The organism is Pseudooctadecabacter sp., assembly GCF_965657175.1.
Taxonomy (GTDB): domain Bacteria; phylum Pseudomonadota; class Alphaproteobacteria; order Rhodobacterales; family Rhodobacteraceae; genus Octadecabacter.
Genome location: NZ_CBFHNH010000018.1, coordinates 1 through 54,440 on the forward strand (window position 1 = coordinate 1; position 54,440 = coordinate 54,440).

Below are 54,440 nucleotides of genomic sequence, written 5' to 3' on the forward strand. Positions count from 1 at the left end.
CGAACTCTAGTTCACCTTCGTCAGGTACTGGCTGACGTGTCGGTGCAGCAGGTGCAGGAACGACTATCGGGTCGTTTTCCCATACTGACCTATCTTTCACAAAAGCAGCGTATGCATCCGTTACGACTGGCATATCCTGCCACGTTCTCTTGGGCGTAGCATCGGCAACATAAACGCCTGTCGGTCTACCATCTTCACCTAATACTAGATCGCCGTCTTGTTCGGGTAGGAAAGGTGGGCTGACTTTATCCAGTTCGACTGGGACACCGTAGTTGGAGAAGTCTAAGGCTTTGTTTTCAGCTTTGGGCAATTCTACGACCTCACCAAAGGCTGAGAAGTCTGGCTTTCCGTTTCCTCCTTTAGGAATTTGAGTGTCTTGAACGAACTTGCTTGGTCTGCGGTTCATGCTGCTGCCTCCTTAGTACCGTTCACACGTGCCAAAGTGTTTTGAACAAGCTGATGCAGACGCAGTGCCGGGCTGTAAGTGCTGCCCTCGAGCAAGAGCAGATCGGCCTTAACGGCAGCTGCCAAATCCCTAGGTAAGCACGTGGGAACCGAGTATTTGTGGGCGTTCGTTTGAATGGTTGGGGGAACGGTGAGCTTTTGCCCTGTTCTGGTCATTTGTGTGAACAACACGGCTACGATTGATTCATAAGCCATTGATGTGGGTCGAATCTGTTTTGAGCTAAACAAGCCACGTAGGCGGAGTTCGGTTCTAATAGCTTCGATCTCGTGTTGTTCATGAACATTGGCTGACTGGAACAGGTCACGAGCTTGGTCGAGCTTTTCAAGGAGTTCGAGATTAGTCATAGAACCGATCTCCCAAGGCTTCTCTGTCCTGTATCAACTTCTGCTGCGACTTCGTTGAATAATAGCCACTCATCCCAGAGGGATTAAACCTGCGTAGCAGCTGCCACTGCTGAAACGTCTTGGGTTCGTTGTTCTGCGTGGAATCGAAGACGGATTCCGAGTCTTCAGAAAATACACTCATCGTGTTCACCTGTATTTTTGATTGTTGGGGGGATTGCTTGGGGGAGGACGCACAAAGACGCCTCTACATTATGTGGCAATTATAACACAGTTTAATCAGTATGTCAAGGTTTGTTGAGTAAATAGAACTAAAGAGAAAGAGATTAGAAGGGTTACCAACTGATATGGTTCACTGCCTAAGGTCTCCCTAGCAGGGGTAATACTGGTCCCTTTTGAGCCATTCCTAGAGATGTAAGAAGGGCCAGCACTTACACCAGCCCTCTCGTTGATCTACCCTTTACTATTACTAGGGGGTTTTAACCTTGGTCAGATGATCGCCACCTGGTCCATGTACCGCCGTAGGTGATCAACCGTATAGCCCTTGCCGTAGCTTGAACCGATGCTTGAGACCGAAGACCAACCACCGATTTGATCTATGGCTTCTAAGGGAACCTCTGCAGCCCTGAGACGATCTCTAAAGGTGTGTCTGAGGCTGTGGGCTGTGAGGTTCCATCTTCTCTTGGTCCACTTGGCTAGGGCATTGCTTGCGTGTGTGGCATAGCAACCATCTTCCTTGATGTACCTTGGGAACATCCACTCACCGTCTGAGTATTCAAGGGCCATAGACAAGGCTAAACAAGCCGTATGTGTCAGAGGCAAAGATCGTTCTGACCCAGCAGTCTTTAGTCTTCGTTTATCATTGGGACGGATGTGCAAAACACGATCATCAAGATCAAAATCTTCAATCCGTAGACCCACAATCTCAGCTAGACGACAGCCAGTCTCACCAAGGATAGGAAACAGCAACGGTATCCCTGTCAGGCTGTTCATCGATTGCTCATATCCTTCACGAAGCTCTTGATCCGTGAACGTGCCTCTCTTGGCTGCGTCCAGCCCTTCACCTACGATGGTCATTTTTGCAAATGGGTTGCGTCTGTCGATTTCCAGTTCTTGATAGGCAAAGTTCATGATTGCATTAATTGTATTCAAGTATCTGCGAACTGTGCTTGTCTTGTTGCCTTTGGATTGCAGGTAAGCCAGCAAAGCCCTCGCATCATCTCGCTTGTAAGATGCAACTGCACGATCACCGGCTACCTTCAGCAAAGCAGCAATCGGAACTTGACATGATTTTCTGCCTAATTGCCGTGTTTCGATGTATTCTTCAGCTATCGCTGCAAAGGTTACCTTGGCTGGGCGAACTGAACGTAGAGCCTGATCAATGCACACCTTAACTTTGGTGTTTGATTGCCATGACTGTTTAAGCAGATGGGAAAGATGCGTAGCTAAAGTACGTGCCTCTTCTTCGCACTCAGATAACCTAGCCCGAATAGATTGCCCGTATAACTGCTGATGCTGCTTCGGCACTCTCATCTGAAAGTAATATGTCCTGCCACGAATAACCGTGTGAGGAATCGATGATGGTGATTGTGATGTATCCAGAATGTAACCCATGAAGGTACTCCCTAATGTTAAATTAGGCAGTAAAATCAGCTAGTTATTAGGAAAGTTTTGGCTCCGGCGGTAGGGATCGAACCTACGACAAATTGATTAACAGTCAACTGCTCTACCGCTGAGCTACGCCGGAAAACCTCGCACCGTATAGCCACGGGATTTCGGGGCGTCCAGTGGGTTTTGTAAATTTTTTCGTCTAAATGAGGGTGAATTTTGCAGTGGCCGACAGGGCCCCAACAGGCGCTGCGATTTGGCGGCTGCACAGGTCGATCAGATGGGCCAGAACATTGCGTTCGGCCATGGGCAAAAGGGCGGGTGCGACGTCTGTGTAAACGACGCCGGTGATCTCCGCTGCGGCTTGGGGGCCGCTTTGCAGGGTGGCGGTGATCTGGGCCTCACGGGTGCGGCGATGGGCCAGTAGGTTAGAAATGCGATCCTGTAGATCATCGATGGGCGCGCCGTGGCCTGCAAAGCCGCGCGGCGCACCGGTGTCGGCCAGACGGGCGCAGGAGGCCATGAAATGCGTCAGATCGCCGTCAGGGGGCGAGACAAGCGATGTGGCCCAGCCCATCACCAGATCGCCGGTAAAGGCCGCGTCGCCCCAGATGAAACACAGATGGTTTCCGAAGTGGCCGGGGGTGTGAAGGGCGCGCAGGGTCCAGCCGTCCCCTTGTATTTCGGTGCCGTCGGCGATGGCCTCATCAGGAACAAATCCCGCATCCACACCTTCGCCGCCGCCCAAGGCGCCATGCTGGGACAGATCCTCCATAATCGCCGAACGGCCCGCACGACTGTCGCCATAGGCCAGCACCGGCGCGCCGGTGATACGGGACAGGGGGCGCGCAAGGGGGCTGTGATCCAAATGGCTGTGCGTCACAAGGATATGGCTGACCGTGCGGCCGCCAATGGCCGACAGGAGCGCGTCCAGATGGTCCGGTTGGTCGGGTCCGGGGTCGATGACGGCCAAGGTGTCTTCGCCCAAAAGATAGGTGTTCGTGCCCCAAAAGGTCATGGGCGAGGGATTGGGGGCCAACACGCAGCTTAAACCGTCTGCCAGCTGTCTGGGCGCGCCCGCCATCGGTGATTTTGCCATGATCGCGCGTTCCCTTGGGCTGCAATTGAGGTTAGCTTTCGCAAAAGGGGTATCGCATGTCTTTCGGCTGGCTCAAACGATATATGCCGCGGTCGCTGTATGGCCGCGCCGCGTTGATCCTGATTTTGCCGGTGATCACATTGCAACTGGCGATTTCGGTGGTCTTCATTCAGCGCCACTTCGAAGGTGTGACGGAACAGATGACCCGCACCATGGTGCTGAATTTGCAGCTTGTGTTGGATATAGTGAATGATGCGGACACGGCTGAGGCTGCGCAGACCGCGGCCAATGCCATTGCGGTGCCGATGCAGTTGGATACGACCGTGCCCGCAGGCCCGGTGCCCGAGGCCGGAACGCGCAGGTGGTATGATTTTTCCGGCATCGTCGTAGAACGGACCTTGCGCGATCAGGTGCCTGATGTCGGCCCTGTTGTGTTGCCCAGCGACCGGCGGGCTGTGGTTTGGTTTGACACGCGGCATGGGCCGATGTCGGTTGAATTCAGGCGGTCCCGCGTGTCTGCATCCAATCCGCACCAACTGCTGGTCTGGATGGTGGTCCTTGGGGTGTTCATGACCTTGATCGCCTACAGTTTCCTGCGCAATCAGTTGCGCCCGATCAAACGGCTGGCGGCGGCAGCGGCGGAATACGGACGCGGACGGCTGGTGCCGTACAATCCGTCCGGCGCAAACGAAGTCCGCTCGGCGGGGCATGCGTTTTTGGACATGCGCAACCGCATCGAACGCCAGACCCAAACGCGGACGATGATGCTGTCAGGTGTCAGCCATGATTTGCGCACGCCTCTTACACGGTTGCGGCTGGGCTTGGGGATGATCGATGGGGAAGACGTGTCGCCCTTGATCCGTGATGTGGACGATATGCAGCATCTGCTGGATGGTTTCCTCGATTTCGCACGCGGGGATGCCGAAGGCGATCCTGAACCCGTCGACCCCGTGGAATTGGCCCAGACCATACTGGCGGACGCCAAACGAATAGGGCAGGCCGTCGAGATGGGCGAACTGGTGGCCGATGACGGCAGCCCCCTTGTGCAGCTGCGCCCCATGGCCATCCGGCGCGCTATTGAAAACCTGATCGGCAACGCCTTGCGCTATGGCGCGGAGGCACGGCTCAGCGTCACACTTAGCCCCAAGGCGCTGGTCTTTTGTGTCGAAGACGACGGGCCGGGCATTCCGGCGGACCAACGCGATGAAGCCCTGCGCCCGTTCAGCAGGCTTGATCCTGCGCGCAATCAGGATCTGGGGTCTGGTGTGGGTCTTGGCCTTGCGATTGTGTCGGACATCGCGCGGGTTCACGGGGGCAGCCTGCGACTGGGCGGCAGCGATGATCTGGGTGGGCTGAAGGCCGAGATCGTTCTGGCGCGATAGACGCTGCGCGGCACGGCACGGGACGGGGCGGGAACGGAGGGCGGTGTTTGGTAGGCCCGGCAGGACTTGAACCCGCAACCAAAGCGTTATGAGCGCTCTGCTCTAACCAATTGAGCTACAGGCCCGCCGCGTTTGTCGTACCAGAGAGGTGCGGGCGGTCAAGCAGGTCATGGAAATTATTGTGAAACACGGGGACGATGTTAGGCTGGGCCTGCACATTGGAGAAGGAGAGTATTATGAAGTTTATTGTAGCATGTGGGGCATCGCTTTTTGCGGGGGCCGCCATGGCGGGATCCCCCGTGATTGAACCGATCACGCCTGAAGCATCGTCAGGTGGCGGCAACGAAGGCGCGCTTTTGATCCTGTTGGTCATTGGCGGCATCTGGGCGATCAATCAGGCGCGTGGCAACACGACGACCCGCTCCGCTGCCCCGGCACCCCAAGACGCCAATGATGACGACATCATCATGAAGTTCTAAAGAGACGGCCTACTGCGCCGGGCGAAGCATCCGGCGCAGTGGGTCAATCAAGATGGGTCCCAAACGCTGGGTCATCAACGCTGCATCTGCGTCACCGTCCAGACCAAAGGTCACGACTTCATCCTTGCGGGTGATGTAGAGCGTTCCGAACATCCAATCCCAGATCGCCAGCGTCTGCCCGAAATTTCGGTTGAAATGGGCGGGGTTGGTCGAATGGTGCACCTGATGTTGCGCGGGGGAGATCAGGATGCGTTCCAGAACCGGACCATAGCTGACCCAGATGTGAGAATGATGAAAGTTCGTCACCACAAGGTTCAGGACCACGATAAACGCATTGGCGCCCGCGATGGTGGCAAAGGTCACGTCATTGGTCAGACTGCCAATCACCAGCCCGTACATCGTTCCGATCAGAATGGAATTGAACGTAAGTGACACCAGATTGCCCACGGGATGTTGGCGGTAGGCCGTCAGCGGCGTCAAAACGGCGGCCGAATGGTGGACAGCATGCAGCGGCCAGATGGTTTTGACCGTATGATAGGCGCGGTGCACCCAATAGAGCGACAGATCGGTGATCATCAGCAAGATCAGCGCCATCAGCACCGGCGAGACGGTCACGCCGTCCAACACCGGTCCCGGCCCGTTGACCACGACCCACGCTGCCACCATTGGTGTCGCCGCAAACCGCGCGCCGACTTTGAACAGGATCATCATCTGCCCGATCGCAAAGAGCCACAGATCCGTGCGCACAGAGGCGCTGAGCCAGATGCGGCGCGGGAACAAAAAAGACCAAAACCCGCCTGCCTGTCCGCCTTCCCGTCCGCGCCATTTGAAGATCACATAGCCCACCACAACAAACGACAGCAGATAGACCGGTGACAATACCTGATTGAGGCTGACGAAGTCGCGCAAATAGCTGATCAGTGCATCCATGAAAAAACACTGCCCCGCGGGCCCAGATCGGTCAACCGGAACGGTTGCCGCGGCGGGGTAAACCGGCTATCGGCATGGGCAATTCCACCATGAGGGGGCGTGACATGACGCAGGCGGGCAAAAACGGACTGACATATGCAGATGCGGGCGTCGATATCGACGCGGGCAACACTTTGGTTGAACGGATCAAACCTGCGGCCAAGCGCACTGCGCGGCCTGGTGTGATGTCGGGTCTGGGTGGCTTTGGTGCGATGTTTGACCTTAAGGGGGCAGGGTACACAGACCCGATCCTTGTGGGGGCCACGGACGGGGTCGGCACGAAGCTGCGGATCGCCATTGATACCGGTAACGTCGACGGCGTGGGCATCGATCTGGTGGCCATGTGCGTGAACGATCTGGTCTGTCAGGGTGCGGAGCCTTTGTTTTTCCTCGACTATTTTGCGACCGGCAAGTTAGAGCTGGACGCCGCGACGCGGATCATCAATGGCATCGCAAAGGGGTGTGAGTTGTCGGGCTGCGCCCTGATTGGCGGTGAGACTGCGGAAATGCCCGGCATGTACCCGAAGGGCGATTTCGATCTGGCGGGCTTTAGCGTCGGCGCGATGGAGCGCGGCACTGATATTCCGCGCGGTGTTGTCGAAGGCGATGTCCTGATTGGCCTTGGGTCCAACGGGGTACACTCCAACGGGTATTCCTTGGTGCGCAAGGTGGTCGAAAACTCCGGCCTTGGTTGGGATGATGCGTCGCCCTTCAGCGACGGCACGCTGGGGGAGGCGCTGCTGGCGCCGACGACGCTTTATGTCAAAGGCTGCGTAAGTGCGCTGAAAGAAACTGATGGCGTGCACGCCTTGGCGCATATCACGGGCGGCGGCTTGACCGAAAACCTGCCCCGCGTTCTGCCCGAAGGCCTTGGCGCGGACATCGAATTGAACGCATGGCCCTTGCCGCCCGTGTTCAAGTGGCTGATGGAGGAGGCCGGTCTGGCGCAATCCGAAATGCTCAAGACGTTCAACTGCGGCATCGGCATGGTCGCTGTGGTCGCGCGCGATCAGGCGCAGGCCATCGGGTCGATGTTCGATGCGGCTGGCCACACCGTGTGTGTGATGGGTGAGGTCACCGCCGGCGCGGGTGTCCGCTACACACGGGACTTTGCATGAAACGGGTCGCCATTCTGATTTCGGGTGGCGGATCGAATATGGTGAAGCTGGCCGAGAGCATGACAGGCGACCATCCGGCGCGGCCTGTGGTGGTGATCGCTAACGATCCAGATGCAGGTGGTTTGGCCAAGGCCGCGGACCTTGGCATTCCGACGGCGGTCGTGGATCATCGTGAATTTAACAAGGATCGCAATGCGTTCGAGGTCGTTCTTCACGCGACGCTTGAAGAATACCAGCCCGATATCATCTGCCTTGCAGGCTTCATGCGCATCCTGACAGGCGGGTTTACGGCACAATATGCGGGCCGGATGCTCAACATTCACCCGTCGCTTTTGCCCAAATACAAAGGCCTGCATACCCACGCCCGCGCGCTTGAGGCGGGGGACGCAGACCACGGCTGCACCGTGCATGAGGTCACGGCCGATCTGGATGATGGCCCGATCCTTGGCCAAGCCAAAATTGCCATTCGCGCCGGTGATACGCCGGATGATCTGGCAGCGCGGTTGTTGCCAATGGAACATCAGCTTTATCCGGCTGTGCTGCGCCGCTTTGCTATGGGGGACCGCAGCCCCATCTTCCTTCCCAACGCGCAAGCGATGCCTTAAGGTTGAAGGACCGAGCGGGACAGCCCCACAAAAACCAGAAGAAATAGGCACCGAATGAAGACGATTACGACGACGCAGGATCTTGCCGCTTTTTGTGCGGAGGCCGCCAAACACCCATACGTAACCGTCGACACCGAATTTCTGCGCGAACGCACCTATTATTCGAAACTCTGCCTGATCCAGCTGGCTTATGCGGGCGACGGCAATGATGATGCCGTGCTGGTTGATCCGTTGGTGGATGGCCTTGATCTGACGCCGCTTTACGATCTGTTCGAAGACGCAGGCGTCGTCAAAGTCTTCCATGCAGCCCGTCAGGACCTCGAGATTTTCTTTGTGGATCGCGGCATTATCCCCGCGCCTTTGTTCGACACCCAAGTCGCCGCCATGGTCTGCGGGTTCGGCGAACAGGCGGGATATGAAGCGCTGGTGCGCAAGATTGCAAAAGGCAGCGTCGACAAATCTTCACGCTTCACGGACTGGTCGCGCCGTCCGCTGACCGATGCGCAAAAGTCCTATGCGCTGGCCGATGTGACCCATTTGCGGGTGATCTATGAATATCTGTCGGCGGAGTTGGACAAATCGGGCCGTAAAAAGTGGGTGGCTGAGGAAATGGCCGTTCTCAACGATCCGGCGACCTATCAGGTGGACCCTGACAACGCGTGGAAACGGGTGAAAACCCGCACGTCATCGGGCAGGTTTTTAGCCATCGTGCGTGAATTGGCGCGGTTCCGTGAGGATCTGGCCCAGACCCGTAACATCCCGCGCAACCGTGTGTTCAAGGACGATGCCTTGGTTGAGATCGCATCGACGAAGCCTCAGTCTGAAAAAGACCTTGGCCGGTCACGGCTGTTGCTGCGTGAGGCCCGCAAGGGCGACATCGCGGAGGGTATTTTGGCGGCTGTGAAGGCCGGGCTTGAGGTCAAGCCGGAGGACATGCCGCGGGTTGAGAACAGCCGCGAAAAGCTGCAGGTGAACCCTGCGTTGGCGGATATGCTGCGCGTGTTGGCCAAATCCAAAGCAGACACCGAAGGTGTGGCGCAAAAGCTGATCGCCACCAGTGCTGATCTGGATGCGATTGCGGGCGGCATACGGGACGTTCAGGCCCTGCGTGGCTGGCGCAAAGAGGTTTTTGGCGCGGATGCTCTGCGTTTGTGCAACGGTGAGATCGGTCTGGCCGTAAAGGGTGAGAAGGTGATTACCTTCGCGCTTTAACGCCGTGTGACCCGCGCGTTTGTGGCCGCCTGTACGCGGACCGACCGAACGGCGGATACCTCGGACATTTCCATGATATAAGCCGCAGTGATCGTGCGTGACCGCGCGGAGCCGGTGGCGGCAAAGCCTGTTGGCGCCATGGCGCGAAAATCCAGCGTCAGCACGCCGTTTTCGATGCCGACGGGCACCAGTTCCGCGTTGAAAAAGCCCTGTGTGGGGGCTACGCCTGCAGCACGGACAATGGCGCCGGTTGTCGTGCGGTCCACCACAAGGGTTGAGACGCTTGTCACCAGCTGGCGGTTGTCGATCACCACGGTCGTGCGGCCTTCGGGCACAAGCGGGCGAACCTCGCTTGTTTGAGGGGCGGCTGGGGCCGAAGTGCTGGCACCAAACCAGTTCAGCGGGTTGAGGCGGCTGTCTGCGATCCGGGCGCATCCTGTCAGGGTCATCAAAAGGGCGGTGCCAAGCAGGGTCGCGCGGATCATATCGGGCCTCATCATCGTGTGTTGCACCAGACCTAGCGGATGTTTTGGGCCATGAAAAGCGGGCACTGGACCTTTGGCGGGGGCGGGCCTAGATGCAAGGGCATCAAGAGGGGACATGAGATGGCCACGGACGCATTTGAAGAGATCGCCGAGACGTTTGAATTTCTGGATGATTGGGAAGACCGCTACGCCCATGTGATCGATATGGGCCGCGAGATGGAACCGCTGGACGATGCGTTCAAAGTGGCGGCCACCAAGGTCGACGGCTGTGCGTCCCAGGTCTGGCTGGTGCCATCGGTTGAGGACGGCGTGTTCACTTTCAAAGGGGCCAGCGACGCCATGATCGTCAGCGGCCTGATCGCCATATTGCGCGCGCTTTATAACGGGCTGACGGTGGCCGAGGTTCAGGCGGTGGATGCCCGTGCGGAACTGGAACGGCTGGGGTTGAATGACCATTTGTCAGCCCAACGATCCAACGGTTTGCGCGCCATGATCGAGCGTATTCGGTCCGTGACGGCGTAGCGGGACTGTTTGGCTGCGCCAAAAGCGCCCGCCCGCCGACCCGTTTGGTTTGAGTTTTTTGGGCCAGATGAAGGGGGGCGTTACGCCTGCGCGGCCAAGGTGGTGGCCAGATCACCGTAGCCCGTAAAGCGGTGTTCAAACCCGAGGCCCAAGGTTTTTGCGTGTTGGCGGGCAAGGGCTGTGAGCGCTTCGTCTTGCGTTTGGGCCTGATAGATCAGGGTCGTATAATTTCCGAAATACATGTCGCGAAGCTCTGGGTGTCTATCCAGCCCCAAGGGTTTGATGATGAAAGCATCGAACTGGCGGACGAGGAAATCTGTGAGGTAAAAGCAGGTCACTTCGTCTTTGGCAGCGAAGGCCGCGTTGCCTTCGAAGAAGGAATAGCAATGCGGCCCGTCCACCATCTGCACGCCAAGGCGGTCGCAGGTCTGTTGTAGCAGGCCACCGGTGCCGCAATCAGCATAGACCACAAAGATGTCGTCATATGTGGCGCGGTGTTTCAGGACCGCCTGTTCCACCGCATCGGGGATTTTTTCGGGATGCACATGAAGGATCGCAGGCAGGCACTGCAAATCCATATGGGACCAGCCGTTCAATTCGATCAGGTCGAGGATTTCGCGCGCCAGAGCCCCGCAGGCCAACAGCAGGATGCGCCCTGCGCCCTGAGGGGCGAGGCCCTTGGTCGTCAGGGTCGCGTCATCCATGGGCGTCGCTGACGCGGGCCACAGCGGCGCGCGCCTGCATCTGGGTGAAATGGAGGTTCAGTTTTGGATACTCCGCGATGTCCACGCCATCGCCCTTCAGCCACCGGCAAATGGTATAGAGGTGGATATCCGCGACGGAATAGGTCTCGGTCACCCAGCCGCCGGTCAACTGATCTTCGATGTAGGCGCAGCTGTCGGCCATGGTCTGGGTGGACTTGGCTGTCATATCCGCGTGGGATGCTTCAAGATCGGCCCAGCGGCTGCCGCGCAGTTTGTGGGCGTGGTTCACATGGAAGGTGGATGCGCAATAGCTGAGCATTTCGCGGGTTTTCGCGCGTGCGAAGGGATCTTTAGGCATCAACTGGCCTGCAGCCTCGGCGATGAATTCAAGGATCGCGGGTGTTTCTGTGATCACGCCCTCATCGGTCACGAGGGCAGGGACGCGACCCTTGGGGTTGATCGCCAGATACTCAGGCTTGCGCTGGTCGCCATCGGCAAAGCTGATCCAGTTCAGGGTGTAGGGCAGGCCGGTTTCCTCAAGTGCGATGTGTGAGGCCACGGCGACGGTGCCTTTGGCGGCAAAAAGTGTGAACATGATCTGGTCCTTTCAAACGAAACGCGCCCCGCAGTGTGAAACCACGGGGCGCGTCAGGTAAAGCTGTTCTCGGGCTTTAGGCTGTCGCACCCTGATTGTGTTTGCGGGCCATAAAGGTCTTGGCGGTTTCAACGGCCACGGCCGCATCGCGGCAATAGGCGTCGGCGCCGATGGCCTTGCCAAATTCTTCGTTCAGCGGCGCGCCACCCACCAGCACCGTGTAATCGTCGCGCACGCCTTCTTCGATCATCGTATCGATGACCACTTTCATATAGGGCATTGTGGTGGTCAGCAGGGCGGACATGCCCAGAATATCGGGCTGTTCGTCTTTCAACGCGGCCATGTAGTTTTCGACCGGGTTGTTGATGCCCAGATCCACCACTTCGAAGCCTGCGCCTTCCATCATCATCGACACAAGGTTCTTGCCGATGTCGTGGATGTCGCCCTTGACGGTGCCGATGACCATCTTGCCCACGCGCGGTGCGCCGGTTTCGGCCAGAAGCGGCTTGAGGATGAACATCCCGCCCTTCATGGCGTTGGCGGCCAGCAGAACCTCCGGTACAAACAAAATCCCGTCGCGGAAATCGTGGCCCACGATGGTCATACCGCCCACAAGTGCCTTGGTCAGGATGTCGTAGGGTTGCCAGCCACGTTCGAGGAGGATGTTCACGCCTTCCTCGATCTCTTCTTTCAGACCGTCGTAAAGGTCGTCGAACATCTGGGCGACAAGATCGTCGTCGTTCAGTTCGGACAGGATGATGTCGTCTTCGTCATCGGACATGGGCGGAACTCCTATGTAATACAGTCATTTGCAACCGAATGGCGGCTGCGGTCTGGACCGATTGCGACAAGTGGTGCCGCACAGGCGACCCGTATGCAAATGAATACTTTGCGGGATTGTTGTGAAGAGACTTCATATGTTCTGCATTTGTTCTATATTGTTCCCATGACAGAGATGGCGAATCTAGCACGGGGTGAGGCGCGGGGGCGTGGGGCGGTCAGCAACGCGGTGGGCCGGTTTGAACCCTACGTGCGGGTGCAGGTCGATGACGGCTGGGAGGCGCCTGAGGAGGCACCTTTGCGGACGCAGGTCGCGGTGGAGGTTCCGCGCACGGTGATTTCGCGCAATACGTCACCCGATGTGCCGTTTGATCGCAGTGTGAATCCCTACAGGGGCTGTGAACATGGCTGCATCTATTGCTTTGCGCGGCCTGGCCATGCGTGGCTGGGGCTGTCACCGGGGCAGGATTTCGAAAGCCGTCTGGTGGCGCGGCCCAAAGCGCCTGAGGTGCTGGATACGGAGCTTCGCAAACGCAGCTACGTCCCCGCGACGCTGGCCATCGGGACCTATACGGATCCGTATCAGCCTATTGAAAAGGACTATGAGGTCATGCGCGGCCTGCTTAAGGTCCTGCGTGATTTCCGGCATCCGGTGGGGATTGTGACCAAAGGGTCGCTGATCGAACGTGACATCGATATTTTGAAGGACTTGGCCGCAGACGGGCTGGTGTCGGTGGGCATTTCCGTGACCACGCTGGACCCGAAGGTGTCACGCCTGATGGAACCCCGCGTGCCGTCCCCTGCGCGGCGTTTGAAGACCATTGAACGGCTGGCGACGGCAGGCATTCCGGTGAAGGTCGCGGCATCGCCCATGGTGCCCGCGCTGACCGATCATGAGTTGGAGGGGATTTTGGCCGCCGCCAAAGACGCAGGTGCGCAAGCGGCTTCGGCCATTATGTTGCGACTTCCGGCGGAGGTGGCACCGCTGTTTGAGGAATGGGTGCAGACCCATTTCCCAGACCGCGCCAACCGCATCCTGAACCGTGTGCGCGAATTGCATGGCGGTGCGCTGTATGAGGCGAAGTTCGGCACGCGGATGACAGGGCAGGGCATTTGGGCCAACCAGATGAAGGCTCGGATGCGGATTGCGCGGGACCGTTTGGGGCTGGCCGACAGGTTGCCCAGCTTGCGGACTGATCTGTTCCAGCCGCCCTTTGCGCGCGGCGATCAACTGGCGCTGTTCTAGGTCGTGATCCAGACCGCCATTTCGGTGCCGCCCGGTTCGCGGAACTGAAACCGGCGTCCGCCGGGGAAATCGAACGGTTCAACCGTGATCGCGGCCCCTGCGTCTTTGACGCGGGCGTACATGGCGTCCAGATCGTCGGTTTCGATCACGGGCAAGGGCGCGCGCAGATCGCCCCGTTCAATGCCGCCACCACAACCTGCCCCTTGGATGTCGGTGTAGTCGGGGCCATAATCCACGAACGTCCAACCAAAGACCGCGTCCATAAAGGCGCGGGTGTCGTCCGGTTTGGGAGAGGTCACTTCGACGTAGTTCAGCGTGGCTTTGGGGGCGGTCATGGGATCGGCCTTTCGGTTAGGTTGGGGCCAGCCTAGGCCGGTGCCTTCGAAACCGAAACCCCTTAGGCGCGGCGGCGTCCGCGGCGGGCGGCGCGCACAGGCCCTGCACCGTCTGTCCCGTCCGACACGGAGGAAAACCCGCCCAAGGCTTCGGCAATCGCTTCAAGGCTGGGGGCGTCGGATGTGGGCCGTGTTTCCAAAGCCGCGCGCATGGCGCGCAGGTGGTCCGGTGTCGTCCCGCAGCAGCCGCCGATGATCGTGGCCCCGCTGTCACGGGCAAGACACGCGTAGTCGGCCATCAGGTCTGGCGTGCCATCGTAGTGGATGTGGCCGTCGACGTATTTTGGAATGCCCGCATTGCCCTTGGCGATGATCGGCTGGGCAGGGGAGGCGGCGGTGAAGCCATTGACCGTGCGCAACAAATCCGACGCGCCCACGCCGCAGTTGGCCCCGAAGGCCACGGGCGGATTAGGCAATTTGCCCACCAGTTTGACCAGTTCGGCCGATGTCAGGCCCATCATCGTGCGCCCTGCGGTGTCGAAACTCATCGTGCCGCACCATGGCATATCGGCCAAGGCGAAGGCCTCGGCGGCGGCTTTGAATTCTTCGGCGGCAGAGATGGTTTCGACCCACAGCACATCGGCACCGCCCGCTTTCAGGCCCTCGGCCTGTTCGTGGAACATTTCAACGGCACTTTCATGGGTCAGCGATCCCATGGGCACCATAATATCGCCCGTGGGCCCGACAGAGCCTGCGACAACAACCGCTCGTCCGGCCTTATCGGCCACCTCGCGCCCGATTTCGGCGGCGACCTTGTTGATCTCATGCACCTGATTTTCGCCGCCATGGAGTTTCAGCCGCGAGGCGTTGCCGCCAAAGGTGTTGGTCAGAAAAATATCCGATCCCGCATCCACAGCGCCCTGATAGAGGGCCGTGATCCGGTCGCGGTGTTCAAAATTCCAGAACTCCGGCGCGTCGCCCGATTGCAGCCCCATGTTGAACAACGTCGTGCCCGTGGCCCCATCGGCCAGCAGCCAATCGCGGGTGGACAGAAGATCAGACAGGGCATTGGACATGGGGGAGGCTCCGGTTTGGGGTGCCCTGCGGTTCGCACGCGCGCGCGCGATCCTCAAATGAAAAATTTTCATGAAGATACTGAGGCGGAGGCCCAAAACAAAAAGGCCAGCCTGTCACGGGGACAGGCTGGCCGTTTGCTACGTGATAAATCGCTTACACTTCGTCGAGAAGCTGCGCCTTGGCCTCAGCCATCAGTTCGGTGATTTTGGCGCGAATCGTGGCCTCATCGGTTTTGTCACCCAGATCGCCAGCGAGCTTGCGATAGACATCTTCGTGGCCTGCTTCTTCGAAATCGGCTTTCACGACTTCTTTGGCGTAGGCTGCGGCGTCATCGCCGTCTTTGCCCATCAGGCCAGCGGCCCATAGGCCCAACAGCTTGTTGCGGCGGGCCTCTGCTTTGAATTGCATTTCAGCGTCATGGGCGAATTTGTTCTCAAACGCGTCTGCGCGGTCGTCGAATGATGACATTTTGGGCTCCCTTAAGTCGTCCGGGGTGTTCCGGCTTATTTGTCCCAGATATGCCCACCCAAACGCTTGCCCGCAAGGGGGGCATGGATTATGAGGCGCGCAAGGGGACCTCTGGCTGCTTACGGCCGATTGTGATCGTCCCAGCAGGAGACAGCATGGCACGTCGCAAACTGGTCTATGAAGGCAAAGCGAAAATTCTGTACGAAGGGCCCGAGCCCGGCACATTGGTGCAGTATTTCAAAGACGACGCCACCGCGTTTAACGCCGAGAAAAAAGATGTGATCGACGGCAAGGGCGTGTTGAACAACCGTCTGTCTGAATTCTTTATGACCGGATTGCAGCGCATCGGGGTGCCGACGCACTTTATCAAGCGGCTGAACATGCGCGAACAACTGATCCGACAGGTTGAGATTATCCCGCTTGAGGTCATCGTGCGCAACTTTGCCGCCGGCACCATGGCGAAACGTCTGGGTCTGGAAGAAGGCACGCCGCTGCCCCGTCCTATCGTGGAATTTTCCTACAAGGACGACAACCTGGGCGATCCGCTGGTGCCCGAGGAATACATTATCGCATTCGGCTGGGCGACCCAGCAGGACATGGACGACATCGTGGCCCTTGCGCTGCGGGTCAATGATTTCATGGCCGGTGTGATGCATGGTGTCGGCATCAAGCTGGTGGATTTCAAGATTGAGATCGGGCGCATCTGGGAAAACGACTTTATGCGTTTGATTGTGGCTGATGAAATCAGCCCCGACAGCTGCCGTTTGTGGGACATCGAGACAGATCGCAAACTGGATAAGGACGTGTTCCGCCGCGATCTGGGTGATCTGGCGGATGCCTACACAGAAGTGGCGCGCCGCTTGGGTGTCTTGCCCAAAAACACGACGCCGGGGCCAAAGCCCACGTTGATCAACTAGGCCGCCGGAGCGAATTTGAGTTTTTCTGGCCAGATGAATAAAGGACCGAAGCGATGAAAGCCCGCGTGCATGTGATGTTGAAGGATGGCGTGTTGGACCCACAGGGGGCCGCCGTGAAACACGCGCTGGGCGCTTTGGGCTTCGACGGGGTCGAGGGCGTGCGCCAGGGCAAGGTGATTGAGCTTGATCTGGCGGAGGGCGCCACCGAAGAGCAGGTGGGTGCCATGTGCGAAAAGCTGCTGGCGAACACGGTGATCGAAAGCTACCGGATCGAAATGCTATGAAGGCCGCCGTCGTCCAGTTTCCCGGGTCCAACTGTGACCGTGATATGGCCGTGGCGTTGGAAAAGTCCGGCGCGGATGTGAGCGTGGTCTGGCACAAGGATGCCAAGCTGCCTGAGGGCGTCGATCTGGTGGCGATCCCCGGCGGGTTTTCGTTCGGTGATTATCTGCGGTGCGGTGCCATTGCGGCGAATTCCCCGATTTGTCAGGCGGTTGTCGATCACGCGGTGCGCGGCGGCTATGTCTTGGGCGTTTGCAACGGTTTTCAGGTGCTGACCGAAACTGGCCTGCTGCCCGGCGCTTTGTTGCGCAATGCGGGTCTGAAATACATCTGCCGCACCGTCGGTCTGAAGGTTGAGACATCGAATTCCGCCTTTACCGAGGGCTACAACGCAGGCACCGAAATCGGCGTGCCGATTGCCCACCATGACGGCAATTACTTTGCCGATGATGAGGTGATTGCCCGTCTCAAAGGGGATGATCGCGTGGCGTTCAGCTACACCGACAATCCAAACGGCAGCCGCGCCGATATTGCGGGCATTCTGTCTGAAAACCGCCGTGTGCTGGGGATGATGCCCCACCCTGAACGCGCGTTTGAAGAGGCCCATGGCAACACCGACGGTCAGCGTCTTTTCGCCGGTTTGTTGGGACAATTGGCCTCTGCCTAAGGGCTCTGATGGACGGGGCAGGGCGCTCTGGTTAAGATCGCGCCATGTCTTGGGGGAAGTTATGAACACGCGCCGGATGTCTCCGGTTTGGTCGACGCGCTTGATCGTGTTGGCGCTGGTCATTGTGGCCTGCGGCGTTGTCGTCTTTTCCAACCGCCTGTTGACGGAACGGTTTACCGAACGCACACGCGGCGCGGCGGAGGTGCGGCTGGCGCTTTATTCGGCCAACCTTCTCAGTGAGTTACAGCGCAATTCCATCGTGCCGCAGCTGTTGGCCCGTGACCCTGCCCTGATCGGGGCGCTGAATTCGCAGGATTACACCCAATCCACAGCGCGCCTATTGTCTTTCGTGGATGAAATCGGGGCCGCGTCGCTGGTGCTGATGGACACCGAGGGCCGTATCGTGGCCGCCACCAATCGCGAACGGTTGGGTGAAAACCAGCGCAACCAACAGTCATTTGTGGATGCGCTGCGGTCCAATATCACCACCTTCACCGTCGATGAGAGGGCCGAGGGCGGTTATTCCTTTACCTATTCGCGCCGGGTTGAGGACAGCGGATTGACCATCGGTGTGGTTTCCGTGGGGGTTGATCTGGCCAAGCTGGAGCGGTCGTGGGCGGGGATTGCCGATGCGGTCATGGTCCTCGACAGCACGGGCACCGCGATCCTGTCGACCGAGCCGCGCTGGCGGGGCCGGATGGAGGAAGAGGCCGTCCAGTTGCAAGAGCCGCAGACCGCGATTGAACGCGCCTTGCGATCCACGCCCGACTGGATGGCGCTGCCGATTGATGCCTATCTGCGCGGTGACGGGGTCATGCGCCAAGAGGTCCGCGTCCCGTTTCAGGGCTGGCGCGTGGTCAGTTTCACGACCTTTCAGTCGGTCCGCGAACGGGTGAATGCCATTCTGGCGCTTGAGATCATGGGCTTTGCCATTTTGCTGGCGGGTCTTTTCTGGTCGCTGTCGCGCAGATCGAACTTGGCCGCGCGCATGTTTCAGCGTGAATCGGCAGAGCTTCGCCAGTTGAACGTCCGCCTCCAGCGGGAAATCGCCGAGCGTGAAAAGGTCGAAAAGGACCTTGAGGTGGCCGAACAGACCGTGGCCCAGACCTCAAAACTCGCCGCTTTGGGGGAGATGTCGGCGGCTGTCAGCCATGAGTTGAACCAACCGTTGGCGGCCATGAAAACCTACCTTGCGGGCGCGCGTCTTTTGATCAGCCGCGACAGGCCCGATGAAGCCGTCGTGGCCGTGCAACGGATCGATGGTTTGATCGAAAGGATGGGCGCGATCACCAAGCAGCTGAAATCCTACGCCCGAAAGGGCGGCGATGCCCTGCAACCCGTTGATGTTAAGGATGCCGTGCTGTCCGGCCTGTCCATGATGGAGCCGCAGTTGCGTCAGCGACAGGTGGCCATCAGCCGCGTTTTGCCCGACCATCCGGTGATGATTTACGCCGACCGGATGCGGCTGGAACAGGTGATCATCAACCTGCTGCGTAATGCGGTCGATGCCACCAAAACGACCTCTGATCCCGTGATCGAAATCTTGCTGGCGCAAGGCGATGTGGTGCGTCTGTCCGTCCGTGACAACGGCACGGGGATCGAAGACCTCGATGAATTGTTTGAACCTTTCTACACCACCAAACAGCCCGGCGACGGCACGGGGCTGGGGCTTGCCATCTCATCTGGCATCGTGTCCGACTTCGGCGGGCGCCTCACTGCGCGCAATGCGATCAAGGGTGGGGCTGTATTTGAGGTAGAACTGCCTATTTTAGGCACTGACATAGAAGCAGCGGAGTAATCCCCAATGGCACAAGCCATGAAAATCGCCATCGTCGACGACGAACAGGACATGCGTCAGTCGATCAGCCAGTGGTTGGCCTTGTCGGGCTATGACACGGAAACCTTCGCCAGTGCCGAAGATGCGTTGAAGGGCGTTGGGTCCGACTACCCCGGTATTGTGGTCAGCGACATCAAGATGCCGGGCATGGACGGGATGCAGTTTTTGAAAAAACTCAAAGGCGTCGATTCCTCCCTGCCGGTGATCATGATCACGGGGCATGGTGATGTGCCCATGGCGGTTGAGGCGATGCGGATCGGGGCGTTTGATTTCCTTGAAAAGCCGTTCAATCCCGACCGCATGACCGAACTGGCCAAAAAGGCCACGACGGCGCGGCGTCTCACCTTGGACAACCGTGAACTGCGGCGGGAACTGTCGGACGGCGGTGCCTTGATGAAAAAGCTGATCGGCGCGTCTCCGGTGATGGAACGGCTGAAGGAAGATATACTCGATCTGGGTCAGGCAGATGGCCATGTGTTGATTGAGGGGGAGACGGGGACAGGCAAAACGTTGGTCGCCCACGCCCTTCATGCGGTGGGGGCGCGGGCCAGCAAGAAGTTCGTCCTGATCTCGTGTGCGGCCTATGACGAAGACGCTTTGGTCAAACGGCTGTTCGGGCCTGCGGGCCAAGACGACCCGATCCCCGCGATGGAAGAAGCCCGCGGCGGCACCTTGGTGCTGGAGGATATCGAAGCGCTCAGCAGCACCACCCAGTCGCGTCTTTTGACGGCGATCAATGAGCAGGGCACCCCGGCGGAGACGCGGATCATCGCGATCTGTAACCTGCAGGACGAAGGCAAAACCTGTGAGAGTGAATTGCGATCAGACCTGTTTTACCGTCTGGCCGCCCTGCGCATCACCGTGCCACCCCTGCGGTCGCGGGGGGAGGATATTCTGACCCTGTTCTCCCGTCTGGGCGAACAATTTGCCGATGAATATGGCTGCGATGCCCCAGAGGTCAGCGCGCAGGAGGCCGCACAGCTGTTGCAGGCCCCGTGGCCCGGCAATGTACGTCAGCTGTATAACGTGGCCGAACGGGCCGTGCTGCAGAACCGGCGCGGGTCGGGGTCCATCGCGTCGCTGTTGATGACCGAAGAGGACGAGGCCCAGCCTGCCATGACGACCGAAGGCAAACCGTTGAAGGAATTTGTTGAGGCGTTCGAGAGGATGCTGATCGACAACACCATGCGCCGCCATAAGGGCAGCATTGTGAACGTGATGGAAGAACTCTGCCTGCCGCGCCGGACCCTGAACGAAAAGATGGCGAAATACGGCCTGCAGCGGTCCGACTACCTTGGCTGAGGATACTGCGCGCCCGTTTGAGGCGCTGCTCTTCGACATGGACGGGCTGCTGTTGGACACAGAGCGGCTGTTCATGGAGGCTTTGGTGACCGTGTCGCGCCCCTTCGGGATGGAACAGACCCGCGTTCGCGCGTTCTTTTTGACGCTGGTGGGCACATCCGTACAGAAGACCACGGAACGTCTGGCCGATTTTTTGCCCGATGGCGTGGATGTGGCCACGTTTGATCAGACATGGCGGGCCGCCAACGCGGCACAGCGGCAAGGCCCCGTGCCCTTGCGGCCCTATGTTGGTCACGTGATTCCTGCCCTTGCAGCGGCAGGCCAGCGCATGGCGGTCGTGACCTCGACCAAGCGCGCACCGGCGTTGGACCATCTGCGCAGCGCTGGGCTGTTGGATTATTTCGAAATCATCGTCGGTGGGGATGAGGTGCCGGCCAACAAACCCGATCCCGCGCCCTATCTGCAGGCGGCACGTACGTTGGGCGTTGATCCCACCCGGTGTGCGGCCTTTGAGGACAGTGATCTGGGCACGCAAGCGGCGGTCGCGGCGGGCTGTGTGACAACGCAGATCCCTGATCTGCGGCCCGATGTGCCGCTGCCGCGTCTTGGCCAACGGGTGGCACCCAACCTGGCTGACGCCGTGACGGCGCTGGGTTTCCAATTGAACGATCAGCCGGTCACGGTCTGATTGGGCGGCCTGCACGGGAATTCACTGATAATTCACGAATTCTTCCGAAGGTCGCCACCCAGGGCCACACTTTCACATTGTAATGCGCCCACATTGTCACCTATGTATAAAGGACGGCCCGTTGACGTAATGGAACGCCAAAGGGCCGGTGAGATTTTCTGAACGTGACAGGACGCGGCATTGTCCCAAATGTGCCGCCCCGCATTCAGACCGAAGAATGTGACCTACGTCCCAACAGGGCAGGTCAGATGAACAGCCCTTTGGGCGTGCGCTGAGACCTCACTGGGGTCTCGTCCATCCCCTCAGGGCCTTGAACGGGCGGCACCCATGGGTGACGTCGGAGAGCAAACGCGATGACGTGCGCGGCACAGATAACAAACAGCGTTTCGAACAGGAATGTTCGGGCTGACTGTGCTGCGGCCATCGCCAATTTTGGACATGATGCAGACCCGGCCGGGCCCCCAGGGGCGCGGATTTTTGCGTTGTGCGAACGGAACCAATGGCTAAGAAAATGCTTATCGATGCCACCCACGCGGAAGAAACCCGCGTCGTGGTGGTTGACGGAAACAAGGTCGAGGAATTCGACTTTGAAACCCAATCCCGCCGGCAGCTTGCTGGCAACATCTATCTTGCAAAAGTAACACGGGTCGAACCGTCGCTTCAGGCGGCGTTTGTGGACTATGGCGGCAACCGTCATGGTTTTCTCGCCTTCAACGAAATCCACCCCGATTACTACCAGATCCCGGTCGCGGACCGTGAGGCGCTGATCGCCGAAGAAAAAGCCTACGCCGAGGCCATGCGCGCCGAAGCCGAGGCCGAGGCCGAAAAGCCCAAACGCTCCCGACGCCGCCGCAAGCCCAAAGCGGCTGAGGTTGAGGCGCAGGATGCTGTCACCACGGCTGACCCTGTTGAGACGTCTGAGGACGTAACTTCCGGCGATGTCGCAGGCATGGAAACCATCGACCTCGATGGTGCAGACACACCGGTCGAGGAGGGGTCGTCCCCCATGGAGACCGTGGCCGAAACGCCCGTCGACACCCCCGAGGCCGATAGCGACGACAGCGATGATGATGAGGGCGAGGCCGAAGGCGGCGATGCCTCCGACAAGGACGATAGCATCGAATCCGTCGCAGATGAGGACGAAACCGAAGACGTGCGCCCCGTGCGCAAACCGCGTCCCAAACGCTACAAAATCCAAGAGGTCATCAAGGTTCGCCAGATCCTGCTGATCCAGGTCGTCAAAGAAGAACGCGGCAACAAGGGTGCTGCGCTAACGACCTATCTGTCGCTGGCCGGTCGCTATTGCGTGCTGATGCCCAACACCGCGCGTGGTGGTGGCATTTCGCGTAAAATTACCAACGCTGCCGACCGCAAAAAGCTCAAGGCAATTGCGGGGGAGATGGATGTGCCCGAAGGCGCAGGCCTGATTATCCGCACCGCAGGCAGCCAACGCACCAAGACCGAAATCAAACGCGATTACGAATATCTGCAACGTCTGTGGGAACAAATCCGCGAACTGACGCTGAAATCCATCGCGCCTGCCCAAATCTACGAAGAGGGCAACCTGATCAAACGGTCGATCCGCGATCTTTATTCCAAAGAGATCGACGAGGTCATCGTTGAGGGCGAAACCGGCTACCGGACCGCCAAGGACTTCATGAAGATGATCATGCCGTCCCACGCCAAGAACGTGAAACACTACACCGACCCCATGCCGCTTTATGCGCGCCATCAGGTCGAAAGCTATCTGTCGGGCATGTTCAATCCGACGGTGCAGTTGCCCTCTGGCGGCTACATCGTGATCGGCGTGACCGAGGCGCTGGTGGCCATCGACGTGAACTCCGGCCGGGCCACGAAAGAAGGCTCAATCGAACAGACAGCGACCAAGACCAACCTTGAGGCCGCCGATGAGGTGGCCCGTCAGCTCCGCCTGCGCGATCTGGCCGGTCTGATCGTCATCGACTTCATCGATATGGATGAACGTCGCAACAATGCCGCCGTTGAAAAGCGGATGAAAGAAAAGCTCAAGACTGACCGCGCGCGCATTCAAGTCGGCCGGATTTCCGGCTTTGGCCTGATGGAAATGTCGCGTCAGCGTCTGCGTCCGGGCATGTTGGAATCCACGACCCAGATGTGTTCGCATTGTCATGGCACCGGCCTGTTGCGGTCTGACGACATGTGGCGCTGGGCATCCTGCGTCAGCTCGAAGAAGAGGGCGTGCGGGGCCGATCCAAAGAGGTTCTCGTCAAAGCGCCGATTGCGATTTCAAACTTCCTGATGAATCAGAAACGCGAACATGTGGCCCAGATTGAGGCCCGGTATGGCCTGTCCGTGTGCGTCGAAGGGGACCCGCACATGGTGTCGCCGGACTTCGCGTTGGAAAAGTTCAAGACCGCCAGCCGCGTTGTGGCTGAGGTTGAGACGGCTGTCATTTCGTCCGACACAGCCGTCATGGCTGAGGTGGATGACGCCCCCATCGAAGAGGTCGAGGCCGCCGAGGCCCAGACATCCGATGCGCCCGCATCTGAACAGCAAGACGGCGATGCGCCCACCAAAAAGCGTCGGCGTCGTCGGCGGCGGCGGCGCGGTGGTGGTGGCGGCGAAAACGCTGACGCCCCAGGCGAAGCCGTGTCCAATGTGGACGCGGACAGCGATCCCGAACAGGCGACTGCGCCTGAGGGCGAGGCGTCAGACGAGGCACCCAAGCGCAAACGCACCCGCAGTCGCCGCAAAAAAGCGGATGAGGGGGCCGTAGAGGCACCGTCCGAAGAGGCTGCACCGACTCAGGCCGCCCCTGAGGGCGAGGCGTCTGAAGAGGCACCCAAGCCCAAGCGGACCCGCAGCCGTCGCAAAAAGGCGGATGACGCCCCAGCTGAGGAGGCTTCGACAGAGGCACCCGCAGAGGCCGCGGCGGAGCCACCCGCCGAAAAGCCCAAGCGCACGCGGTCCCGCAAAAAGCCCGCAGCCGAGGCCGCAATGGCAGAGGCTGAGGCCCCAGCCCCCGTTGAAGCTGCCACGGAAGACAAGCCCGAGCCTGAAAAGGCGGAAAAGCCCAAGCGCCGTCGCAAGACGACATCGGCCCCCAAAACGGCCGCAGCTGAGGCCCCCGCGGCTGAGGCCGCGCCCGCACCTACGGCTGAGCCTGAGGCAACATCCGAAGACACCCCGTCCGAGGATAAGCCAAAGCGCCGCGGTTGGTGGTCCTTAGGCCGCTAACCCCCGGCGCAGCACAGCAAAATCAGACCCGCCTGGCACCGCCTGGCGGGTCTTTTTCATTCCGCATCCCTTTGGTCAGGCGCGATCCGCACCCCGTTTGATGGTGTAGGTCTGGTGATCGCCTGCATCGCTTTGCGCCAACAATTCGTGGCCTGCTTCGCGACAGAAGTTTGGAATATCGATCACGGCAATGGGATCGTCCGCCCAGATCTGAACGACGGTCCCTTCGGCCAAACCACGCAGGGCCTTGCCCAGCCGCAGCACGGGCAGGGGGCACATCAGGCCACGGGCATCAATCACATCTTCCATAGCCCAGCCGATGCCAGCCTTGGGCGCATTTGTCCACCACCCGTGGCTGAAACACGCACCAACGCGGATGTGACCAAAGGCCCCGTGACGCGGCCCCGCACCCCCGCAAGATGGGACGTATGTTTGAAACCGAAACCTTCCTCGCAGCCTCGCTGCTGCCCGCGCTGCTGATCGCCTTTTCGGCGGGCATCCTGTCGTTTCTAAGCCCCTGCGTGCTGCCCAGTGTGCCGCCCTATCTAGCCTATATGGGCGGGGTCAGTGTCAGCGATATGGAAGACGACAAAGGCGCGCGGGGCCGTGCGGTTGTGGCGGCCTTGTTCTTCATGTTGGGCCTCTGTCCACGGCGTTCTTGATCCTCGGCGCCGGTGCATCGCCCTTGGGGCGGACGTTGCTGGGCGATCAAAGCTATCTGCAAATCGGGGCGGGTGTGGTGGTCATCATCTTTGGCCTACATTTCCTCGGCGTTTTCCGCCTGCGTTTCCTAGATCAGGAAATGCGCGTGGATGCGGGGGATCAGGGCGGGTCAGCCTTTGGGACATACTTCCTTTGCCTTGCCTTTGCCTTTGGCTGGACGCCGTGCCTTGGCCCGATCCTGTCCGCGATCCTAAGCCTTGCGACCGGCGCGGGCGATGTGGGCAAGGGCGCGTTGATGTTAGTCGTCTATGCCTTTGACCTTGGCGTGCCGTTCTTATTGGTGGCCGCATTTTTCCCGCAGCTCAAAGGGCCGATGGCATGGATGAAACGCAATCTGGACGTCATCGAAAAAATTTCCGGCGTGCTGTTGATCACAGTGGGTCTGGCCATGGCCACCGGATTTCTGACGGTCTTTGCCTATTGGATGCTTGAAGCCTTCCCCGTCTTGATGATTTTCGGCTAAGCGATCCTTATTTTTGCCGAAAAGCCCTGTTAGGGTATCCCAAAGCCAATGAGCAGCGGGCGCAGATGGATCAGGCAGACCAGACAACGGTGAGACGCAGACGGGTGTTCTACATCCCCGGCTACGATCCCATTCACCCGCGCCGTTACCGTGAATTGTACCGCACCGAAAGCACCGCACAGGCGGGGATTTCGGGGTATGAGGTCAAACTCGCCCCCAAAAGCGGTCAGCACTACGGCTGGCGCGTGTTGGGGCAAATGGACGGCCAATCTACCAGCGCCGAGGTGGACGTGCTCGTCTGGTCCGACATCGTGCGCGGGTCCATGGCGTCGTCCATCCCCGCGACCTACCTGCAACTGGTCCGCACCGCATGGACCTATATCGCCAGCGGCGCGCTGCGCCGCCTGATGTGGCTGCGCAAGGGGCCCGTGATTGCGGCGCTCTATCCTGTGGGCATGTTGATCCTGCAGCTGTTGGTTGCGGTCTTGCTGGCCACACTGGCGGCCAAGGGTCTGGGCTGGATCATGACCACGGGTGCGCGGGGCGTCATTTCCCTTGTCGGTCGGGGGGAGGGCACGCCCTTTGATTATTCCGCCCTGATCTTCGCGCGGACGGTTTTGATGTGGGCGTTTGGTGCGTGGGTTGGTTGGTCCGTTCTGCGGTGGTTCAAACGCAAAGACGGCAAGTTTTTCGCCTATTACCTGATGCACGACTACGCCTATTCCGCCCATTGGAACGGCGCCAACCCGCCCGAGCTTGAGGCGCGAATGACCGAGTTCAAAGACACGATTACCGCCGCCTTGCGCGATGACGTGGATGAGGTTCTGGTCGTCGGCCATTCCTCAGGCGCGCATCTGGCGGTGTCGGTGCTGGCCGATCTGATCCGCGAGGGCGGGGTGACCGCAGAGGGGCCTGCGTTGGGGTTCCTCAGCCTTGGCCAAGTGGTCCCGATGGTCAGCTTTCTGCCCAAAGCGCACCGGTTGCGGGCCGATCTGCAATACCTCAGCAAGCGGGACGAATTGGCTTGGGTCGATGTGACCGCACCGGGAGATGGCTGTGCCTTTGCGCTGTGTGATCCGGTGGCCGTGTCGGGCGTGGCGACGGACGATCAGAAATGGCCGCTTGTGATCTCTGCGGCCTTTACCCAGACCTTGTCGCCCGAGACGTGGAAAAAGCTGCGATGGCGGTTTTTCCGTCTGCATTTCCAATACCTCTGCGCCTTCGACCGTGTGGGGGATTACGACTATTTCCGCATCACCGCAGGGCCTTTGACCTTGGCGCAGCGCTTTGCCGGGCGCAGACCGTCGCAATCGCGGATCGACATTGCCGCCTCGAAATACACCTCTGTGTCCGATGACGGCTGATCTGCCGCCCAAACCCCCGTCGCGGCCCGAAAAGGTGTCGCTCTGGCGGTATCTGCGGCTGTTCCGGCAGGACATTCTATCGGCCCAACCGGCCAAGCTTTACCGCGCGTGGATGGCCGAATTCCGTACGCCGTTTTTCCGCAGCTATCTGGCCAATGATCCTGATCTGGTGAAACGGGTCCTGAAAGACCGGCCCGATGATTTCCCCAAATCCGATCGCATCGGTGCGGGCCTTCGGCCGCTGCTGGGCAATTCGGTGTTTTTGACCAACGGTGAGGTCTGGAAACGGCAACGGCGCATCATTGATCCCGCTTTTGAAGGGGGGCGCCTGCGCGATACCTACGGGGCGATGTATGCGGCGGGGGAGGCGGCGGTGGCACGTCTGGCCCAGCGGCAAGGCACCCTCGATATCGAACCCGAGACGTCCCATGTGGCCGCTGATGTGATTTTTCGCACGCTCTTTTCGATCCCCATTGAGGATGAGACGGCCACGCAGGTGTTCGAGAAATTCCGCGATCACCAACGCACACAGCCGATCCTGAACTTGGCGGCCTTCATTCCCGGCCCCCGCTGGATGCCGCGGTTTTTCAGGAAGGCGACCACGGACACCGCAGCGGATATCCGGCGGCTGATCACGGACCTGACCGAACGGCGGATGTTTGAAATCGACGGCGGCACAGCCCCTGATGATCTGGCCACCAAGATCATGACCACCAAAGACCCCGAAACAGGCCGTGCGTTTTCCACCGAAGAAATGGTCGATCAAGTCGCGATCTTCTTTCTGGCGGGGCATGAAACCAGCGCGAGTGCGCTGGCGTGGTCGCTGTATCTGGTGGCGCGTTATCCGGAATGGCAGGACAGATTGGCCGAAGAGGCGGCGGGTTTGAGCGCGGATTTCTCATCGGTGTCGGTGCTCAAACTCAGCCGTGATGTGTTCCGCGAGGCGCTGCGTCTGTACCCGCCGGTGCCCATGATGGTGCGCGAAACCACCTGCCCAGAAACGATGCGCGGCAGGCGCGCGCCCAAAGGCAGCCAGATTGTGCTGAGCCCGTGGCACCTGCATCGTCACACGCGGCTGTGGGACAATCCCGACGGGTTCGACCCGACCCGCTGGGGCACCGAGAACGGCAAGACCTGCCAGCGCGACGCCTATATCCCGTTCTCCGCAGGATCGCGGGTGTGTACGGGGGCCGGGTTCGCCATGGTCGAAGGGCCTGTGTTGCTGTCGATGTTGCTGCGCCGCTTCCGGTTTGATGTGACCGAAGATGTCCCCGTGCCGGTCGCGCATTTGACCGTGCGGGCCAAGGATGGCATCCGACTCACCGTGTCTGAAAGATGATCCAAGCGACCGACGGACGACATACCCGCACCGCGATTGTATTGCGTTGTGGATCAATCCCGCGCCTGAACTGGGACTGTCGCCAAGGATAACGGATCGATGTCGATGCTTCTTGTCAGAATTGGGGCAGTTGCGAGAAGATATTATTTTATTAATTCAGGTGTTTAGGTGTGGTTTCTCCGCGCCCTGATGCACAATGTGGCACATTCGCCCTATTTCATAGGCCATCAATTTACCCTACATCGACCTGTGTGGGGGCGTTGAGAAAGGTCATTCAAATGACATTCGCAGTGCCAAAGATTTTTGCATCCGTCCGGCCAGCTGACTTGGCTGAAGCGGTGAGCGGATTGTTCGGCCGTAAACATGCGGAGCTCGAACAGCTTGTGCCGATGCGTCGCCCATATTCCGAAACCGAACCGGATGTGTCCAAACGGGTCGATCAGATCCGCTATGAGCAGATGTTAGAACGTGAGGTCGACCGCCAGCTGATGTCCGAAGTGGAACGCGAAGACCGAAAGACTTTGGACCGTGTGCGCCAAGCGCTTTACGCTGATTGATCCTTAAGGGTGTTCAGAACGAACACACGGATCGCAGAGGCAAGGCCCACGTCGCCGCGGGCCTCGTCTATTTCAATGGCCAAACCATTGAGGGTCTGATCGCGCGCTTTTGCGATCCGTCGAAATTCGTCCCAAAATTCAGGCTCGAGCGAGACCGACGTGCGGTGTCCGCGCAAGGTCAGCGAATGTTTGACAGGGCGGGCGGATCCCACCACGGTCACTCATCCTCAAATTTCAGTTGATCCAACTGCTGCTTTGCCCGTGCGTCCCGCGCCGCCTCGGCCAGCCGCTCGGCCTTGGTGCGGCCGAACTTGGCAGCGTTCTGGTCGGCCTCGGCTTTCTTGGCGGTCCTGTCGCGGTCCTTGCGGACACGGTTGAGGTTCACAATTTCGGTCACTGGATCGCCCCGAACCGGATTTGCCACGAAATGCCAAAGCGGTCCTGTACCCAGACGAACCGTTGGGCAAATTCATAGCTGTCGGCTGGCATCAGGATGGACCCGCCGTCGCCCAATTTGGCCGCCGCGTTGTCCACAGCCTCAGCCGTGTCCACATCCACCATCATCGACCATGACGGGGTTGGCCCGAATTTGTGAATGGGCGGGCTGTCAAACAACGTGAAGGTCAGATCGCCCAGCATGAGCGTGCGCAGGCCCATCCCATCGGTGTCCGATGCGGTCAGGTCGGGAAAGGCGGTCTGCCAAAGGGTCACCGCATCACCGGTGACCCCGCCTTGCAACATGATATGGGGGCGCGCTTTGATCATTTTGGTCCGATCATGTCTTCGGGGCGGACTACGCGGTCGAAGGTGTCTTCGTCCACAAAGCCAAGGGCCACGGCCTCTTCCCGCAGAGTGGTGCCGTTTTTGTGGGCGGACTTGGCGACTTTGGTGGCGTTGTCATAGCCGATTTCAGGGGCCAATGCGGTGACCAGCATCAGGCTTTCTTTCATCAGCTTTTCAATGCGGTCTTCGTTGGCGCGGGTTCCGGCCAACATCCGCTTGGTGAAACTGTCGGCGGCATCGCCCAAAAGCTGCATGGACTGCAGCAGGTTATAGGCCATCATCGGGTTGTAGACGTTGAGTTCGAAATGACCCTGCGATCCGGCAAAGCCAATCGCTGCGTCATTGCCAAGGATATGGGCGCAGACCTGCGTCATGGCTTCGGCCTGTGTCGGGTTCACCTTACCGGGCATGATCGACGATCCGGGCTCGTTCTCAGGCAGGATCAATTCGCCAAGACCGGACCGGGGGCCGGAGCCAAGGAACCGCATGTCATTGGCGATTTTATAGGCGGCCATGGCGGTGGTCTTGATCGCACCGGACATGAACACCATGGCGTCATGGGCGGCCAGTGCCTCGAACTTGTTGGGGGCGGTCACAAATGGCAGGCCGGTAATGTCGGCCATGTGCGCGGCCACCGTGGTGTCCCAACCGGGCGACGTGTTCAGGCCGGTGCCCACGGCGGTGCCGCCTTGGGCCAGTTCATAGATGCCGGGCAGGGCCAGTTTGATCCGTTCGATCCCGCCCCGGATTTGTTTGGCATAGCCGGAAAATTCCTGACCCAGCGTCAGCGGTGTTGCGTCTTGGGTGTGGGTGCGGCCGATCTTGATGATGTCTTTGAATTCTTCTGCCTTGGCCTCAAGTTCTGCGGCGAACGTCTCCAACCCTGGCAGCAGCACGTCGCGCGCGGTCATGGCGGCGGCGATGTGCATGGCGGTGGGGAAGGTGTCGTTGGACGACTGGCCCATATTGCAGTGGTCATTGGGGTGTACCGGGTCTTTGGACCCGACTTCGCCGCCCAAAATCTCAATCGCGCGGTTTGAGATCACTTCGTTGGCGTTCATGTTGGATTGCGTGCCGGACCCTGTCTGCCACACGACCAGCGGGAAATGATCGTCCAGCTTGCCGTCGATAACTTCGCCCGCCGCCTCAATCATGGCATCGGCCAGTTTGCCGTCCAGTTTGCCACTGTCGCGGTTGGCCATGGCGCAGGCCTTTTTGATCACACCCAGCGCGCGCACGATGGCCACGGGCTGTTTTTCCCAGCCGATGGGGAAGTTCATCAATGACCGTTGGGTCTGTGCGCCCCAGTAGCGATCGGTGGGGACCTCCAAGGGGCCAAAGCTGTCGGTTTCTGTGCGGGTGTTGGTCATGGGGGTCTCACGAATTGGCGGTATACGGTTGCATGCCGTCTAACGGGGCCGCTGCGCAAGGGCAAGCGCCCGGTGGCGGGGGATTACTTGCGGAACTTATCTAAGGAAACGACTTCGGCCTCTTTGGGGGCGGTGTCCTCAAGCTCGGCCATCTCAGCCATGGGGGCCTCTCGCACGGGGCCGGGTTCGGCATCCGGTGCAGGCACAGGGCTGATGCGGTCTTCGTCATCGTCTTGGGTTTCAAACCGCAGGCCAAATTCAACCGACGGGTCCACGAAAGTCTTGATCGCGTCGTAGGGGATGTATAGCGGCTCAGGGCTGTCCCCAAAGCTGAGAGTGATGGCAAAGCCCTGTTCGGTGACCATCAGGCTTTCGTATTGGTGTTGAATGACGATGGTCATTTCACCGGGATAGCGGTCCGACAGCCAGTCTGCGATTTCGACGTCGGGGTGCATCGTGTCAAAGGTGATAAAGAAGTGGTGATTGCCTGGCAGGCCCTTGGCCGAGATGTCGGTCAGGACCTCAAAGATCAGCCCCCGCATCGCTTTGTGCATCAGATTGCCGTAGTCGATGGTTTGGTTGGTGATGGTCACGGGCAGCCCCCCAGTTCAGACCCTTACAGCATACGAGATTCGGGGCCGGATGAAAGGGGGCCTTGGCCCCCGTGTTACGTGCCAGCGCCCATGACCGCACTTAAGGCAAGACCGGCGAGCGCCATCAGACCCAGCGTGGGCAACAGGGGCACCTTGCGCACAAGCAGCAGATAGCCCGCCAGGGCGGTCAGGACCGCGGCGGCGGCGTTAAACGTGGACCAGTCAGGGATCAGCATCGCAAAGGGGGCGGGGGCCGGCGTCAGGGTGTCAAAAAGAACATGCAGCGCGAACCACACAGACAGGTTCGCAATCACCCCCACGACCGCGGCCGTGATCGCAGCCAGTGCCGCCCGCAGGCGCGGGGCCGTGTCCAGCCACGCCATCAAGGGCGCACCGGCAAAGATCCAGATAAAGCAGGGCACGAACGTCACCCAAAGCGTCATCAGACCAGCCAGCGCGGCCATCCCCCAGCCGCCTTGCCCATGGCCCGCCAAGGTGCCCACAAACTGCGTCACAAGGATCAGTGGCCCCGGCGTGGTTTCCGCCAGCCCCAAGGCATCAATCATCTGGGTCGTGTCGATCCAGCCGAAATCAGTGACCACCGCTTGCGTCATATAGGCCAGCACCGCGTAGGCGCCCCCGAAGGTCACCACCGCGAGGGTTGAGAAAAACAACCCCACCGCCAGCAAAAACGCAGCCCCCGTGGCCCATGCGACCACCAGTGGTGCGGCCCAAAGAACGGCCCCGATCCCGACGGGCGCAAGGCTTCTCCGCCATGGGAGGGCCACACGCCCCGGTGAGGGGTCCGCACAGCTGAGGTAGCCGTAAAGACCAGCGGCAAAGATCACCAAAGGAAAGGGTAGGGCAAAGGCAAAAAGCGCAAGAAACGCGACCGCCGCGACAATCCGGTGGTCCATGCGCGCAAGCGCCTTTCCCAGCAGACGCAAAATGGCCTGCACCACGATAATGATGACCGTGGCCTTGATCCCCAAGAACGCCGCCTGAACCAGCGGCACATCCCCGAATTGCACATACAGCCCCGCCAGCAGCGCAATCACCACCGCACCGGGCAGCACGAACAGCAGCCCCGCGATCAATCCCCCGCGCACACCGCGCAGGGTCCAGCCTGCATAGGTAGCCAGTTGCATGGCCTCTGGTCCGGGCAAGAGCATACAGAACGACAACGCCTTGAGGAAGTCGGATTGGGTCATGACGGGCCGGTCGTCGACCAGTTCATTTTGCATCAGCGCGATCTGGGCAGCGGGTCCCCCAAAGGACAAACAGCCGATCCGGCCAAACAGGCGCACCATGTCTGGGTAGGTCATGGGGCATCCCCGAAGCTGGCATGGGTTTCTGCCTGCGCATCCCGCGCCCACCGGTAGAGGGCCTCATAGACTGGCATCGCCGCATCCAGTTGGCTGTGATCGTCTTTGTGCATCCGCGATAGGCCCAATGACACCGCCAAAAGCCCTGCGGCCTGTGGACTGTCCCCAGCCCGCCCCGTATCCGCTGCGCGCACGATATGTGACAGGCGGTCGAGCGGCGCGGCGCGCAGGTCAAAGTGATCCAGCAAGGCACCAAAGGTGCAAAGGTCACCGCGATGACCAAAGGGCGCATCGGCACTGTCAAAGGCCGTCGCACCATATTTTTCAGCCAGGCCAGCCACCGCATCGGGGGCCACGAACAGGAATTCGGCTTCGGGGTTAATGAACCTGCGGATGAACCACGGGCAGGCAATCCGGTTGATCTTGGGCCTGTGGCGCGTCACCCACAGGGAGGAGGCGGCCAAGGTGTCAATCGCCACCCGTGGGGCATCGGCCATCGCGCACCAGCCGTAATTGCCCCCTTCAAGGACCTGTGCTGCGATCCCGTGGCCGCGCAGACGCGACGCGAACCCTTGGCTGAGCTTCAGGCCTTTTTGACAGACGATCACACACTCCGTCCCCCTCAGCCGGTCCGCAATGGATGCGATGTCTGTGTGCGGGTGCCGCTGTGCTGTAGGGATCAAGAACGGGTCCTGCGCCACATCGGCGTCAATGGACACGTCGATGATGACCGGACAGGTGGGGGTGCCAATAAGGCGGGACAGGTTTTTGGGGGATATTTCGTAAGGTGCAGCCATGCGCATGTCTCCAATGGACGAAGGACATGCGAACGTCTGGTCGAAACCTCACGGGGTGTTCGCAAAGACCCCATGAACAAAGTGTGCCGTGCGCTGGGCCGAGGGTCAAGCCCGCACAGGCAGCGCCTCCAACCCGTGAAAGTGGAACACATTGGCATAGCGCGCCGGGGCCGTCAGGCGCAGATCAGGGCAGCGTTCAAACAAGACCTGCAAGGCCACGCGCAATTCCAGCCGCGCCAGCGGTGCGCCCACGCAGAAATGAATGCCGCCGCCAAAGGCCACATTCACGGGGCCTTTGCGGGTGGGGTCAAAGTGGTGCGGGTCAGGGTAGGCCGCCGGATCACGGTTTGCCGCCCCCAGCAGGCAGTTGATCTTCTCACCGCGTTTGAAGGCATGGCCGAAGACCTCACAGTCTTCGGTCACCCAACGCTCGAACAGATGCAGCGGCGGATCAAACCGCAGGGCTTCTTCGACGGTTCGGTCATCGATTGTGCGGATGTCACGTTCCAACAGGGTTTTGACTGCATTGCCAAGGGTGTGGACCGTGGCCTCATGCCCTGCGTTGAGCAGCAGGATACAGGTGGTGATCATCTCATCCGTGGTCAGTTTCGCGCCGTCTTCTTCGGCGGCAATCAGTTCTGAGATCAGGTCATCGGCAGGGGTGCTGCGTTTGGCGTCGATATGGGCGCGCATGAAGGCCACGAAGTCTTCGGTCGCCTGAACGGCACGGTCCTCAATCGCGCGGGTGCGGTTGGTCACATACATCGCCACCATGGCATTGGACCACGCCAGCAGATCATCGGCGCGGTCTTCGGGTACACCCAGCAGCCGCGCGATGATGATGACGGGCACGGTGCGGGCGTAGGCCTCAAGCAGATCGAAGTCACCGGATGGGAACTGGTCGATCAACTGATGGCACAGTGCTGCGATCTCAGGCTGCAACGCGGCGATGCGGCGCGAAGTGAAGGCGCGCAGGACCAGCCCGCGCAAACGGGTGTGGCGCGGCGGGTTGAGTTCCAGCATCGAATGGGCCTCAACCGCATAAAACGGCGCAAGGTGGTCGGGGACGGGGGCGCGGAATTCCTCCGGCACCTCACGGCCCATGCGCTTGTCCTTTAGGCAGGCCGCAACAGCCGCGTGGGACACGGCACAGATGGCGCCGTAGTCTTCCCAATAAAACAAATCGCCCGTGGCCCGTGCACGGTCATAGAACGGGTAGGGGTCTTGGACGAATGCGGGGTCTGTGGGGGATTGGGTCAGGCGTTGCATGGGCCATGTCTGCCCATGCCCTCTGGCCTTTGCAAGTGCAGCTTTCTAAGCTGAGACCATGTTGAACGCACTTCAAACTCGGATTCTTGCGGTCGTGGCCTTTCTGGTCGCGGTGGCTGCCTTGTCGTCAGGGGTCTGGTGGTTCGGGTATCAATCGGCGCTGGATCAGTTGGAACAACGGGGCCGGTCCGATCTGGCACTGGCGTCCGACCGCCTAACGGGGGAGCTGTCGCGCTATCGTGAACTGGCGGTTCTGATGGCCGATCATCCGGTCGTGGCCGCCGCCGTGGACGGGCGCGGGGCGGGGGCTGCGGATTTGTTGCGCGAGACTGCGGACAAGACCGGATCGCTGGATATTCTGGTGGTGTCACGCAACGGGGCTGAAGTGGCCTCTGCCTCAGGCACGGGGGATGAGGCGCACGGCACCACCCCCTATTTCGCCCGCGCCATGGACGGCGCGCTGGGCATCTACCATCTGGTTCATGACCGTTACGGTCAGCGCACGTTCCTGTTTGCGGCCCCTGTCTTTTCGGCAGAGGGGCCGGTGGCGGGGGCGGTGATTGTGGTCGTGAATGTCGATGCGGTTGAAGCCGTCTGGCGCGGGGCGCGACCCACGGTGTTCTTTACCGATGATCTGGGTGTCACGTTTATCTCAAACCGGTCCGAACTGGTCTTTATGGCCCGCGATCCGCGTGCGGCGCTGCGGGGTGATACGGCGGAATATGCGCAGGGCGTGCTGCGCCCCTTCATTACCTACGAAGCGCGGGATCAGCGCGGCCACAGCGTCTGGTCCGTGCAAGGCCAACGCTATGTGCCCCAGCGCGCGCTGCATCTGTCACTGCCCTTGCCGGTGATCCAGATGACGGGTGAGGCATTGTTGGACGTGGCACCTGCGCGTCTTTTGGCGCGGTTGCAGGCCGGTGTGGCCGCCGCAATCTGTCTGGCCTTTGGGGCGATGTTGTTTCTGGCCACCGAACGCCGCCGCACACTGGCCGAGGCCAACGCCCGGCTTGAAACCGCCGTCGAGGTCCGCACCGCTGAGCTGTCGCGCACCAACGCCGATCTGCGCCATGAGGTCAGCGAACGCATCGCCACCGAGGCCCAGTTGAAAAAGGCTCAGGCCGATCTGGTGCAGGCCGGCAAGTTGAGCGCGCTTGGCCAGATGTCGGCGGGGATCAGCCATGAACTCAACCAGCCGCTCATGGCCATTCGCAGCTACGCCGAAAACGCTGAGGCGTTTTTGGAAAGGGGGAAGGCAGATGTGGCGGGGCAAAACCTTGGCCGGATTGCCGATCTGGCGCGACGGATGGGGCGCATCATCCGCAACCTGCGCGCCTTTGCCAAACAAGAAAGCGAAGGCATGACCGATGTAGATTTGTCGGGGGTGATCACCGCCGTCCTCGAAATTACGCAAACCCGCGCCAAGACAAGCGGTGTCGATATCCTCTGGACGCCGCCCGCCACCCCGCTGATCGTGCGCGGCGGTGAGGTCCGGTTGCAGCAGGTGGTGCTGAACCTTGTAAGCAACGCGATGGACGCGATGGAGGGGCAGGACGGGCCCCAACGGATTGAACTGGAAGCTGCGATGGTCGACGGGCGGGTTGAGTTGTACGTGCGCGATACAGGGCCGGGCCTTGATGAACCCGACCGCATTTTTGATCCGTTTTATTCCACCAAACAGGTGTCACAGGATGGCATGGGGCTGGGGCTGTCGATCTCATACGGGTTGGTGCAAAGCTTTGGCGGTATGATCCGTGGCCGCAACGACCCCGCAGGCGGTGCGGTCTTTACCGTGACACTGGACGCCGCAGACCGGGCAGAGGCCGCCGCATGACCAAACGTGTGATGATCGTAGACGATGAAAAAGACGTCCGTGAGGCGCTGGGCCAGACGGTCGAACTGGCTGATCTGGACCCGCTGCGCGCGGGGTCCTTTATTGAGGCCAAGGATCATATCGACCCCACATTCGACGGCGTGATCGTGACCGACATTCGCATGCCCGGACGGGACGGGTTTCACCTGTTGGATCATGTGCGCAAGGTGGATACCGATCTGCCGGTGATCTTGCTCACTGGGGAGGGTGACATCCCCATGGCCGTCAAAGCCATGTCCGAAGGGGCCTATGGGTTTTTGGAAAAACCCTGTGGCGCTAAGGAGTTGCTGGCCGTTGTTGAAAAGGCGCTGAAGGCACGTGCGCTGGTTATGGAAAACCGGCGGTTGAAACAGGAGTTGGACCGGGGCGATGCGGCGGCACGGATGTTGGTGGGGATTTCTGCGGCCTCCGACGCGCTGCGCGCCCGCGTACGCGCCGTGGCCCGCGCCAGCGCCGAAGTGCTGATCACCGGAGAGCCCGGCACAGGCACCCCCAAAATTGCCGAGATCATTCACCTGCTGTCGGGTGCTGCAAGCCGCCCCTTCATCAAACGCCCCGCCGCACAATTGACCGCCGACGATCTGTTGGCGGCCTTTGCGGAGGCCGACGGCGGCACGCTCTATCTCGATGAGGTCACGGCGCTGGCGCCGGCTGTCCAATTCGCCCTGCTTGAGGCGCTCGAGGACGGGTCCACCGTGCGGGTTTTGTCGGGCACGTCGACGGATGTGGACGCCGCGGTCAAGGACGGCAGTTTCAGCACCGATCTGTTCTACCGCCTTGATCTGATGCGCATCCATGTACCCGCCCTGCGCGACCGGCCCGAAGACATTCCAGTGCTGTTTCGCCATTACGTGGCGCAGGCCTGTGAACAGGCCAACCTGTCCGAGCCGCCCATTTCCCCCGATCTGATCGCAGGCCTGATGGCGCAAGACTGGCCGGGCAATGCCCGTGGGTTGATGAATTCCGCTATGCGCTTTGCCATGGGCATGGGGGATGAAGCCGTGGGGGCCAAGGCAGGGGAGGGCTTGGGCCTGTCCGAGCAGCTGGCGCAGGTAGAACGGTCCTTGTTGATCGACGCCTTGCAGCGCGCTGGCGGACGGTCGGGGCAGGCGGCACAGGCGCTGAAACTGCCGCGCAAGACGTTCTACGACAAGCTGACACGCTACGGGCTAAAGCCCGATGACTACCGCCAATAGCACTGTGTGGATTTCCGCACAGTTGGCGGTAACACCCGTGTGATAACCCGCGCGGCCTGTGGCAGAACAACCCCGCCTGTCCCGAAAAATTAATGATTTTCAGCGGCTTGGCGTGATGCTGACATTTTTATGCGTTTGCGCGGAATTTCGCCTCATCCTGTTTGAGTGGCACGTCCGGGAGGGGCGCGCCGATTCTAATTCCTAGGGAGGAACCCCATGAAGTTTCTGATGAACGCAGCATCTATTGCTGCCCTCACACTGTCTGCTGGTGCGGCTATGGCCGACGGCCACGCAGGCTGCGATGACGGCGAAATCGTCGTCAAGTTCAGCCACGTGACCAACACCGACCGTCACCCCAAAGGCATCGCGGCCACGCTGTTGATGGAACGCATCAACGCTGACATGAACGGCACCATGTGCATGGAAGTCTTCCCGCAGTCGTCCCTTTACAACGACGACCAGGTGCTTGAGGCAATGTTGCAGGGCGACGTTCAGCTGGCCGCCCCATCCTTGTCCAAGTTTGAGGCCTTCACCCGCCAGTTCCGCATTTTCGATCTGCCCTTCATGTTCACCAACATCGAAGCGGTTGACGCCTTCCAAGCCTCCGACACCGGTCAGGCGATGCTGGACAGCATGCAGCGCCGCGGCCTGCAGGGTCTGGCCTACTGGCACAACGGCATGAAGCAGATGTCCGCGAACGTCGCACTTGAACTGCCGACCGATGCCGATGGCCTGAAATTCCGCGTGCAGAACTCCGACGTGCTGGTGGCACAGATGGAAGCCATGGGGGCCTCCCCCCAGCCGATGGCGTTCTCCGAGGTGTACGGTGCGCTGCAGACCGGCGTTGTCGATGGGCAGGAAAACACATGGTCCAACATCTGGGGCCAGAAGTTCTTCGAGGTTCAGGACGGCGTGACCGAGACCAACCACGGCATCATCGACTATCTGGTCGTGACCTCCGTTGATTTCCTTGACAGCCTTGATGCCGATGTGCGCGACCAGTTCCTGACGATCCTCGACGAAGTCACCACAACCCGTAACGCCGAAGCCTTCGCCGTGAACGAAGCGGCCAAGCAATCCATCGTGGACGCCGGTGGTGTGATCCGTGCGCTCACGGATGAGCAGCGGGCAGCTTGGGTCGAGACGATGAAGCCCGTTTGGGACCAGTTCGTTGACGACGTGGGTCAGGAAAACATCGACGCGGCACAGGCGATCAACGCCAGCCTGTAAGTGATGTCGGGTGACGCTGTCGTGTGAGGGGGACCCCCACACGAGGCGCCCCACCCACCATCCCACACATTGGGTCGGCTGCGCTGTGGCCGGCCCTTTTTATAACCATACTTTCGGGGGCAGGACATGTCGGGTGCATATCAACCCAAAGGCCGCATCGGCGCGGTCATTCACAACATAGAAGAAACAGTAATCGCCCTATTGATGGGGCTGATGACCTTGGTGACATTCATCAACGTGGTCTTGCGCTACGGCTTTAACAGCCAGTTGATCTGGGGGCTTGAGCTGACGTTGGTGCTGTTTGCGTGGCTGGTGCTGTTCGGCATTGCCTACGGGTTCAAAGTGGTGAGCCACTTGGGCGTGGACGCCCTGATCAACCTGTCGGGATCGCGTATGAAACGGGCCATGGCGATTGCGGCGGCATTGGTCTGTCTGGTCTATGCGCTTTTGTTGCTCAAGGGCGCGTGGGATTACTGGGCGCCTTTCGCGGAGCTCAATTCAACCTCCGGCCGGTGGTTCCCCACAGGGTTTGAAAATTCACGCGGGCGCGGCTGGTATGAGATGGATCAAATCCCGATCCCCTTCGCCCAGACCTTTTTGGAAAATACGTTCAATTTCGGGGAAGAATACGAAAAGCTGCCCCGCGTTATTCCCTACGCGATGTTGCCCTTTGCCATGGCGCTGATGGTCTACCGGATCGCCCAGCTGCTGGTGCGCATCATCCGTGGAGAGATCACAACAATTATCGTCAGCCACGAGGCCGAGGATGCCGTCGACGAAGCAGGCGCCGAGATCGACAATTCGCTGGGCTACGGCGATGCACAGCAGGAGACCAAGTAAATGGACGTCGCAATTCTTTTTGGCATGGTCATTGCTTTTCTGGCCATCGGTGTGCCGATTGCTGTGGCCCTTGGCCTGTCATCAACCCTGTTTTTGTTGGTCTTGTCCGACAGCTCCTTGGCGTCTTTGGCGCAGTCGCTGTATCAGGCGATGGCGGGGCATTATACGCTGCTGGCCATTCCGTTCTTCATTCTGGCGTCGTCGTTTATGTCCACGGGCGGTGTGGCGCGGCGGATCATTGATTTCGCCATTGCCATCATCGGTCACGTGCGTGGGGGGCTGGCGATTGCGGGTGTTCTGGCCTGTATGTTGTTTGCCGCTTTGTCAGGGTCATCGCCCGCAACGGTGGTGGCCGTGGGGACGATCGTCATCTCGGGCATGGTGAAGTCGGGCTATTCCAAGGACTTTGCCGCCGGTGTGATCTGTAACGCAGGCACCTTGGGCATTTTGATCCCGCCTTCCATCGTGATGGTCGTCTATGCGTCCGCCACCGATGTGTCCGTGGGCCGGATGTTCTTGGCCGGTGTTATTCCAGGCCTTTTGGCCGGTGTCATGTTGATGATCACCATCTATGTCATCGCGCGGATCAAGAATCTGCCCAAAGGTGAATGGCTCGGATTTGAACAGGTGTTTTCCACCATCCTCGACGCCTCATGGGGCTTGTTCCTGATGGTGGTGATCCTGGGCGGCATCTACGGCGGTGTGTTCACCCCGACCGAGGCTGCGGCCATCGCGTCAGTCTATGCCTTCATCGTGTCGATCTTTATCTACCGCGATATGGGGCCGCTGAAGGGCAGGTCTTGGCTGCCCGAGGCCGAGGCCGACAGCGGCTTGTTGGGCCTGCGCGTCTGGGGGTTCACCTTGGTGACGTTCCTTCTTTATGCGGTGGCGACCTTTATGATGGGGGCCTCGATCATGATCGCGGTCTATGCGGCATTGGTCTTTGGTGCCGTGGCGCTGCTGCTGGGCTTTGCCATGGCAAAGGCCGTGCCTGCGGGGCAGGGCATGGTGGTCGCTGGGATCGCGGTGGTGGTCTTCGGTGTGCTGCCGATGCTCTATGCCATTTGGTCGGTGCTGACGTCGGGCACCACGGGGTTGTTCGCGATCATCCAGATCATCGGTGCGGTGTTCATCCTGCTGTTGCCCCCTGCGGTCTTTGTGTTCAGTCTGGTGCGCGGTGCGCAGTGGCTGGAAACATCCGGCGCGGGCTTCGGGACGTCACTGGCGGTGGGCGGCAAAAATCTGCTGCGCGCCAATGTGGAAAACGTGATCTTCGCTGTGCCAGCCCTGTTTCACCGCGACACCAAGGCAACCCTGCTTGAGGCTGGCAAGCTGACGATCATGTTGATGTTCATCATCGCCAACGCGCTGATCCTGAAGCATGTCCTGACGGATGAGCAGATCCCCCAGCATATCACCGAGGCCATGTTGGCCGCAGGTCTGGGGCCGATCACCTTCTTGATCATTGTCAATGTGATCCTGCTAATAGGTGGTCAGTTCATGGAGCCCTCGGGCCTGATCGTGATCGTGGCCCCCCTGGTGTTTCCAATCGCGATTGAGCTGGGGATTGATCCCATTCACCTTGGCATCATCATGGTCGTGAACATGGAAATCGGGATGATCACGCCGCCGGTGGGTCTGAACCTCTTCGTGACGTCTGGTGTGGCGAACATGTCGATGATGCGGGTGGTGAAGGCAGCCTTGCCGTTCTTGGCCGTGCTCTTCGTATTCCTGATCATGGTCACCTATATTCCGTGGCTGTCGACCATGTTGCCCACGGCCTACATGGGGCCGGAGATCATAACCAATTAGGGCAGGATCTGGGAAAGATGGAACAGGCTGCGTGCATCATTATGCGCGCAGCCTTTTCTCTTTTGTTGGATGCCTCCGGCGGGAGTTTTTTGGGCCAGATGAATGAAGGACGTTAGTCTGCGTTCTCAAGTGCGGTGATGATGGGGGAGAAGTCGGCGGCTTTGAGGGACGCGCCACCCACAAGCGCGCCGTCGACGTTGGCCAGTGCGAAGATATCGTTCGCGTTGCTGGCTTTGACGGAGCCGCCATAGAGAAGGCGCATGGTTGCGCCGTCGTCACCGAACCGCGCCGTCAGATAGGCGCGCAGGGCGGCGTGGACGTCTGCGATTTCTTGGGGTGTCGGGGTGAGGCCGGTGCCGATGGCCCAGACAGGTTCATAGGCGATGGTTGTGGTCGCCGCAGTCGCGTCGTCGGGGATGGACCCGTCCATCTGCGCGCGCAAGACATCCAAAGTGTCGCCCGCTCGGTATTGGGCCTCCGTCTCTCCGATGCACAGGATCACGTGGAGGCCCGCGGCCCATCCGGCTTCGGTCTTGGCCGCGAACTGCGCATCGGTTTCGCTGTGATCCGTGCGCCGTTCGGAATGGCCCGTGATCACGTGGGTGGCCCCAGCATCTGCCAACATGGGTGCAGAGATATCGCCGGTGTGCGCGCCGGAGGCGGCAGGGTGGCAATCCTCACCGCCCACGGTGATGCCCGTGGCGGCCATACGGGTGAGCAGGGTGGCGGGGCCGCAGATGACGACATCAACCGCAGGCTGTGCGTGATCGGCCATCAAAGCCTCAAGCTGGGGCAGGTCCGCGCCCAGCCCGTTCATTTTCCAGTTTCCTGCTGCAAGTTTGCGCATGTCGCTCTCCCAATTCCATTTCGGCTGATGTAGCAAACGCCTGAGATTTACGAAAGGGCGGTCGATGATACCGAGGATTGATGCAGAACAGCTGTTGGCAGGCAAGGCGGATGTCTTGGACGAGGTTGGACAGGCTGCGCGCGAAGTTGGGTTTCTGACGCTTTATAACACGCCCATTCCGGCCGAAGAAATTCAAGATGTTTTCGCAGCTTACGGCGCGTTCTTCGCGTTGCCCGCGGCGCAAAAAGAGGCCGTGAATATGGCGCGCACGGGATCCAATCGGGGCTGGGGGGCGTCTGGGTCCGAACAGGTCGATCCGAATGCAAATCCTGACTACAAACAGGTTTTTGATTGCGGGTTTGAAGTCGCAGGGTCCGATTTGCCTGCCTACGCGCCCAATCTGTGGCCCGATGTGCCGTCCGATTTTCAGATCATCATCGAGAATTACTATGCCCGCGCTTTGGCCTTCTCTGGCGATTTACTGGCCGCGATTGCGATGGCGATCGGCGAGGATGCGCAGTATTTCCGCGAACAGTTCGACCAGCCTATGGCCTTGTTAAGAGGGAACTTTTACCCCGAAAGGCCCGACTGGGCGGGGGCCAAGGATTTCGGCATCGCGACCCATACGGATTATGGCTGTCTGACGTTGTTGGCCATGGACGGCACGCCCGGGCTGGAGGTCCGCAAGCGGGGCGGCGGGTGGATACCGGTGTCCGCACCTGTGGGCGAATTCGTGATCAATTTTGGTGAGATGTTGGAGATGTGGACCGCGAAACGGGTGGTGGCGACGCCGCACCGCGTGGTGGGCGGCACGGCGGAGCGCATGTCGATCCCGTTGTTTTACAATCCCAACGCCGACACCAATGTGGCGCCCATCGGGTCTGGGGACGTCATTCGGGCGGTCGATCATTTGCAGGCGCGGTTTGATGAGACCTATGTCCACTTGCAGGATAAACCCTGATATTTCAGGGGCCTATCTAAAGATGTTCAAGTGCGCGGCGGGCCAGCGCCGTGGCCTCTTCGGGGTCGTCCATGGCGCTGTCGGGCAGATGCCAATAGGGCATATTGGTCGGGCTTCCGTCCTTGCGCAGATATTCCCACGGGGCGAGGCCCATGCCCTCAAGCTCTGCTTTGAAGGGGCCTGCGCCTTTGATCAGGATACCGCCGTCGGGGTGGATGATCGCAAAGATGGTGCCGTCGTGGTAAATGCACAGCCCGCCCATCATTTTGCGGGTCGTCAGATCGCCCAAACCGTCAAACAATTCAAGGGCATGGGCGATATCGTCGTCTGAAATGCTCACTTGCTGGCAGACAGGGTTTCGTCAAATTTAATCGATTCACCGCAGCCGCAGGCTTCCGTTACGTTGGGATTCCGGAACTTAAAGCTGGCCTCTAACAGGCTGATTTCATAATCAATTTCGGTGCCAAACAGGAACATTTGCGCCATGGGGGCGATCATGACGCGGGCGCCGTCCTGTTCGACGACCTCATCCATGGGGTCGACTTCGTCGACGTATTCCATGGTGTATTCCATGCCCGCACAGCCGCCCTTTTTGACGCCGATGCGCAACCCCTGATGGCCGTCCTTGGCCATCAACTTAGCGATTTGCTGGGTGGCTTTGTCCGTCAGGGTGACGGCCTGTTTTCCTGGTATTCCAAACATTTAGCGGTCCTCCTTAAGGTAGGCGCTTACATGAATCCCAATTCTAGGCGGGCCTCGTCTGACATCATATCCATGCCCCACTGGGGCTCCCACACCAGCTCAACATCGACGGTTTTGACACCCGCCAATGGGGCCACAGCGTCGGCAACCCAACCGGGCATTTCTCCGGCCACAGGACAGCCCGGCGCGGTGAGGGACATTTTGATGAAGACGTCACTCTCATCTGTGATGCTGATCGTGTAGATCAGCCCAAGATCATAAATATTCACTGGAATTTCAGGGTCATACACAGTGCGGCACGCCTCAACGATATTATCGTAAAGCGGATGGTCCGTGGATGAAGGCTGGATGAGGGGCGTGCCCTCCATCGGTGCGGTCTGGTCGGTCATAATCGGGTTCCCGTAATTCCTGACCAATCATATAGGGATTGGCATGCGGGGCGTAAAGGGTGGGAGGGGTGGCAAAATCGCTCAAAATCCCCATGCATTCCTAACGCTTACGTTTTGGTTTCAACGGTGCAGGGCGCACCTGTTCTTCGATGTGATTAAAAAGCTGCCCTGCAAGGTTCTTTTTGGACGCGCCTTCGATGCCTTCAAATCCGGGGGAGGAGTTGACCTCAAGGATTTTTGGCCCGTCGTTGGACCGAAGCAGATCGACGCCAGCCAGACCAAGGTTGAACACTTTGGCGGCTTTAACGGCGGTGCGCCGTTCTTCGGCAGTGATTTTCACAGCCTCGGCGGTGCCGCCGCGATGCAGGTTGGACCGGAAATCATCGCCCGCAGATTTGCGGCGCATGGCGGCCACCACTTTGCCCGCGACAACAAAACAGCGCAGGTCTTCGCCTGCGGCTTCCTTGACGAAATCCTGCACCAGAAAGTTGGCTTTCAACCCGCGAAAGGCATCAATAACCGACTCGGCGGCCTTTTTGGTCTCCGCCAAGACCACGCCTTTGCCTTGCGTCGATTCCAGCAGTTTCACGATCAGCGGTGCCGTGCCCACCAGCCCCATCAAATTGCCCGTGTCCTTGGGAGACGCCGCAAAGGCGGTCGTGGGCATACCCAGTTTGTGGGCGGCAAGCACCTGATGGGCATGGAGTTTATCGCGGCTGGCCGTGATCCCGTCCGACCCGTTCACGCAATAGGTGCCCAGCGTTTCGAACTGGCGCAAAACGGCGGTGCCGTAGGCCGTGACCGTGGCCCCGATGCGCGGGATCACCGCGTCATAACGGGGCAGGCGTTTGCCGTCGTAGTGGATTTCAGGGGCCAGCGCGTTGATCGCCATGTAACACCGCGTGGTGTCGATCACCTCGACCGTGTGGCCCCGTTCCTCACCCTCATGGACGATGCGTTTGGTGGAATAATTGTTCGGCTCACGGCTTAGAACAGCTACGCGCAACGCACGGCGGGGTGCTGCTGCTTTGATCTTCTTGGCGGAATAGACGTCATAGCTGCGTTCGGGTCGCAGGAATTTATCCGCAGGTTGCACAATCACGTCTTCGCGCAGCGCTTGGCGGCCCAGTAACATGCGGCTGTTCATGGAGGCGCGGTCGGTCAGGGTCACCTCAATGGGCCAGCTTTCGCCGTTTCCCGCATCCAGCATGGTCTCAATCACATAGCGCATCTCGGCTTCACCATTGGACGACGTGACCTCACGTCGGTCCACCACAGTGGCAGAGCAGGGGATCGTCAGGTCCTCACGGCCCGGCACGGGGTGAATGGCAAAGCGCACCTTGGGTTTGGAGGCAGGGCCAAAGGTTTCGATATCAAAGGCATGCAGCGCAGAGGTCCGCGCGCCAGTATCGACCTTGGCCTTGATCGTGGGCAGGCCCAACTCCGGCAGGCCCAACCATTCTTCCCAGCCCAGCCGGATTGTGGTGTCGTCGCCCATGCCCCGTCCCCTTTTCATTTTCCTCAACTTGCACCAGAAGCAGCGCAAGATATGAGGCTCCTATGACAAACACGTTTTCGTTCCAGTTGCAAAGCACACACGGTGCGGCCCGCACCGGGGTCATCTCAACACCGCGCGGTGACATCCGAACGCCCGCGTTCATGCCCGTGGGGACGGCGGCCACGGTCAAGGCGATGATGCCTGAATCCGTACGCGAAACCGGTGCGGATATCTTGCTCGGCAACACCTATCATTTGATGTTGCGCCCCACCGCCGAACGGATCGACAGGTTGGGCGGGCTGCATAAGTTCATGAATTGGGACCGCCCGATTTTGACCGATTCCGGTGGTTTTCAGGTCATGAGCCTCGCCAGCCTGCGCAAACTGACCGAGGACGGCGTGACCTTCAAATCCCACATCGACGGGTCCAAACATGTCCTGTCGCCTGAAACCTCGATGGAAATCCAACGGTTGCTGGGCTCTGATATCGTGATGTGTTTTGATGAATGCCCCGCATTGCCTGCAGACAAGACGCGGATCGCGGACAGCATGCGTTTGTCCATGCGGTGGGCGCAGCGCAGCCGCGATGCCTTTGGCGACCGGCCTGGGCATGCGCTCTTTGGTATTCAGCAAGGCGGGCTCGAAGAAGACCTGCGCGCCGAAAGCGCCGAGGCCCTGCAAAACATCGGTTTTGAAGGCTACGCTGTGGGTGGTCTGGCCGTGGGAGAAGGGCAGGAGGCCATGTTCGGCTGCCTCGATTACGCGCCTGCGCAACTGCCCGTGGACAAGCCCCGTTATCTGATGGGGGTGGGCAAGCCTGACGACATCGTGGGGGCCGTCAAACGCGGCATCGACATGATGGATTGCGTGTTGCCCAGCCGCTCAGGCCGCACGGGGCAGGCGTTCACGCGCCATGGTGTGGTGAACATCAAGAACGCGCGCCACGCCGATGATCCGCGCCCTCTGGACGAAAACTGCCGCTGCCCTGCCTGCCGCAACTACAGCCGGGCCTATCTGCACCATGTGTTCCGGTCACAGGAAATGATCTCCGGCATGCTGCTGACGTGGCACAACCTGACCTATTTCCAAGACATCATGCAGGGCATGCGTGATGCCATCGCCGCAGGTACCTTTGCCGCGTGGGAGGCCGATTTCCACGCAGGCCGCGCACAGGGGGATATCGAACCACTATGAAATGGCTGCCCCTGATTGCGTGCCTCTGGGCCGCCCCGCTGTCTGCGCAAAGCCTGTGTGACGTCACCGATCCCGACCGTATCGCGGCCGTGCTGCACGGGGTCTGGATGCAGGAGGGTTCGCTGTCCATCGAAACAGAAACCCTTTCAGTGACCCAAAGCTTAGATCCGCAGGACAGGGTCGATGTCTCCCAATCCCTCGACCTGCGCTGGCCACTCACCGATCAATGGCTGCGCGAGGCACTCCCCCTGATCGCCACCACCCCCATGGACGTGGACACCGTCGATGACCTTCTCACCACGGCTGAGGCCGACTGGATCGCCGACGCCGTGGGCGACACACGCTGCGGGCCTGAAAGCCTGCCCCAATATGCGGCGACCTTCGACACCGGAACCACCACAGGCGACGACACCCTCTCAGGCACGATCACCCTGATCCCCTATTTCGAAGACCGCGTCGTTCTTTTGGCACAAATTGAGATGCGCGGCGCGTGGGGGCTGGGCTTTGTGACCGCCGCCAGCCTTCTCGCACGTTGATGGCGGTGTTGGACGACACCTCTGTTTCTCTGGTTCAAAAATACCTAAAAAAGCGCGCCGCGCAGCGGCGCGGATCGGATTTGCGCAGCAAATTCGAAAAACTGGCCCTCTCTTGTGACCAATTTTTCAAGTTATCCCAAGTTTTGACAGATTGCCGCCTTGCAGCCGCAGCATCCCACAGGCACGATGCGCACCAGACAAAGCGGTTCACAGCTTGAAAGGGCGGCAAAGACCCCCACATCTATAACCCAGACAGGAGACGGCTCCGTTGCCTAAAAGAGGGACGCGCCGTCTTGCCAAAAAGGAAAATGAGCATGCAAGACCCCAATTCACGTGAGCCGCTGAGCGCCTCTTACCCCGTATTGCCCCTGCGCGACATCGTGGTTTTCCCCCACATGATCGTGCCCTTGTTCGTTGGACGTGAAAAATCCGTCAGCGCGCTGGAAGAGGTGATGCAGGACGACAAACAGATTTTGCTGTCCAGCCAGATCGACCCCGGTGAGGACGATCCCGAAGCGACAGGGATCTACAAAGCCGGCGTGCTGGCCAATGTGCTGCAACTGCTGAAATTGCCCGATGGCACCGTCAAGGTGCTTGTCGAAGGCATCGCACGTGTGCGCATCACCGACTATCTTGATAACCCGAATTTCTTCGAAGCCAGCGCCGAATACCTCACGGAGATGCCCGGCGACATGTCCACGATCGAGGCGCTGACGCGGTCCGTCGGCAAGGAATTCGAACGCTACGCCAAGGTTAAAAAGAACATCCCCGAAGAGGCGCTCTCTGCGGTCTCTGAGGCGACGGAACCGGCCAAGCTGGCCGACCTCGTGGCGGGCCATCTCGGCATCGAAGTCAACCAACGTCAGGACCTGTTGGAAACGCTTTCTGTCTCCGAACGGCTTGAGAAGGTCTACGGCCTGATGCAGGGCGAAATGTCTGTCCTGCAGGTCGAGAAAAAGATCAAAACCCGCGTCAAATCCCAGATGGAGCGCACCCAGCGCGAGTATTATCTGAATGAGCAAATGAAGGCCATCCAGAAGGAATTGGGCGACGGTGAGGACGGCGAAGGCGAAGTGGCTGAGCTTGAGGCCAAAATCACCGAGGCAAAGCTGTCCAAGGAGGCCCGTGAAAAGGCCGAAGGTGAGCTAAAGAAGCTCAAGAACATGTCGCCCATGTCGGCCGAGGCTACGGTTGTGCGCAACTATCTCGATTGGATGTTGTCCATTCCGTGGGGCACGAAATCGCGGGTCAAAAAGGATCTGGGCCGCGCGGAAAATATCCTCGATTCCGATCACTACGGTCTGGAAAAGGTCAAGGAACGCATCATCGAATATTTGGCCGTGCAGCAACGTTCTAAAAAGCTCAAAGGGCCGATCATGTGCCTTGTGGGCCCTCCAGGTGTGGGTAAAACCTCGCTTGGTAAATCTGTCGCAAAAGCAACCGGGCGCGAATTCATCCGCATCTCGTTGGGTGGTGTGCGTGACGAGTCCGAAATCCGTGGCCACCGCCGGACCTACATCGGGTCCATGCCCGGTAAGATCATTCAGGCGCTGAAAAAGGCGAACACGACGAACCCACTGATCTTGCTCGATGAAATCGACAAGATGGGGCAGGACATGCGTGGCGATCCCGCGTCTGCGATGCTTGAGGTGCTCGATCCTGAACAGAACGCGACCTTCGTCGATCACTATCTTGAGGTCGAATATGATCTGTCGAACGTGATGTTCCTGACCACGTCGAACTCTTACAACATGCCGGGGCCGCTTTTGGACCGGATGGAGATCATCCCGCTGTCGGGCTACACCGAAGACGAAAAGCGCGAAATCGCCAAGCAGCATCTGCTGGACAAGGTGATGAAGAACCACGGTCTGAAAGCGTCCGAATTCACGCTTGAAGACAGCGCGCTGACGTCGATCATCCGCTACTACACCCGTGAAGCGGGCGTGCGGAACCTCGAACGTGAAATCGCCAAGGTCGCACGCAAAGCGGTGACGAAGATCGTCAAAAAAGAGGTCACGGAGGTCGTCGTCACAGACGAAAACATCGGTGATTATCTGGGCGTGAAAAAGCACCGTTTCGGTCTGGCCGAGGAAACCGATCAGGTCGGCGTTGTGACGGGTCTTGCCTATACATCTGTGGGCGGTGAATTGCTGAACATCGAGGCGTTGAAGCTGCCCGGCAAGGGCCGCATGAAAACGACCGGTAAGCTGGGCGATGTGATGAAGGAATCCATTGATGCGGCGTCAAGCTACGTGCGGTCCATCTCGCCCGAGATCGGGGTGAAGCCCACACAGTTCGACAAGCTGGACATCCACGTCCACGTGCCCGACGGCGCAACACCGAAGGACGGCCCATCAGCAGGTCTGGCGATGACGACGGCGATTGTGTCGGTGTTGACGGGCATTCCCGTGCGCAAAGACATCGCGATGACCGGCGAAGTCAGCCTGCGGGGTAATGCGATGCCCATCGGCGGTTTGAAGGAGAAACTGTTGGCGGCTCTGCGGGGCGGCATCAAGACGGTGCTGATCCCGGAAGAGAACGTCAAAGATTTGGCCGACATTCCCGACAACGTCAAAGAGGGGCTTGAGATCATCTCGGTCACTCACGCGTCAGACGTGCTGAAGCACGCGTTGACGGACACGCCTGAGGCCATCGAATGGGATCAGGAGGCAGAAGACGCCGCCGCCGCCGAAGCCGCCTTGCGCGGTGCAGGGGATGGGGCAGGGGCCGTGGCCCACTAAGCTTCCCAAATAAACCAAAAAAGGGCGTCCCGAGGGGCGCCCTTTTTCGTTGCGACAGCCCGGTTCGGGTCAGTCGACGACCTTCAATTCAAGTCCCAACATGCCGTAGTTCACTGTCATATAGCCACCGGGTTGCAGCGTCACAGCCTGCGGTGTGTGCATCAGCACGTCTTGGGCCATAACCCCTTCGAAGACCGTGGGCGCACGAAGGTAGCGATAGTGATAAAGCGGCAGGCCGTTCGCGGCCGTGCCAACCGGCACAATATCGGTCTTGGTCCGGATGTCGCTGATCGTCTCAACAAGGGGATCGCTGCCAGAAGAACCGGCGGCGACGGCGATCATCGCAATCAGGATCAATGGAATAATCAAGCCGCTGGCAGAGGTCTCCGGCGTTTCTTCGATAATCTCAATCGGGGCCATTTCCATTACAGGTTCGGCCAAACCACCGGCATTGGATGCGGTCGCGAGGGCCAAAGCGGCCGTGGTCGTCAGTGCAATAAGATGTCTTTTCATGATTCGTCCCTTTCCAGTATTCCCCTAGGATGGGTTGGGACCACCGCTCTGGGCAGGACCTTCGTCCCTCGGACGGGGGCGGGCAATTTTATCCAAGCAGAAATTTTACCTGTAATCTTAAGAATTTATGAGTATTGTTTCGGTAACCGCAACAATGACGGCACCCCACCGAAGGATGACCATGACAACGCGCAGCACGAAAACCACCAAGACCACCGCAGCCCCCAAAAAGGCCACGGCCAAAAAAACCACCGCAAAACCAGCGAAAGCCACCGCGACGAAAGTCGCCGCAAAGGCGTCCGCAGCCCCCAAGGCCACCGTGGTGGAAACGGTAAAGCCTAAAGTCGCCGCAGCCCCCGTCAAAAAGCCCGAACTGATTGACCGTGTCATGTCGGAAACCGGCATGAAGAAAAAGGACGTCAAACCGGTGGTTGAGGCCATGCTGCACGTATTGGGCCGCGCTTTGGTCCAAGGCGAAGAACTGGTAATCCCGCCTTTGGGCAAGGTTATGGTAAAAAACTCCAAGGATCTGGCCAATGCGACGGTGATGAACATCAAAATCCGTCAACCCAATCCCGCAGGTCAATCGCCCAAAGAAGGTCTTGCAGAGGCCGCCGAGTAGGGCTATTTCAGCCCTCGGAAGGGTGATTAGCTCAGTGGTAGAGCGCTTCGTTCACATCGAAGATGTCAGGAGTTCAAATCTCTTATCACCCACCACCGTCCCAAAATCGCAAACTTTGAACGCGCTTCGTTGCGTTTAGATGACGTGCTTACGGATTGAACAGAATTTCAAGATCATCCAAAGGCTGGCCCCGATAAGGCCAGCCCTTTGTTTTCTGGCAGTTATTCCGCAGCAACCGGGATCGATTGCGTTTGCCCAAAGGTCGCCGCGACCTCATCCGCGACCAACTCGGCGGTGGCGGCGGATAGGGTCCAGCCCAAATGGCCGTGACCGGTGTTGTAGAATACGCCACCCGCTTTGCCTGCGCCGACGCGGGGCATCATGTTGGGCATCATGGGCCGCAAGCCTGCCCATGGGACGGCATGTTCGGTGCTTACATCGGGGAACAGATGTTCCACCCATTTTACCAGCGGCTCCACTCGGTCGTTGCGGATATCGCGGTTGTAGCCGTTGAATTCCGCCGTGCCTGCCACGCGGAACCGGTCTGGCCCCAGACGGGAGGTCACGATCTTGGCCTTGTCGTCCAGCAGCGACACCCACGGGGCCGCGTCGCGGCTGGCATCGTCGGTCATGTTCACGGTGATCGAATAGCCTTTGACCGGGTAGATGTTCACGCGGTCGCCCACCTGAGCGGCCAAGGCACGGCTGCGCACACCGGCACAGATCACCACACCGTCGAAGTGGTCGCTTTCGTTGCCTATGGCGGTCGTCCAGCCGATATCGACACCACTGTCGCGGTTGGTAAGGGTTTCAACCTCTGATCCATAGTGGAACTGCGCGCCGTGACGTTTGCAGGCCTCACCCAGACCTTTGGCATAGGCGTGAATGTCGCCGGTGAAATCGCTTTCGGTGTAATAACCGCCGTAAAGATCGCCCTGCAGGGCGGGTTCAATCTGGCGCATTTCGTCGACGGTGACGGCGTGCCGTTCAAGGCCGCCTTCGGCCAGCAGCGCATTCACTTTGGTGGCGTGGTCGAAGTCGGGTTTGCAGTTGTAGACGTGCAGGATGCCGCGCTGTTCGCAATCAAAATCGAACCCCTCGCGCGCCGCATGTGCCTTAAGGTGCTCACGCGCCTTGATCGCCAGCCGTACGGTTTCGATGGTGTTGGCGCGGTAGTTGGGGATGTTGGACATGAATTCCGCCATCCACGAATATTTGTGCCACGACGGTTTGGGGTTCACCAACAAAGGCGCACCGCGCTGGGTCATCCACTTGAGGCCTTTGAAAATGGTCGACCACTGGGTCCAGACCTCGGCATTCGATGCGCTCAGCTGGCCGCCGTTGGCAAAGGAGGTCTCCATCGCGGCATAGCGGTTGCGGTCAAAAACGGTGACGGCGAACCCACGGTTAAGAAGGGCGTAAGCGGTGGTAATGCCGGTGATGCCAGCACCGATGACGGCGATATGTTTCATGGAGGCGGTCCTTTCCACGTCCAGACAAGGTTGACCGGCGTGCGCGCCGGCGGTGAACCCATCTGTCTGTGGACCTGAGAGCATCACCGCGGTGGTCTGCGGCTTCCTCCTTCGGTGGATGCGCCGTGTGGGTGCATCACTCTCCAGATTGCCAACGCTTCGCGGTCCGTTTGCCTGAGAGTTTCCGGGTCGTTGCTCCTTCGGCGCCGGGTCTGACCCCGGGCTCTCCCGCGGGCGAGATTAGCACGGTTTTCATGCACGTTTCCTATCGGAAACGCAACTGAATTCGGTTTCACAAGATCATGAGGTTTGCTTGGAAAGGGCCACCGTGTAGGAGGGGGCATGACCTATCCCGATCTTTATATCCTGCGCCACGGCCAGACCGAATGGAACGCCGAAGACCGCATGCAGGGCTGGCTGAATTCCCCCCTGACGCCCAAGGGCGAAATGGACGCCGCCCGTCAGGGAGAGATCTTGCGCAGTCTTGATCTGGCGGGGTTCGACTTTTGGTGCAGCCCGTCGGGGCGCGCGGTGCAGACGGCGGCCATCGCCTGTGGGCGGCTGGCGGAAGCTATCCATACAGACATCCGACTGCGTGAAATTGGTGTGGGCGATTGGTCCGGTCGGCTGCGGGGGGACCTGCCCATGCCCGACGGCCCCGATCCCTACATGCAGCAATATGCCATGGCCCCCAACGGCGAAGGGTTTGATGCGTTGGAGGGCCGCGCACAGGCGTTTCTTAATGATCTGACCGGTCCCGCCGTCGTCGTCACCCATGGCATTACAAGCCGCGCATTGCGGCTGATCCTGGTGGGCGAAAGCGCACTGGCCAAGCCGTCCGTGCATGGCGGTCAGGGCTGCGTGTACCGCATCTCGGGCGGAGTTCAGACGCTGCTTGAATGATTTTTTGGGGGCGAGGGCCAAAATTCCGGAATTTTGGCAAATGGCGTCTTGCGAAGGCGCCGATGTGTCGCTAAATCCGCCCCAGTCGGGTCGTTAGCTCAGTTGGTAGAGCGCTTCGTTTACACCGAA

At 59.7% G+C, this 54,440-nt stretch carries 55 protein-coding genes, 4 tRNA genes, 2 pseudogenes and 2 riboswitches (1 of these 63 running past the window's edge); of the genes and pseudogenes, 31 read left to right on the forward strand and 30 right to left on the reverse strand.

Annotated elements, in window-relative coordinates; translation table 11 throughout:
- The 5 genes from ACTG36_RS13270 to ACTG36_RS13290 form a co-directional block, all read right to left on the reverse strand.
- A partial coding sequence (locus ACTG36_RS13270) for a hypothetical protein (RefSeq protein WP_439142586.1) occupies positions 1–406 on the reverse strand: 406 nt, incomplete at its 3' end.
- Positions 403–810, reverse strand: a complete 408-nt coding sequence (locus tag ACTG36_RS13275) for a hypothetical protein (RefSeq protein WP_439142588.1) — start codon at positions 808–810, stop codon at positions 403–405. The genes ACTG36_RS13275 and ACTG36_RS13270, both read right to left, overlap by 4 nt.
- Before the next feature lie 486 nt (positions 811–1,296).
- Positions 1,297–2,421: a tyrosine-type recombinase/integrase gene (locus ACTG36_RS13280; protein ID WP_439142590.1), complete on the reverse strand. Its 1,125-nt coding sequence runs from the start codon at positions 2,419–2,421 to the stop codon at positions 1,297–1,299.
- A gap of 58 nt (positions 2,422–2,479) precedes the next feature.
- Positions 2,480–2,554: transfer RNA gene (locus tag ACTG36_RS13285), tRNA-Asn, on the reverse strand.
- Positions 2,555–2,617: 63 nt separating this feature from the next.
- The gene (locus tag ACTG36_RS13290; RefSeq protein ID WP_439142592.1) at positions 2,618–3,514 is read right to left on the reverse strand and encodes an MBL fold metallo-hydrolase; all 897 of its coding nucleotides are present in this window, start codon (positions 3,512–3,514) and stop codon (positions 2,618–2,620) included.
- A gap of 56 nt (positions 3,515–3,570) precedes the next feature.
- Here ACTG36_RS13290 and ACTG36_RS13295 point away from each other — a divergent pair, with 56 nt between their 5' ends.
- Positions 3,571–4,896, forward strand: a complete 1,326-nt coding sequence (locus tag ACTG36_RS13295) for an ATP-binding protein (protein WP_375282161.1) — start codon at positions 3,571–3,573, stop codon at positions 4,894–4,896.
- A gap of 48 nt (positions 4,897–4,944) precedes the next feature.
- On the opposite strand, the gene ACTG36_RS13300 is transcribed toward ACTG36_RS13295, so the two are convergent.
- Positions 4,945–5,021, reverse strand: a tRNA-Ile gene (locus ACTG36_RS13300).
- Positions 5,022–5,132: 111 nt separating this feature from the next.
- Here ACTG36_RS13300 and ACTG36_RS13305 point away from each other — a divergent pair.
- On the forward strand, positions 5,133–5,375 hold the full coding sequence (locus tag ACTG36_RS13305; RefSeq protein ID WP_375282160.1) for a hypothetical protein: 243 nt from the start codon (positions 5,133–5,135) through the stop codon (positions 5,373–5,375).
- 9 nt (positions 5,376–5,384) lie between these two features.
- Here the strand turns inward: ACTG36_RS13305 and ACTG36_RS13310 are convergent, their stop codons facing one another.
- Positions 5,385–6,305: a sterol desaturase family protein gene (locus ACTG36_RS13310; protein ID WP_375282159.1), complete on the reverse strand. Its 921-nt coding sequence runs from the start codon at positions 6,303–6,305 to the stop codon at positions 5,385–5,387.
- Between the two features lie 104 nt (positions 6,306–6,409).
- Here ACTG36_RS13310 and purM point away from each other — a divergent pair, with 104 nt between their 5' ends.
- From purM to rnd, 3 genes are read left to right on the forward strand one after another with little or no spacing between them, the layout of a single operon-like run.
- Positions 6,410–7,462 (forward strand): phosphoribosylformylglycinamidine cyclo-ligase, encoded by a 1,053-nt coding sequence (gene purM / locus ACTG36_RS13315; RefSeq protein ID WP_375282166.1) that lies wholly within the window; start codon positions 6,410–6,412, stop codon positions 7,460–7,462.
- A complete protein-coding gene (purN, locus tag ACTG36_RS13320; protein WP_375282158.1) occupies positions 7,459–8,067 on the forward strand; it encodes a phosphoribosylglycinamide formyltransferase in 609 nt (202 codons plus the stop codon). Before purM ends, purN begins: the two co-directional genes overlap by 4 nt.
- Before the next feature lie 54 nt (positions 8,068–8,121).
- The gene (gene rnd, locus ACTG36_RS13325; RefSeq protein WP_439142596.1) at positions 8,122–9,279 is read left to right on the forward strand and encodes a ribonuclease D; all 1,158 of its coding nucleotides are present in this window, start codon (positions 8,122–8,124) and stop codon (positions 9,277–9,279) included.
- Here the strand turns inward: rnd and ACTG36_RS13330 are convergent.
- Entirely contained in the window at positions 9,276–9,764 is a 489-nt protein-coding gene (locus ACTG36_RS13330; RefSeq protein WP_375281796.1) for a hypothetical protein, read from the reverse strand. The two genes, rnd and ACTG36_RS13330, sit on opposite strands and share 4 nt — an antisense overlap.
- A gap of 120 nt (positions 9,765–9,884) precedes the next feature.
- Here ACTG36_RS13330 and ACTG36_RS13335 point away from each other — a divergent pair, with 120 nt between their 5' ends.
- Complete coding sequence (locus ACTG36_RS13335; protein WP_375281795.1) at positions 9,885–10,286, forward strand: SufE family protein; 402 nt, start codon at positions 9,885–9,887, stop codon at positions 10,284–10,286.
- A gap of 80 nt (positions 10,287–10,366) precedes the next feature.
- Here ACTG36_RS13335 and ACTG36_RS13340 read toward each other — a convergent pair whose 3' ends face one another.
- The 3 genes from ACTG36_RS13340 to ACTG36_RS13350 all read right to left on the reverse strand — a co-directional run bounded on the left by ACTG36_RS13340 (position 10,367) and on the right by ACTG36_RS13350 (position 12,366).
- On the reverse strand, positions 10,367–10,990 hold the full coding sequence (locus ACTG36_RS13340) for a DUF1638 domain-containing protein (protein ID WP_439142598.1): 624 nt from the start codon (positions 10,988–10,990) through the stop codon (positions 10,367–10,369).
- Complete coding sequence (locus tag ACTG36_RS13345; protein ID WP_375281793.1) at positions 10,983–11,585, reverse strand: glutathione S-transferase family protein; 603 nt, start codon at positions 11,583–11,585, stop codon at positions 10,983–10,985. Before ACTG36_RS13345 ends, ACTG36_RS13340 begins: the two co-directional genes overlap by 8 nt.
- A 76-nt stretch (positions 11,586–11,661) precedes the next feature.
- The gene (locus tag ACTG36_RS13350) at positions 11,662–12,366 is read right to left on the reverse strand and encodes a corrinoid protein (protein WP_375281792.1); all 705 of its coding nucleotides are present in this window, start codon (positions 12,364–12,366) and stop codon (positions 11,662–11,664) included.
- A gap of 165 nt (positions 12,367–12,531) precedes the next feature.
- Here ACTG36_RS13350 and ACTG36_RS13355 point away from each other — a divergent pair, with 165 nt between their 5' ends.
- Complete coding sequence (locus ACTG36_RS13355) at positions 12,532–13,611, forward strand: PA0069 family radical SAM protein (protein ID WP_375281791.1); 1,080 nt, start codon at positions 12,532–12,534, stop codon at positions 13,609–13,611.
- On the opposite strand, the gene ACTG36_RS13360 is transcribed toward ACTG36_RS13355, so the two are convergent.
- The 3 genes from ACTG36_RS13360 to ACTG36_RS13370 all read right to left on the reverse strand — a co-directional run bounded on the left by ACTG36_RS13360 (position 13,608) and on the right by ACTG36_RS13370 (position 15,491).
- A complete protein-coding gene (locus ACTG36_RS13360) occupies positions 13,608–13,946 on the reverse strand; it encodes a VOC family protein (RefSeq protein ID WP_375281790.1) in 339 nt (112 codons plus the stop codon). The genes ACTG36_RS13355 and ACTG36_RS13360 overlap by 4 nt on opposite strands.
- A gap of 62 nt (positions 13,947–14,008) precedes the next feature.
- The gene (gene bmt / locus ACTG36_RS13365) at positions 14,009–15,022 is read right to left on the reverse strand and encodes a betaine--homocysteine S-methyltransferase (RefSeq protein WP_375281789.1); all 1,014 of its coding nucleotides are present in this window, start codon (positions 15,020–15,022) and stop codon (positions 14,009–14,011) included.
- Between the two features lie 154 nt (positions 15,023–15,176).
- Positions 15,177–15,491: a DUF1476 domain-containing protein gene (locus ACTG36_RS13370; RefSeq protein WP_375281788.1), complete on the reverse strand. Its 315-nt coding sequence runs from the start codon at positions 15,489–15,491 to the stop codon at positions 15,177–15,179.
- 155 nt (positions 15,492–15,646) lie between these two features.
- Here ACTG36_RS13370 and purC point away from each other — a divergent pair, with 155 nt between their 5' ends.
- From purC to ACTG36_RS13405, 7 genes and pseudogenes are all read left to right on the forward strand, one after another.
- Positions 15,647–16,408: a phosphoribosylaminoimidazolesuccinocarboxamide synthase gene (gene purC, locus ACTG36_RS13375; RefSeq protein ID WP_375281787.1), complete on the forward strand. Its 762-nt coding sequence runs from the start codon at positions 15,647–15,649 to the stop codon at positions 16,406–16,408.
- A gap of 53 nt (positions 16,409–16,461) precedes the next feature.
- Positions 16,462–16,692: a phosphoribosylformylglycinamidine synthase subunit PurS gene (gene purS / locus ACTG36_RS13380; RefSeq protein WP_375281786.1), complete on the forward strand. Its 231-nt coding sequence runs from the start codon at positions 16,462–16,464 to the stop codon at positions 16,690–16,692.
- On the forward strand, positions 16,689–17,357 hold the full coding sequence (gene purQ / locus ACTG36_RS13385; RefSeq protein ID WP_375281785.1) for a phosphoribosylformylglycinamidine synthase subunit PurQ: 669 nt from the start codon (positions 16,689–16,691) through the stop codon (positions 17,355–17,357). Before purS ends, purQ begins: the two co-directional genes overlap by 4 nt.
- A 61-nt stretch (positions 17,358–17,418) precedes the next feature.
- Positions 17,419–19,155, forward strand: a complete 1,737-nt coding sequence (locus ACTG36_RS13390) for an ATP-binding protein (RefSeq protein WP_375281784.1) — start codon at positions 17,419–17,421, stop codon at positions 19,153–19,155.
- A gap of 6 nt (positions 19,156–19,161) precedes the next feature.
- Entirely contained in the window at positions 19,162–20,496 is a 1,335-nt protein-coding gene (locus tag ACTG36_RS13395; protein ID WP_439142604.1) for a sigma-54-dependent transcriptional regulator, read from the forward strand.
- On the forward strand, positions 20,489–21,184 hold the full coding sequence (locus ACTG36_RS13400) for an HAD family hydrolase (protein WP_375281782.1): 696 nt from the start codon (positions 20,489–20,491) through the stop codon (positions 21,182–21,184). Before ACTG36_RS13395 ends, ACTG36_RS13400 begins: the two co-directional genes overlap by 8 nt.
- Before the next feature lie 499 nt (positions 21,185–21,683).
- Positions 21,684–24,400 (forward strand): annotated as a pseudogene (locus ACTG36_RS13405) (Rne/Rng family ribonuclease).
- A 75-nt stretch (positions 24,401–24,475) separates the two neighbouring features.
- Here ACTG36_RS13405 and ACTG36_RS13410 read toward each other — a convergent pair.
- Positions 24,476–24,709 (reverse strand): sulfurtransferase TusA family protein, encoded by a 234-nt coding sequence (locus ACTG36_RS13410; protein ID WP_375281780.1) that lies wholly within the window; start codon positions 24,707–24,709, stop codon positions 24,476–24,478.
- Positions 24,710–24,828: 119 nt separating this feature from the next.
- Between ACTG36_RS13410 and ACTG36_RS13415 the strand changes: the two are divergent.
- From ACTG36_RS13415 to ACTG36_RS13430, 4 genes and pseudogenes are all read left to right on the forward strand, one after another.
- Positions 24,829–25,586 (forward strand): annotated as a pseudogene (locus ACTG36_RS13415) (cytochrome c biogenesis CcdA family protein).
- A 65-nt stretch (positions 25,587–25,651) separates the two neighbouring features.
- Positions 25,652–26,950 (forward strand): hypothetical protein, encoded by a 1,299-nt coding sequence (locus ACTG36_RS13420; RefSeq protein ID WP_375281779.1) that lies wholly within the window; start codon positions 25,652–25,654, stop codon positions 26,948–26,950.
- Positions 26,940–28,289: a cytochrome P450 gene (locus tag ACTG36_RS13425; protein ID WP_375281778.1), complete on the forward strand. Its 1,350-nt coding sequence runs from the start codon at positions 26,940–26,942 to the stop codon at positions 28,287–28,289. Before ACTG36_RS13420 ends, ACTG36_RS13425 begins: the two co-directional genes overlap by 11 nt.
- 278 nt (positions 28,290–28,567) lie before the next feature.
- The gene (locus ACTG36_RS13430) at positions 28,568–28,846 is read left to right on the forward strand and encodes a hypothetical protein (protein ID WP_375281777.1); all 279 of its coding nucleotides are present in this window, start codon (positions 28,568–28,570) and stop codon (positions 28,844–28,846) included.
- Here ACTG36_RS13430 and ACTG36_RS13435 read toward each other — a convergent pair.
- From ACTG36_RS13435 to ACTG36_RS13470, 8 genes are all read right to left on the reverse strand, one after another.
- Entirely contained in the window at positions 28,834–29,061 is a 228-nt protein-coding gene (locus ACTG36_RS13435; protein ID WP_375281799.1) for a ribbon-helix-helix domain-containing protein, read from the reverse strand. The two genes, ACTG36_RS13430 and ACTG36_RS13435, sit on opposite strands and share 13 nt — an antisense overlap.
- A gap of 2 nt (positions 29,062–29,063) precedes the next feature.
- The gene (locus tag ACTG36_RS13440) at positions 29,064–29,243 is read right to left on the reverse strand and encodes a DUF4169 family protein (RefSeq protein WP_375281776.1); all 180 of its coding nucleotides are present in this window, start codon (positions 29,241–29,243) and stop codon (positions 29,064–29,066) included.
- Complete coding sequence (locus ACTG36_RS13445; RefSeq protein ID WP_375281775.1) at positions 29,240–29,611, reverse strand: VOC family protein; 372 nt, start codon at positions 29,609–29,611, stop codon at positions 29,240–29,242. Before ACTG36_RS13445 ends, ACTG36_RS13440 begins: the two co-directional genes overlap by 4 nt.
- The gene (gene fumC, locus ACTG36_RS13450) at positions 29,608–30,999 is read right to left on the reverse strand and encodes a class II fumarate hydratase (protein WP_375281774.1); all 1,392 of its coding nucleotides are present in this window, start codon (positions 30,997–30,999) and stop codon (positions 29,608–29,610) included. The genes ACTG36_RS13445 and fumC overlap by 4 nt, the downstream gene beginning before the upstream one ends.
- A gap of 83 nt (positions 31,000–31,082) precedes the next feature.
- Complete coding sequence (locus tag ACTG36_RS13455) at positions 31,083–31,553, reverse strand: SspB family protein (protein WP_375281798.1); 471 nt, start codon at positions 31,551–31,553, stop codon at positions 31,083–31,085.
- 113 nt (positions 31,554–31,666) lie between these two features.
- Entirely contained in the window at positions 31,667–32,917 is a 1,251-nt protein-coding gene (chrA, locus tag ACTG36_RS13460) for a chromate efflux transporter (protein ID WP_439142609.1), read from the reverse strand.
- The gene (locus ACTG36_RS13465) at positions 32,914–33,714 is read right to left on the reverse strand and encodes a chromate resistance protein ChrB domain-containing protein (protein ID WP_439142611.1); all 801 of its coding nucleotides are present in this window, start codon (positions 33,712–33,714) and stop codon (positions 32,914–32,916) included. Before ACTG36_RS13465 ends, chrA begins: the two co-directional genes overlap by 4 nt.
- 105 nt (positions 33,715–33,819) lie before the next feature.
- The gene (locus ACTG36_RS13470) at positions 33,820–34,983 is read right to left on the reverse strand and encodes a cytochrome P450 (protein WP_375281771.1); all 1,164 of its coding nucleotides are present in this window, start codon (positions 34,981–34,983) and stop codon (positions 33,820–33,822) included.
- Between the two features lie 58 nt (positions 34,984–35,041).
- Between ACTG36_RS13470 and ACTG36_RS13475 the strand changes: the two genes are divergently transcribed.
- From ACTG36_RS13475 to ACTG36_RS13495, 5 genes are all read left to right on the forward strand, one after another.
- A complete protein-coding gene (locus tag ACTG36_RS13475) occupies positions 35,042–36,817 on the forward strand; it encodes a sensor histidine kinase (protein WP_439142613.1) in 1,776 nt (591 codons plus the stop codon).
- Complete coding sequence (locus ACTG36_RS13480; RefSeq protein WP_375282218.1) at positions 36,814–38,052, forward strand: sigma-54-dependent transcriptional regulator; 1,239 nt, start codon at positions 36,814–36,816, stop codon at positions 38,050–38,052. Before ACTG36_RS13475 ends, ACTG36_RS13480 begins: the two co-directional genes overlap by 4 nt.
- A gap of 216 nt (positions 38,053–38,268) precedes the next feature.
- Positions 38,269–39,282, forward strand: a complete 1,014-nt coding sequence (locus ACTG36_RS13485) for a DctP family TRAP transporter solute-binding subunit (protein ID WP_439142615.1) — start codon at positions 38,269–38,271, stop codon at positions 39,280–39,282.
- Positions 39,283–39,408: 126 nt separating this feature from the next.
- Positions 39,409–40,122: a TRAP transporter small permease gene (locus ACTG36_RS13490; protein WP_375282216.1), complete on the forward strand. Its 714-nt coding sequence runs from the start codon at positions 39,409–39,411 to the stop codon at positions 40,120–40,122.
- Positions 40,123–41,934 (forward strand): TRAP transporter large permease, encoded by a 1,812-nt coding sequence (locus ACTG36_RS13495; protein ID WP_439142618.1) that lies wholly within the window; start codon positions 40,123–40,125, stop codon positions 41,932–41,934.
- A 112-nt stretch (positions 41,935–42,046) separates the two neighbouring features.
- Here the strand turns inward: ACTG36_RS13495 and tpiA are convergent, their stop codons facing one another.
- Complete coding sequence (gene tpiA / locus ACTG36_RS13500; protein WP_439142620.1) at positions 42,047–42,781, reverse strand: triose-phosphate isomerase; 735 nt, start codon at positions 42,779–42,781, stop codon at positions 42,047–42,049.
- Between the two features lie 64 nt (positions 42,782–42,845).
- Here tpiA and ACTG36_RS13505 point away from each other — a divergent pair, with 64 nt between their 5' ends.
- On the forward strand, positions 42,846–43,742 hold the full coding sequence (locus ACTG36_RS13505) for an isopenicillin N synthase family dioxygenase (RefSeq protein ID WP_439142622.1): 897 nt from the start codon (positions 42,846–42,848) through the stop codon (positions 43,740–43,742).
- A gap of 16 nt (positions 43,743–43,758) precedes the next feature.
- Here ACTG36_RS13505 and ACTG36_RS13510 read toward each other — a convergent pair whose 3' ends face one another.
- The 4 genes from ACTG36_RS13510 to rimK all read right to left on the reverse strand — a co-directional run bounded on the left by ACTG36_RS13510 (position 43,759) and on the right by rimK (position 46,331).
- Positions 43,759–44,082, reverse strand: coding sequence for a TfoX/Sxy family protein (locus tag ACTG36_RS13510; RefSeq protein WP_375282120.1), 324 nt, complete (start codon positions 44,080–44,082; stop codon positions 43,759–43,761).
- Complete coding sequence (locus tag ACTG36_RS13515) at positions 44,079–44,444, reverse strand: HesB/IscA family protein (protein ID WP_375282121.1); 366 nt, start codon at positions 44,442–44,444, stop codon at positions 44,079–44,081. Before ACTG36_RS13515 ends, ACTG36_RS13510 begins: the two co-directional genes overlap by 4 nt.
- Before the next feature lie 26 nt (positions 44,445–44,470).
- Complete coding sequence (locus ACTG36_RS13520; RefSeq protein ID WP_375282122.1) at positions 44,471–44,833, reverse strand: SUF system Fe-S cluster assembly protein; 363 nt, start codon at positions 44,831–44,833, stop codon at positions 44,471–44,473.
- 100 nt (positions 44,834–44,933) lie between these two features.
- The gene (rimK, locus tag ACTG36_RS13525; RefSeq protein ID WP_375282123.1) at positions 44,934–46,331 is read right to left on the reverse strand and encodes a 30S ribosomal protein S6--L-glutamate ligase; all 1,398 of its coding nucleotides are present in this window, start codon (positions 46,329–46,331) and stop codon (positions 44,934–44,936) included.
- Between the two features lie 62 nt (positions 46,332–46,393).
- Here rimK and tgt point away from each other — a divergent pair, with 62 nt between their 5' ends.
- The 3 genes from tgt (at position 46,394) to lon (ending at position 50,801) form a co-directional block, all read left to right on the forward strand.
- Entirely contained in the window at positions 46,394–47,524 is a 1,131-nt protein-coding gene (tgt, locus tag ACTG36_RS13530; protein WP_375282124.1) for a tRNA guanosine(34) transglycosylase Tgt, read from the forward strand.
- On the forward strand, positions 47,521–48,060 hold the full coding sequence (locus ACTG36_RS13535) for a hypothetical protein (protein ID WP_375282125.1): 540 nt from the start codon (positions 47,521–47,523) through the stop codon (positions 48,058–48,060). Before tgt ends, ACTG36_RS13535 begins: the two co-directional genes overlap by 4 nt.
- Positions 48,061–48,374: 314 nt before the next feature.
- Positions 48,375–50,801: an endopeptidase La gene (gene lon / locus ACTG36_RS13540; protein WP_375282130.1), complete on the forward strand. Its 2,427-nt coding sequence runs from the start codon at positions 48,375–48,377 to the stop codon at positions 50,799–50,801.
- Positions 50,802–50,870: 69 nt separating this feature from the next.
- Here lon and ACTG36_RS13545 read toward each other — a convergent pair whose 3' ends face one another.
- Positions 50,871–51,314 (reverse strand): tail fiber domain-containing protein, encoded by a 444-nt coding sequence (locus ACTG36_RS13545; RefSeq protein WP_375282126.1) that lies wholly within the window; start codon positions 51,312–51,314, stop codon positions 50,871–50,873.
- Between the two features lie 181 nt (positions 51,315–51,495).
- Here ACTG36_RS13545 and ACTG36_RS13550 point away from each other — a divergent pair, with 181 nt between their 5' ends.
- Both ACTG36_RS13550 and ACTG36_RS13555 read left to right on the forward strand, forming a co-directional pair.
- Positions 51,496–51,936, forward strand: coding sequence for an HU family DNA-binding protein (locus ACTG36_RS13550; RefSeq protein WP_375282127.1), 441 nt, complete (start codon positions 51,496–51,498; stop codon positions 51,934–51,936).
- A gap of 20 nt (positions 51,937–51,956) precedes the next feature.
- A tRNA-Val gene (locus ACTG36_RS13555) sits at positions 51,957–52,031 on the forward strand.
- A gap of 126 nt (positions 52,032–52,157) precedes the next feature.
- On the opposite strand, the gene ACTG36_RS13560 is transcribed toward ACTG36_RS13555, so the two are convergent.
- On the reverse strand, positions 52,158–53,408 hold the full coding sequence (locus ACTG36_RS13560; protein ID WP_375282128.1) for a D-amino acid dehydrogenase: 1,251 nt from the start codon (positions 53,406–53,408) through the stop codon (positions 52,158–52,160).
- A 58-nt stretch (positions 53,409–53,466) separates the two neighbouring features.
- Positions 53,467–53,559, reverse strand: a riboswitch (glycine riboswitch).
- Position 53,560: 1 nt separating this feature from the next.
- Positions 53,561–53,649, reverse strand: a riboswitch (glycine riboswitch).
- Between the two features lie 101 nt (positions 53,650–53,750).
- On the opposite strand from ACTG36_RS13560, the gene ACTG36_RS13565 reads away from it, so the two are divergent.
- Together ACTG36_RS13565 and ACTG36_RS13570 are read left to right on the forward strand one after the other, a co-directional pair.
- On the forward strand, positions 53,751–54,311 hold the full coding sequence (locus tag ACTG36_RS13565) for a histidine phosphatase family protein (protein ID WP_375282129.1): 561 nt from the start codon (positions 53,751–53,753) through the stop codon (positions 54,309–54,311).
- Between the two features lie 87 nt (positions 54,312–54,398).
- Positions 54,399–54,440: transfer RNA gene (locus tag ACTG36_RS13570), tRNA-Val, on the forward strand; it runs 34 nt beyond the window's last position.

What these genes read in the sequence shown, in the direction of transcription:
- ACTG36_RS13425 (WP_375281778.1), top strand. Translation starts at nt 26,940, where the DNA reads ATGACGGCTGATCTGCCGCCCAAACCCCCGTCGCGGCCCGAAAAGGTG.
- ACTG36_RS13370 (WP_375281788.1), bottom strand. Translation starts at nt 15,491, where the DNA reads ATGTCATCATTCGACGACCGCGCAGACGCGTTTGAGAACAAATTCGCC.
- ACTG36_RS13505 (WP_439142622.1), top strand. Translation starts at nt 42,846, where the DNA reads ATGATACCGAGGATTGATGCAGAACAGCTGTTGGCAGGCAAGGCGGAT.
- ACTG36_RS13420 (WP_375281779.1), top strand. Translation starts at nt 25,652, where the DNA reads ATGGATCAGGCAGACCAGACAACGGTGAGACGCAGACGGGTGTTCTAC.
- ACTG36_RS13305 (WP_375282160.1), top strand. Translation starts at nt 5,133, where the DNA reads ATGAAGTTTATTGTAGCATGTGGGGCATCGCTTTTTGCGGGGGCCGCC.
- ACTG36_RS13390 (WP_375281784.1), top strand. Translation starts at nt 17,419, where the DNA reads ATGAACACGCGCCGGATGTCTCCGGTTTGGTCGACGCGCTTGATCGTG.
- ACTG36_RS13295 (WP_375282161.1), top strand. Translation starts at nt 3,571, where the DNA reads ATGTCTTTCGGCTGGCTCAAACGATATATGCCGCGGTCGCTGTATGGC.
- ACTG36_RS13455 (WP_375281798.1), bottom strand. Translation starts at nt 31,553, where the DNA reads ATGCACAAAGCGATGCGGGGGCTGATCTTTGAGGTCCTGACCGACATC.
- purQ (WP_375281785.1), top strand. Translation starts at nt 16,689, where the DNA reads ATGAAGGCCGCCGTCGTCCAGTTTCCCGGGTCCAACTGTGACCGTGAT.
- ACTG36_RS13410 (WP_375281780.1), bottom strand. Translation starts at nt 24,709, where the DNA reads ATGGAAGATGTGATTGATGCCCGTGGCCTGATGTGCCCCCTGCCCGTG.
- ACTG36_RS13310 (WP_375282159.1), bottom strand. Translation starts at nt 6,305, where the DNA reads ATGGATGCACTGATCAGCTATTTGCGCGACTTCGTCAGCCTCAATCAG.
- lon (WP_375282130.1), top strand. Translation starts at nt 48,375, where the DNA reads ATGCAAGACCCCAATTCACGTGAGCCGCTGAGCGCCTCTTACCCCGTA.
- rimK (WP_375282123.1), bottom strand. Translation starts at nt 46,331, where the DNA reads ATGGGCGACGACACCACAATCCGGCTGGGCTGGGAAGAATGGTTGGGC.
- ACTG36_RS13565 (WP_375282129.1), top strand. Translation starts at nt 53,751, where the DNA reads ATGACCTATCCCGATCTTTATATCCTGCGCCACGGCCAGACCGAATGG.
- ACTG36_RS13545 (WP_375282126.1), bottom strand. Translation starts at nt 51,314, where the DNA reads ATGAAAAGACATCTTATTGCACTGACGACCACGGCCGCTTTGGCCCTC.
- purM (WP_375282166.1), top strand. Translation starts at nt 6,410, where the DNA reads ATGACGCAGGCGGGCAAAAACGGACTGACATATGCAGATGCGGGCGTC.
- ACTG36_RS13345 (WP_375281793.1), bottom strand. Translation starts at nt 11,585, where the DNA reads ATGTTCACACTTTTTGCCGCCAAAGGCACCGTCGCCGTGGCCTCACAC.
- ACTG36_RS13480 (WP_375282218.1), top strand. Translation starts at nt 36,814, where the DNA reads ATGACCAAACGTGTGATGATCGTAGACGATGAAAAAGACGTCCGTGAG.
- ACTG36_RS13355 (WP_375281791.1), top strand. Translation starts at nt 12,532, where the DNA reads ATGACAGAGATGGCGAATCTAGCACGGGGTGAGGCGCGGGGGCGTGGG.
- ACTG36_RS13465 (WP_439142611.1), bottom strand. Translation starts at nt 33,714, where the DNA reads ATGGCTGCACCTTACGAAATATCCCCCAAAAACCTGTCCCGCCTTATT.
- ACTG36_RS13395 (WP_439142604.1), top strand. Translation starts at nt 19,162, where the DNA reads ATGGCACAAGCCATGAAAATCGCCATCGTCGACGACGAACAGGACATG.
- ACTG36_RS13515 (WP_375282121.1), bottom strand. Translation starts at nt 44,444, where the DNA reads ATGTTTGGAATACCAGGAAAACAGGCCGTCACCCTGACGGACAAAGCC.
- ACTG36_RS13330 (WP_375281796.1), bottom strand. Translation starts at nt 9,764, where the DNA reads ATGATCCGCGCGACCCTGCTTGGCACCGCCCTTTTGATGACCCTGACA.
- ACTG36_RS13560 (WP_375282128.1), bottom strand. Translation starts at nt 53,408, where the DNA reads ATGAAACATATCGCCGTCATCGGTGCTGGCATCACCGGCATTACCACC.
- bmt (WP_375281789.1), bottom strand. Translation starts at nt 15,022, where the DNA reads ATGTCCAATGCCCTGTCTGATCTTCTGTCCACCCGCGATTGGCTGCTG.
- ACTG36_RS13445 (WP_375281775.1), bottom strand. Translation starts at nt 29,611, where the DNA reads ATGATCAAAGCGCGCCCCCATATCATGTTGCAAGGCGGGGTCACCGGT.
- chrA (WP_439142609.1), bottom strand. Translation starts at nt 32,917, where the DNA reads ATGACCTACCCAGACATGGTGCGCCTGTTTGGCCGGATCGGCTGTTTG.
- ACTG36_RS13290 (WP_439142592.1), bottom strand. Translation starts at nt 3,514, where the DNA reads ATGGCAAAATCACCGATGGCGGGCGCGCCCAGACAGCTGGCAGACGGT.
- ACTG36_RS13275 (WP_439142588.1), bottom strand. Translation starts at nt 810, where the DNA reads ATGACTAATCTCGAACTCCTTGAAAAGCTCGACCAAGCTCGTGACCTG.
- fumC (WP_375281774.1), bottom strand. Translation starts at nt 30,999, where the DNA reads ATGACCAACACCCGCACAGAAACCGACAGCTTTGGCCCCTTGGAGGTC.
- ACTG36_RS13535 (WP_375282125.1), top strand. Translation starts at nt 47,521, where the DNA reads ATGAAATGGCTGCCCCTGATTGCGTGCCTCTGGGCCGCCCCGCTGTCT.
- ACTG36_RS13280 (WP_439142590.1), bottom strand. Translation starts at nt 2,421, where the DNA reads ATGGGTTACATTCTGGATACATCACAATCACCATCATCGATTCCTCAC.
- purS (WP_375281786.1), top strand. Translation starts at nt 16,462, where the DNA reads ATGAAAGCCCGCGTGCATGTGATGTTGAAGGATGGCGTGTTGGACCCA.
- purN (WP_375282158.1), top strand. Translation starts at nt 7,459, where the DNA reads ATGAAACGGGTCGCCATTCTGATTTCGGGTGGCGGATCGAATATGGTG.
- ACTG36_RS13490 (WP_375282216.1), top strand. Translation starts at nt 39,409, where the DNA reads ATGTCGGGTGCATATCAACCCAAAGGCCGCATCGGCGCGGTCATTCAC.
- ACTG36_RS13340 (WP_439142598.1), bottom strand. Translation starts at nt 10,990, where the DNA reads ATGGATGACGCGACCCTGACGACCAAGGGCCTCGCCCCTCAGGGCGCA.
- purC (WP_375281787.1), top strand. Translation starts at nt 15,647, where the DNA reads ATGGCACGTCGCAAACTGGTCTATGAAGGCAAAGCGAAAATTCTGTAC.
- ACTG36_RS13360 (WP_375281790.1), bottom strand. Translation starts at nt 13,946, where the DNA reads ATGACCGCCCCCAAAGCCACGCTGAACTACGTCGAAGTGACCTCTCCC.
- ACTG36_RS13485 (WP_439142615.1), top strand. Translation starts at nt 38,269, where the DNA reads ATGAAGTTTCTGATGAACGCAGCATCTATTGCTGCCCTCACACTGTCT.
- ACTG36_RS13520 (WP_375282122.1), bottom strand. Translation starts at nt 44,833, where the DNA reads ATGACCGACCAGACCGCACCGATGGAGGGCACGCCCCTCATCCAGCCT.
- tgt (WP_375282124.1), top strand. Translation starts at nt 46,394, where the DNA reads ATGACAAACACGTTTTCGTTCCAGTTGCAAAGCACACACGGTGCGGCC.
- ACTG36_RS13495 (WP_439142618.1), top strand. Translation starts at nt 40,123, where the DNA reads ATGGACGTCGCAATTCTTTTTGGCATGGTCATTGCTTTTCTGGCCATC.
- tpiA (WP_439142620.1), bottom strand. Translation starts at nt 42,781, where the DNA reads ATGCGCAAACTTGCAGCAGGAAACTGGAAAATGAACGGGCTGGGCGCG.
- ACTG36_RS13475 (WP_439142613.1), top strand. Translation starts at nt 35,042, where the DNA reads ATGTTGAACGCACTTCAAACTCGGATTCTTGCGGTCGTGGCCTTTCTG.
- ACTG36_RS13350 (WP_375281792.1), bottom strand. Translation starts at nt 12,366, where the DNA reads ATGTCCGATGACGAAGACGACATCATCCTGTCCGAACTGAACGACGAC.
- rnd (WP_439142596.1), top strand. Translation starts at nt 8,122, where the DNA reads ATGAAGACGATTACGACGACGCAGGATCTTGCCGCTTTTTGTGCGGAG.
- ACTG36_RS13430 (WP_375281777.1), top strand. Translation starts at nt 28,568, where the DNA reads ATGACATTCGCAGTGCCAAAGATTTTTGCATCCGTCCGGCCAGCTGAC.
- ACTG36_RS13335 (WP_375281795.1), top strand. Translation starts at nt 9,885, where the DNA reads ATGGCCACGGACGCATTTGAAGAGATCGCCGAGACGTTTGAATTTCTG.
- ACTG36_RS13550 (WP_375282127.1), top strand. Translation starts at nt 51,496, where the DNA reads ATGACAACGCGCAGCACGAAAACCACCAAGACCACCGCAGCCCCCAAA.
- ACTG36_RS13470 (WP_375281771.1), bottom strand. Translation starts at nt 34,983, where the DNA reads ATGCAACGCCTGACCCAATCCCCCACAGACCCCGCATTCGTCCAAGAC.